The 55810-nt window shown below is 73.6% G+C and carries 53 protein-coding genes and 4 tRNA genes (2 of these 57 cut by a window edge); 23 read left to right on the forward strand and 34 right to left on the reverse strand.

Features of this window, described 5'->3' with window-relative positions:
* Positions 1 to 1007 carry the 3' portion of a helix-turn-helix domain-containing protein gene (locus HDA33_RS09055; RefSeq protein WP_184172659.1) on the forward strand. The gene continues 508 nt to the left of window position 1, outside the view, so 1007 of the gene's 1515 nt are visible here — the last part of the coding sequence; its start codon lies off the left edge, out of view; the stop codon is at positions 1005 to 1007.
* A gap of 83 nt (positions 1008 to 1090) precedes the next feature.
* Here HDA33_RS09055 and HDA33_RS09060 read toward each other — a convergent pair whose 3' ends face one another.
* Positions 1091 to 1405: a hypothetical protein gene (locus tag HDA33_RS09060; RefSeq protein ID WP_184172662.1), complete on the reverse strand. Its 315-nt coding sequence runs from the start codon at positions 1403 to 1405 to the stop codon at positions 1091 to 1093.
* 11 nt (positions 1406 to 1416) lie between these two features.
* Entirely contained in the window at positions 1417 to 2439 is a 1023-nt protein-coding gene (gene fbaA / locus HDA33_RS09065; protein WP_184172664.1) for a class II fructose-bisphosphate aldolase, read from the reverse strand.
* A gap of 258 nt (positions 2440 to 2697) precedes the next feature.
* On the opposite strand from fbaA, the gene HDA33_RS09070 reads away from it, so the two are divergent.
* Together HDA33_RS09070 and HDA33_RS09075 are read left to right on the forward strand one after the other, a co-directional pair.
* The gene (locus HDA33_RS09070; protein WP_184172666.1) at positions 2698 to 4047 is read left to right on the forward strand and encodes a lipase family protein; all 1350 of its coding nucleotides are present in this window, start codon (positions 2698 to 2700) and stop codon (positions 4045 to 4047) included.
* An 80-nt stretch (positions 4048 to 4127) separates the two neighbouring features.
* Positions 4128 to 5024, forward strand: coding sequence for an SMP-30/gluconolactonase/LRE family protein (locus HDA33_RS09075; protein ID WP_184172668.1), 897 nt, complete (start codon positions 4128 to 4130; stop codon positions 5022 to 5024).
* Positions 5025 to 5202: 178 nt separating this feature from the next.
* On the opposite strand, the gene HDA33_RS09080 is transcribed toward HDA33_RS09075, so the two are convergent.
* Both HDA33_RS09080 and HDA33_RS09085 read right to left on the reverse strand, forming a co-directional pair.
* On the reverse strand, positions 5203 to 5889 hold the full coding sequence (locus HDA33_RS09080) for a TrmH family RNA methyltransferase (RefSeq protein WP_017489596.1): 687 nt from the start codon (positions 5887 to 5889) through the stop codon (positions 5203 to 5205).
* 56 nt (positions 5890 to 5945) lie between these two features.
* Positions 5946 to 6311 carry a hypothetical protein gene (locus tag HDA33_RS09085; RefSeq protein WP_017489595.1) on the reverse strand — a complete coding sequence of 122 codons (366 nt, stop codon included), beginning with the start codon at positions 6309 to 6311 and terminating at the stop codon, positions 5946 to 5948.
* Positions 6312 to 6400: 89 nt separating this feature from the next.
* Here HDA33_RS09085 and HDA33_RS09090 point away from each other — a divergent pair, with 89 nt between their 5' ends.
* Positions 6401 to 7489 (forward strand): CorA family divalent cation transporter, encoded by a 1089-nt coding sequence (locus HDA33_RS09090; RefSeq protein WP_184172670.1) that lies wholly within the window; start codon positions 6401 to 6403, stop codon positions 7487 to 7489.
* A gap of 13 nt (positions 7490 to 7502) precedes the next feature.
* Here HDA33_RS09090 and pyrE read toward each other — a convergent pair whose 3' ends face one another.
* Positions 7503 to 8090 carry an orotate phosphoribosyltransferase gene (gene pyrE, locus HDA33_RS09095; RefSeq protein ID WP_184172672.1) on the reverse strand — a complete coding sequence of 196 codons (588 nt, stop codon included), beginning with the start codon at positions 8088 to 8090 and terminating at the stop codon, positions 7503 to 7505.
* Between the two features lie 68 nt (positions 8091 to 8158).
* Between pyrE and HDA33_RS09100 the strand changes: the two genes are divergently transcribed.
* From HDA33_RS09100 to HDA33_RS09115, 4 genes are read left to right on the forward strand one after another with little or no spacing between them, the layout of a single operon-like run.
* On the forward strand, positions 8159 to 8602 hold the full coding sequence (locus HDA33_RS09100) for a MarR family winged helix-turn-helix transcriptional regulator (RefSeq protein ID WP_184172674.1): 444 nt from the start codon (positions 8159 to 8161) through the stop codon (positions 8600 to 8602).
* Between the two features lie 58 nt (positions 8603 to 8660).
* Complete coding sequence (gene nadE / locus HDA33_RS09105; RefSeq protein ID WP_184172683.1) at positions 8661 to 9560, forward strand: ammonia-dependent NAD(+) synthetase; 900 nt, start codon at positions 8661 to 8663, stop codon at positions 9558 to 9560.
* A gap of 41 nt (positions 9561 to 9601) precedes the next feature.
* The gene (locus tag HDA33_RS09110; RefSeq protein ID WP_184172685.1) at positions 9602 to 10429 is read left to right on the forward strand and encodes an exodeoxyribonuclease III; all 828 of its coding nucleotides are present in this window, start codon (positions 9602 to 9604) and stop codon (positions 10427 to 10429) included.
* An 8-nt stretch (positions 10430 to 10437) separates the two neighbouring features.
* Positions 10438 to 11403, forward strand: coding sequence for a DUF8083 family protein (locus tag HDA33_RS09115; protein ID WP_338104316.1), 966 nt, complete (start codon positions 10438 to 10440; stop codon positions 11401 to 11403).
* Positions 11404 to 11412: 9 nt separating this feature from the next.
* On the opposite strand, the gene HDA33_RS09120 is transcribed toward HDA33_RS09115, so the two are convergent.
* Positions 11413 to 11991 carry a nitroreductase family protein gene (locus HDA33_RS09120; RefSeq protein ID WP_184172687.1) on the reverse strand — a complete coding sequence of 193 codons (579 nt, stop codon included), beginning with the start codon at positions 11989 to 11991 and terminating at the stop codon, positions 11413 to 11415.
* A gap of 104 nt (positions 11992 to 12095) precedes the next feature.
* Between HDA33_RS09120 and HDA33_RS09125 the strand changes: the two genes are divergently transcribed.
* Both HDA33_RS09125 and HDA33_RS09130 read left to right on the forward strand, forming a co-directional pair.
* Positions 12096 to 13919 carry a glycoside hydrolase family 13 protein gene (locus HDA33_RS09125; protein ID WP_184172689.1) on the forward strand — a complete coding sequence of 608 codons (1824 nt, stop codon included), beginning with the start codon at positions 12096 to 12098 and terminating at the stop codon, positions 13917 to 13919.
* A 208-nt stretch (positions 13920 to 14127) separates the two neighbouring features.
* Complete coding sequence (locus HDA33_RS09130; protein ID WP_158493627.1) at positions 14128 to 15600, forward strand: amino acid permease; 1473 nt, start codon at positions 14128 to 14130, stop codon at positions 15598 to 15600.
* A 93-nt stretch (positions 15601 to 15693) separates the two neighbouring features.
* Here HDA33_RS09130 and HDA33_RS09135 read toward each other — a convergent pair whose 3' ends face one another.
* Complete coding sequence (locus HDA33_RS09135; RefSeq protein ID WP_184172691.1) at positions 15694 to 17595, reverse strand: BCCT family transporter; 1902 nt, start codon at positions 17593 to 17595, stop codon at positions 15694 to 15696.
* 218 nt (positions 17596 to 17813) lie between these two features.
* Here HDA33_RS09135 and HDA33_RS09140 point away from each other — a divergent pair, with 218 nt between their 5' ends.
* Positions 17814 to 18080 carry a hypothetical protein gene (locus HDA33_RS09140; RefSeq protein ID WP_158493629.1) on the forward strand — a complete coding sequence of 89 codons (267 nt, stop codon included), beginning with the start codon at positions 17814 to 17816 and terminating at the stop codon, positions 18078 to 18080.
* A 94-nt stretch (positions 18081 to 18174) separates the two neighbouring features.
* Here the strand turns inward: HDA33_RS09140 and HDA33_RS09145 are convergent, their stop codons facing one another.
* The 4 genes from HDA33_RS09145 to HDA33_RS09160 form a co-directional block, all read right to left on the reverse strand.
* Positions 18175 to 18810: a cysteine hydrolase family protein gene (locus HDA33_RS09145; RefSeq protein WP_158493630.1), complete on the reverse strand. Its 636-nt coding sequence runs from the start codon at positions 18808 to 18810 to the stop codon at positions 18175 to 18177.
* Between the two features lie 133 nt (positions 18811 to 18943).
* Positions 18944 to 19016, reverse strand: a tRNA-Phe gene (locus HDA33_RS09150).
* Positions 19017 to 19088: 72 nt separating this feature from the next.
* Positions 19089 to 19162: transfer RNA gene (locus tag HDA33_RS09155), tRNA-Asp, on the reverse strand.
* A gap of 117 nt (positions 19163 to 19279) precedes the next feature.
* A tRNA-Glu gene (locus HDA33_RS09160) sits at positions 19280 to 19352 on the reverse strand.
* Between the two features lie 117 nt (positions 19353 to 19469).
* Between HDA33_RS09160 and HDA33_RS09165 the strand changes: the two genes are divergently transcribed.
* Positions 19470 to 19865 carry a metallopeptidase family protein gene (locus tag HDA33_RS09165; RefSeq protein ID WP_158491897.1) on the forward strand — a complete coding sequence of 132 codons (396 nt, stop codon included), beginning with the start codon at positions 19470 to 19472 and terminating at the stop codon, positions 19863 to 19865.
* A 77-nt stretch (positions 19866 to 19942) separates the two neighbouring features.
* On the opposite strand, the gene HDA33_RS09170 is transcribed toward HDA33_RS09165, so the two are convergent.
* The 5 genes from HDA33_RS09170 to HDA33_RS09190 all read right to left on the reverse strand — a co-directional run bounded on the left by HDA33_RS09170 (position 19943) and on the right by HDA33_RS09190 (position 24205).
* A complete protein-coding gene (locus HDA33_RS09170; protein WP_184172694.1) occupies positions 19943 to 20908 on the reverse strand; it encodes a universal stress protein in 966 nt (321 codons plus the stop codon).
* Positions 20909 to 20969: 61 nt separating this feature from the next.
* Positions 20970 to 21875 (reverse strand): spermidine synthase, encoded by a 906-nt coding sequence (locus tag HDA33_RS09175; protein ID WP_338104317.1) that lies wholly within the window; start codon positions 21873 to 21875, stop codon positions 20970 to 20972.
* Between the two features lie 78 nt (positions 21876 to 21953).
* Complete coding sequence (locus HDA33_RS09180) at positions 21954 to 22454, reverse strand: GNAT family N-acetyltransferase (protein ID WP_184172696.1); 501 nt, start codon at positions 22452 to 22454, stop codon at positions 21954 to 21956.
* Between the two features lie 7 nt (positions 22455 to 22461).
* Positions 22462 to 22803: a thiamine-binding protein gene (locus tag HDA33_RS09185; RefSeq protein WP_017488366.1), complete on the reverse strand. Its 342-nt coding sequence runs from the start codon at positions 22801 to 22803 to the stop codon at positions 22462 to 22464.
* Positions 22804 to 22864: 61 nt separating this feature from the next.
* Positions 22865 to 24205 (reverse strand): Nramp family divalent metal transporter, encoded by a 1341-nt coding sequence (locus HDA33_RS09190; protein WP_184172698.1) that lies wholly within the window; start codon positions 24203 to 24205, stop codon positions 22865 to 22867.
* 433 nt (positions 24206 to 24638) lie between these two features.
* Between HDA33_RS09190 and pta the strand changes: the two genes are divergently transcribed.
* Both pta and HDA33_RS09200 read left to right on the forward strand, forming a co-directional pair.
* On the forward strand, positions 24639 to 26714 hold the full coding sequence (pta, locus tag HDA33_RS09195; protein ID WP_184172699.1) for a phosphate acetyltransferase: 2076 nt from the start codon (positions 24639 to 24641) through the stop codon (positions 26712 to 26714).
* A 20-nt stretch (positions 26715 to 26734) separates the two neighbouring features.
* The gene (locus HDA33_RS09200; protein WP_184172701.1) at positions 26735 to 27901 is read left to right on the forward strand and encodes an acetate/propionate family kinase; all 1167 of its coding nucleotides are present in this window, start codon (positions 26735 to 26737) and stop codon (positions 27899 to 27901) included.
* 134 nt (positions 27902 to 28035) lie between these two features.
* Here the strand turns inward: HDA33_RS09200 and HDA33_RS09205 are convergent, their stop codons facing one another.
* The 5 genes from HDA33_RS09205 to HDA33_RS09225 all read right to left on the reverse strand — a co-directional run bounded on the left by HDA33_RS09205 (position 28036) and on the right by HDA33_RS09225 (position 34849).
* Entirely contained in the window at positions 28036 to 29847 is a 1812-nt protein-coding gene (locus HDA33_RS09205; protein ID WP_420826918.1) for a dipeptide ABC transporter ATP-binding protein, read from the reverse strand.
* A 2-nt stretch (positions 29848 to 29849) separates the two neighbouring features.
* Positions 29850 to 30842: an ABC transporter permease gene (locus HDA33_RS09210; RefSeq protein WP_184172704.1), complete on the reverse strand. Its 993-nt coding sequence runs from the start codon at positions 30840 to 30842 to the stop codon at positions 29850 to 29852.
* Entirely contained in the window at positions 30839 to 31843 is a 1005-nt protein-coding gene (locus HDA33_RS09215; RefSeq protein WP_158491905.1) for an ABC transporter permease, read from the reverse strand. Before HDA33_RS09215 ends, HDA33_RS09210 begins: the two co-directional genes overlap by 4 nt.
* 134 nt (positions 31844 to 31977) lie before the next feature.
* Positions 31978 to 33666: an ABC transporter substrate-binding protein gene (locus HDA33_RS09220; protein WP_184172706.1), complete on the reverse strand. Its 1689-nt coding sequence runs from the start codon at positions 33664 to 33666 to the stop codon at positions 31978 to 31980.
* A 259-nt stretch (positions 33667 to 33925) separates the two neighbouring features.
* On the reverse strand, positions 33926 to 34849 hold the full coding sequence (locus tag HDA33_RS09225; protein WP_184172708.1) for a glycerophosphodiester phosphodiesterase family protein: 924 nt from the start codon (positions 34847 to 34849) through the stop codon (positions 33926 to 33928).
* Between the two features lie 100 nt (positions 34850 to 34949).
* Here HDA33_RS09225 and HDA33_RS09230 point away from each other — a divergent pair, with 100 nt between their 5' ends.
* The gene (locus tag HDA33_RS09230; RefSeq protein ID WP_184172710.1) at positions 34950 to 36227 is read left to right on the forward strand and encodes a DUF445 family protein; all 1278 of its coding nucleotides are present in this window, start codon (positions 34950 to 34952) and stop codon (positions 36225 to 36227) included.
* 273 nt (positions 36228 to 36500) lie between these two features.
* On the opposite strand, the gene HDA33_RS09235 is transcribed toward HDA33_RS09230, so the two are convergent.
* Together HDA33_RS09235 and HDA33_RS09240 are read right to left on the reverse strand one after the other, a co-directional pair.
* A complete protein-coding gene (locus tag HDA33_RS09235; protein ID WP_184172712.1) occupies positions 36501 to 37379 on the reverse strand; it encodes a hypothetical protein in 879 nt (292 codons plus the stop codon).
* Positions 37380 to 37412: 33 nt separating this feature from the next.
* Positions 37413 to 38138: an alpha/beta hydrolase gene (locus HDA33_RS09240; protein ID WP_184172714.1), complete on the reverse strand. Its 726-nt coding sequence runs from the start codon at positions 38136 to 38138 to the stop codon at positions 37413 to 37415.
* A gap of 15 nt (positions 38139 to 38153) precedes the next feature.
* Between HDA33_RS09240 and HDA33_RS09245 the strand changes: the two genes are divergently transcribed.
* Together HDA33_RS09245 and HDA33_RS09250 are read left to right on the forward strand one after the other, a co-directional pair.
* On the forward strand, positions 38154 to 39419 hold the full coding sequence (locus HDA33_RS09245; protein ID WP_184172716.1) for an alanine racemase: 1266 nt from the start codon (positions 38154 to 38156) through the stop codon (positions 39417 to 39419).
* A complete protein-coding gene (locus HDA33_RS09250) occupies positions 39416 to 40897 on the forward strand; it encodes a D-arabinono-1,4-lactone oxidase (protein ID WP_338104318.1) in 1482 nt (493 codons plus the stop codon). The genes HDA33_RS09245 and HDA33_RS09250 overlap by 4 nt, the downstream gene beginning before the upstream one ends.
* A 296-nt stretch (positions 40898 to 41193) precedes the next feature.
* Here the strand turns inward: HDA33_RS09250 and HDA33_RS09255 are convergent, their stop codons facing one another.
* From HDA33_RS09255 to HDA33_RS09265, 3 genes are all read right to left on the reverse strand, one after another.
* Positions 41194 to 41958, reverse strand: coding sequence for a hypothetical protein (locus tag HDA33_RS09255; protein WP_184172718.1), 765 nt, complete (start codon positions 41956 to 41958; stop codon positions 41194 to 41196).
* A 260-nt stretch (positions 41959 to 42218) separates the two neighbouring features.
* Complete coding sequence (locus HDA33_RS09260) at positions 42219 to 42362, reverse strand: hypothetical protein (RefSeq protein ID WP_184172720.1); 144 nt, start codon at positions 42360 to 42362, stop codon at positions 42219 to 42221.
* A 300-nt stretch (positions 42363 to 42662) separates the two neighbouring features.
* Positions 42663 to 42735, reverse strand: a tRNA-Lys gene (locus tag HDA33_RS09265).
* 159 nt (positions 42736 to 42894) lie between these two features.
* On the opposite strand from HDA33_RS09265, the gene HDA33_RS09270 reads away from it, so the two are divergent.
* The 3 genes from HDA33_RS09270 to HDA33_RS09280 all read left to right on the forward strand — a co-directional run bounded on the left by HDA33_RS09270 (position 42895) and on the right by HDA33_RS09280 (position 45376).
* Complete coding sequence (locus HDA33_RS09270) at positions 42895 to 43569, forward strand: hypothetical protein (protein ID WP_184172722.1); 675 nt, start codon at positions 42895 to 42897, stop codon at positions 43567 to 43569.
* Positions 43570 to 43720: 151 nt separating this feature from the next.
* Positions 43721 to 44335 (forward strand): hypothetical protein, encoded by a 615-nt coding sequence (locus HDA33_RS09275; protein ID WP_246416928.1) that lies wholly within the window; start codon positions 43721 to 43723, stop codon positions 44333 to 44335.
* A 15-nt stretch (positions 44336 to 44350) separates the two neighbouring features.
* A complete protein-coding gene (locus HDA33_RS09280; RefSeq protein WP_184172726.1) occupies positions 44351 to 45376 on the forward strand; it encodes an inorganic phosphate transporter in 1026 nt (341 codons plus the stop codon).
* 68 nt (positions 45377 to 45444) lie between these two features.
* Here the strand turns inward: HDA33_RS09280 and pstB are convergent, their stop codons facing one another.
* The 4 genes from pstB to HDA33_RS09300 form a co-directional block, all read right to left on the reverse strand.
* Complete coding sequence (pstB, locus tag HDA33_RS09285; RefSeq protein WP_017488948.1) at positions 45445 to 46224, reverse strand: phosphate ABC transporter ATP-binding protein PstB; 780 nt, start codon at positions 46222 to 46224, stop codon at positions 45445 to 45447.
* A gap of 86 nt (positions 46225 to 46310) precedes the next feature.
* Positions 46311 to 47516, reverse strand: a complete 1206-nt coding sequence (gene pstA, locus HDA33_RS09290; protein WP_184172728.1) for a phosphate ABC transporter permease PstA — start codon at positions 47514 to 47516, stop codon at positions 46311 to 46313.
* Positions 47516 to 48481, reverse strand: a complete 966-nt coding sequence (gene pstC, locus HDA33_RS09295; RefSeq protein WP_017488946.1) for a phosphate ABC transporter permease subunit PstC — start codon at positions 48479 to 48481, stop codon at positions 47516 to 47518. Before pstC ends, pstA begins: the two co-directional genes overlap by 1 nt.
* A gap of 144 nt (positions 48482 to 48625) precedes the next feature.
* On the reverse strand, positions 48626 to 49711 hold the full coding sequence (locus HDA33_RS09300) for a substrate-binding domain-containing protein (RefSeq protein ID WP_184172730.1): 1086 nt from the start codon (positions 49709 to 49711) through the stop codon (positions 48626 to 48628).
* A gap of 281 nt (positions 49712 to 49992) precedes the next feature.
* On the opposite strand from HDA33_RS09300, the gene HDA33_RS09305 reads away from it, so the two are divergent.
* Together HDA33_RS09305 and radA are read left to right on the forward strand one after the other, a co-directional pair.
* The gene (locus HDA33_RS09305) at positions 49993 to 51162 is read left to right on the forward strand and encodes an FUSC family protein (protein ID WP_184172732.1); all 1170 of its coding nucleotides are present in this window, start codon (positions 49993 to 49995) and stop codon (positions 51160 to 51162) included.
* Positions 51163 to 51235: 73 nt separating this feature from the next.
* A complete protein-coding gene (radA, locus tag HDA33_RS09310; RefSeq protein WP_158493648.1) occupies positions 51236 to 52648 on the forward strand; it encodes a DNA repair protein RadA in 1413 nt (470 codons plus the stop codon).
* 59 nt (positions 52649 to 52707) lie between these two features.
* Here radA and HDA33_RS09315 read toward each other — a convergent pair whose 3' ends face one another.
* Positions 52708 to 53610, reverse strand: a complete 903-nt coding sequence (locus tag HDA33_RS09315; RefSeq protein ID WP_184172734.1) for a hypothetical protein — start codon at positions 53608 to 53610, stop codon at positions 52708 to 52710.
* Positions 53611 to 53648: 38 nt separating this feature from the next.
* Here HDA33_RS09315 and HDA33_RS09320 point away from each other — a divergent pair, with 38 nt between their 5' ends.
* The gene (locus HDA33_RS09320) at positions 53649 to 54581 is read left to right on the forward strand and encodes an HhH-GPD family protein (RefSeq protein WP_184172736.1); all 933 of its coding nucleotides are present in this window, start codon (positions 53649 to 53651) and stop codon (positions 54579 to 54581) included.
* An 88-nt stretch (positions 54582 to 54669) separates the two neighbouring features.
* On the opposite strand, the gene HDA33_RS09325 is transcribed toward HDA33_RS09320, so the two are convergent.
* From HDA33_RS09325 to HDA33_RS09335, 3 genes are all read right to left on the reverse strand, one after another.
* A complete protein-coding gene (locus HDA33_RS09325) occupies positions 54670 to 55185 on the reverse strand; it encodes an amino-acid N-acetyltransferase (protein WP_158493651.1) in 516 nt (171 codons plus the stop codon).
* Between the two features lie 95 nt (positions 55186 to 55280).
* Positions 55281 to 55469, reverse strand: a complete 189-nt coding sequence (locus tag HDA33_RS09330) for an Rv0909 family putative TA system antitoxin (protein WP_158491924.1) — start codon at positions 55467 to 55469, stop codon at positions 55281 to 55283.
* A 220-nt stretch (positions 55470 to 55689) separates the two neighbouring features.
* Positions 55690 to 55810: the 3' portion of a CsbD family protein gene (locus HDA33_RS09335; RefSeq protein WP_158493652.1), read on the reverse strand. It continues 83 nt past the right edge of the window; the window shows 121 of its 204 coding nt (coding positions 84-204); its start codon lies off the right edge, out of view — the gene reads right to left on this strand; the stop codon is at positions 55690 to 55692.

Raw genomic sequence — 55810 nt, forward strand, 5'->3', positions numbered from 1 at the left:
AGCGGCTGCTCGACGCGATCGGCCACACGGGCGGGCCGCTGGGCCTGCACGCCGTGTCCAGTCTCGCCGAGCACCTGGGCTTCACCCTGAGCTTCGTGGCCAACCTGCCGCACTCCACGCGCTCGGTCACGGACCTGAAGCACGGCCGTATCCACGTCAGCGGGGGCCGCGCCAGCGACCACGACCGGCGCACTGTGGTGCTGCAGGCGCTCGCGGCCGCCGTCCTGGGCCACGGCGAGCCGCGGGACTACGAGGACTTCCTCTCCCAGCGGGTGGCCGTGAACTACCTCGCCGGCGCCCTGCTGATGCCGCAGCGGCCCGCGAGCGCCCTGCTGCGCGCCGCCCAGAAGCGCCGGGACCTGTCCGTGGACGACCTGAAGGACGCGTTCGGCGTCTCCTACGAGGCGGCCGCCCACCGCTTCACCAACCTGGCCACCGTGGACCTGGGCATCCGCTGCCACTTCCAGAAGGTCCACGAGACGGGGGTGATCCACAAGGCCTACGAGAACGACGGGCTCGTGTTCCCGGCGGACCACACGGGCGCCATCGAGGGCCAGGCCGCCTGCCGGCGATGGGGGGCCCGGCAGGCGTTCGGGCGCAGCGACCGGTTCCGCGCGCACACCCAGTACACGGACGCCCCGAACGGCACCTACTGGTGCACCTCGATGGTGGAGCACGGCCCGGACGGGCTGTTCGCCCTCTCCGTGGGCACGGCGTTCGAGCACGCTCGGCACTTCCGCGGAGCCGACACGCGGCACCGGATCACCTCCACGTGCCCGGACCCGCGCTGCTGCCGCCTGCCGGACCCGGCCCTAGAGGCGGAGTGGGGCGGGCACGTGTGGCCGGCGGCCCGCATGCACGCCCACCTGTTGGCGGCCATGCCCACCCAGGCGTTCCCCGGGGTGGACGAGGTGGAGGTCTTCGAGTTCCTCGAGTCCCAGCGGGACCGCACCCCGGGCGCGCCCGGGGCCGACGCCCCCGACGGCGCCGGGGGCGTCACGCCGTGACGCCGACGGCCCCGCACCTGCCGTGGCGCAGGTGCGGGGCCGTCGTCGTGCCGGCAGGGCGCGCCCTGCCCGGCGCGGGCGGGTCAGCCGAGCTCGCCGGCCCGGCGGTCCCAGTCGTCGTGCTCGCGGTCGCGCGCCTCGCGGCGGTCCGCGCGGGCCTCGAGGCGCTCGAGGCGACGCTCGAGGTCGGAGCCCTCGGCGTCGGCCCGGGCAGGAAGCTCACCGGCCGGGCGGCGCCCCTCGATCGCGTCGAGGCGCGTGCGCAGCTCCTCGACCTCCTTCTTCATCTCCTCGCCGGGCAGGGCGCGGCCGGTGGCGAGCTGGACCACCTGCAGGGTGCCCCACACCAGGATGGCGACGATGGCGATCCAAGCGAACCAGGGGAGTCCTCCCAACATGACGTCTCCCGTCAGCCGATGCTGGTGCCGGCCGAGTTGAGCTCCTGGCACGCCTGCACGATGCGGGCGGCCATGGCCTCCTCGGCCTTGGCGCCCCACACGCGGGGGTCGTACATCTTCTTGTCGCCGACCTCGCCGTCCACCTTCAGCACGCCGGCGTAGTTCTCGAACATGTGGCCGGCCACGGGGCGGGAGAACGCGTACTGGGTGTCCGTGTCCACGTTCATCTTCACGACGCCGTAGCTCACCGAGTCCGCGATCTCCTGGGCGGCGGAGCCGGAGCCGCCGTGGAACACGAGGTCGAACGGGCGCTCCTTGCCGTACTTCTCGCCCACGGCCTTCTGGATGTCCTCGAGGATCTGCGGGCGCAGCTTCACGTTGCCCGGCTTGTAGACGCCGTGCACGTTGCCGAAGGTCAGGGCGGTCATGTAACGGCCCTGCTCGCCGAGGCCGAGGGCCTCGATGGTGGCGATGCCGTCCTCCACGGTGGTGTAGAGCTTGTCGTTGATCTCGTGGGCGACGCCGTCCTCCTCGCCGCCGACGACGCCGATCTCCACCTCGAGGATCTGCTTGTTGGCGTGGGTGCGGGCCAGCAGCTCCTTGCCGATGCGCAGGTTCTCCTCGAGGGTCTCGGCGGAGCCGTCCCACATGTGGGAGTTGAAGATCGGGTCGCGCCCGGCCTTCACCTCGGCCTCGGAGGCGTCCAGCAGGGGCATGACGAACTCGTCGAGCTTGTCCTTGGGGCAGTGGTCCGTGTGCAGGGCGATGTTCACGGAGTAGTTCTTGGCGACCTCGCGGGCGAAGGCGGCCATGGCCAGGGAGCCGGTGACCATGTCCTTCACGGAGGCGCCGGAGAAGTAGGCGGCGCCGCCGGTGGAGACCTGGATGATGCCGTCCGAGCCGGCCTCGGCGAAGCCGCGGATGGCGGCATTCAGGGTCTGGGAGCTGGTGACGTTGATCGCCGGGTAGGCGAAGGCGCCGTTCTTGGCGGCGTCGATCATCTCGGCGTACTTGTCCGGGGATGCGATGGGCATGCTGCAACTCCTAGGCGTCGTCGACTCAGGCGGGCTCGGGGCGCGCGACGGCGCGGCACCCTCGCCGTCATCCTATCCGCGCGGGGCCGCGGACCCCAGGGCCCGGCGACGCACGACGGCGGCGCGGCAGGCGACCACGACGGCGCGCCCCGGGGACGCCCGGCCGACCGGTGACGGGGACGCCCGGCCGAGCGGTGACGGGGACGCCGCAGGAGCCTAGAGTGGCGTGAGTCACATTCCCCGCCCACGGGAGGCCCCATGTCACGCCGTCGCCGCGTCCGTCCGCTCTCCACCGCCGCCGCCCTCGCCGTCGTCGCCGGCCTCTGCGCCCCCGGCGCCCTCGCCCAGGACCCGGTCCCCGCCCCGGACGCGCCCGAGGTGCGCGCCGCCGTCGAGGACCTGTCCCGGCCCGCGAGCCCCGCCGAGGAGCGCAGCTGGGACGCGGCCCGCGCCGAGCACGCCGAGGCCACCGCCGGCGACGCCTTCTACCGGCCGCCCGCCACGATCCCCGCGCGGCCGGGCACGCTGATCCGCAGCGAGCCCAGCGCGTTCTACCTGGACCCGGTGAAGCTGATCCGGGTGCCGGCCCGGGCCACGCGCATCCTCTACTCCTCCGTGGACGCGCAGGGCCGCCCCATGGCGGTCTCCGGCACGGTCCTGACCCCCACGGCGCCGTGGACCCGCGGCGGCGAGCGTCCGGTGATCGGCTACGCCGTGGGCACGCAGGGCGCCGCCGACCGCTGTGCCCCCTCGCGCACCCTCTCCACCGGCGAGCAGTACGAGGGCGTGGGCATCACGTCCCTGCTGGACCGCGGCCACACCGTGGTGGTCACCGACTACGAGGGCCTCGGCACCCCCGGAACGCACACGTACATGGTCCGCGAGTCCCAGGCGCACGCCGTGCTGGACTCCGTGCGCGCGGCCGCCCAGGTGGACGGCGCGGAGGTCACCGCGAGCTCCCCCGTGGCGCTGGCCGGCTACTCGCAGGGCGGCGGGGCCTCCGCCGCCGCGGCCGAGCTGGCCCCCTCCTACGCCCCCGAACTGGACCTCAAGGGCGCCTACGCGGGCGCCCCGCCCGCCGACCTCGTGCAGGTCGCGGACCGGATCGACGGCGGCTCGTACTCCGCCTTCCTGCTGTACGCGATGAGCGGGCAGCTGGCGGCCTACGACGTCGACCCGGCGGTCCACCTGAACGAGCACGGCAGGCAGGTGCTCGCCGACGCCGTGGAGACCTGCGTGACGGACAGCGGGGAGCACGGCTCCCTGGACTCCTCCGCCCTGACGCACACCGGGCAGTCCTTCCCGCAGCTGGTGCGCACCGACCCGCAGCTGGCCGGGATCCTCGCCGAGCAGAAGCTCGGGGCGGAGGGGCGCCACCCGGAGGTGCCCGTGATGATCGCCCACTCCCTCACGGACGACGTCATCCCGTACCGCACCGGCCGGGAGCTGGGGCTGCGCTGGTGCGCCGAGGGCGCCCGCGTTCGCTTCGACCCGGTCCTCACCCCCACCCACATGGGCGGCTACGTGGCCGCGCTGCCGCGGATGCACTCGTTCCTCGACGCGGCGCTGGCCGACCGGTGGACCCCGAACTCCTGCGGCTGGTTCTGAGCGTTCGGTAGCGTGCGGGGCGGGTGCGGCGGACGCCGGGCCCGCCCCGCCGTCGTCGAACCCGAGCACAGGAGCACCGCATGCGCGCCGAACAGGTCACCGATCCCATCGCCTATCACGGCGAGGGCCCCGTCTGGGCCGAGCACTGGGGCACCGCCGCGTCCGGCCTGGCCGCCGGCGGGGGCCTGCGCTGGGTGGACATGCTCGCCGGGGACGTGCTGTCCCTGCGCGCGGACGGTGCCGTGGAACGCACCCACGTGGGCGACGTGGCCGCCGTCGTGCGTCCCCGCGCCGGCGGCGGCGCCGTGCTCGCCGTGGAGCGCGGCTTCGCGCTGATGAGCCCCGAGGGCGAGCTCACCACGCTGCCCGAGCTGTGGGGCCCCGAGGCCGGGCTGCGCATGAACGAGGGCGGCTGCGACCCGGACGGCCGCTTCCACGCCGGCTCCATGGCGTACGCGAAGACGCCGGGCGCGGCGAGCCTGCACCGCCTCTCCCCCGGGCCGGACGGCGGCGCCGGCGAGGTGGACGTGGTGCTCACCGGCGCGACGACGTCCAACGGCCTGGAGTGGTCCCCGGGCGGGTCGCTGGCGTACTACAACGACACCCCGACGCGGCAGGTCGCAGTGTTCGACTACTCCCGCGAGGAGGGGCTGACCAACCGGCGCGTGCTCGTGGACGTGCTGGACGGCGAGGGCAAGCCCGACGGGCTGACCGTGGACGCCGAGGGCGGCATCTGGGTGGCCGTGATCAGCCACGGGCAGATCCACCGCTACACGCCCGAGGGGACGCTGGACGAGGTGGTGGAGGTGCCCGTGCAGAAGACCACCGCGTGCACCTTCGGCGGCGAGGCTCTGGGCACCCTCTACATCACGACGTCCTGGGAGAACATGGAGCGCGGCGAGGATCCGCTGGCCGGCGCGCTCTTCGCGGTGCGCCCGGGCGTGACGGGCCTGCCGGCCCGCCCCTTCGCCGGCTGAGCCTTCCCCGCCGCCCCCGCTTTCGTGCGGGAAACGGGAACCTTCCGGGCGTTTTCGTGTGGGAAACGGGAGCCTCCCCGGTACTTTCGTGCGGGAAACGGGAGCCTTCCGGGCGTTTTCGTGTGGGAAACGGGAAGCATCCCCGTCGCACCCAGGTGGCCCGCGCCGTCGTCGTTCCTCAGGACGACGACGTCGGCGCGCCCCCGTGCTGCCGCACCCAGGCGTGCATCGCGATCCCGGCGGCCACCCCGGCGTTGATCGAGCGCGTGGACCCGTACTGCGCGATCGACAGCACCGCCGCGCTCGCCGCCCGCACCTCCTCGGACAGCCCCGGCCCCTCCTGGCCGAACACCAGCACGCACTCCCGCGGGAGCTCGAACGACTCGAGCGGCACGGACTCGGGGAACAGGTCCACGCCGAGCACGGGCAGCCCCTCGGCCGCGGCCCAGGCCGTGAACTCCTCCACCGTGGCGTGGTGCCGCACGTGCAGGTACCGGTCCGTGACCATGGCGCCGCGGCGGTTCCAGCGCCGCCGCCCGATCACGTGCACGCCCGCCGCATTGAAGGCATTGGCGGTGCGCACCACGGTGCCGATGTTCAGGTCGTGCTGCCAGTTCTCGATGGCCACGTGGAAGGGGTGCCGCCGCGCGTCGAGGTCCGCGACGATCGCCTCGAGCGTCCAGTACCGGTACCCGTCGACGACGTTGCGCCGGTCGCCGTCGCGCAGCAACTCTGGGTCGTAGCGCGGGTCCTCGGGCCAGGGCCCCTCCCACGGGCCGACGCCGACCTCCCGCTCCTCCCGGCCCTCCCGCTCCTCCCGCTTTTCCCGCGTTTCGGGTGAGTTCTCGGAAGTCCCGGGCCCCACGACCCCCGACAAGTCGCCCGAATCTCCAGGGAGGGGGTGGGTGGGCTGGGGCGTGCTCAGCGTGCGCCCTCGCGGTCGACGGCGGCCCACGCGGCCCCGGCGGACACCGCGGCCACGGACAGCACGGCCGGCCACGCGCCGATCTTCTTGGCGAGTGGGTGGGAGGCCCCGAAGCCGCCCAGGTACAGCGCCGTGAGGCCTCCGGCAACGGCGGGGCCGCGCTTGGCCAGCCACGTGCGGCCGGCGTAGGCGCCGGCGGCCGCCAGCACCACGCCGCCGAGCGGCCGGATGCCGGTCTCGCGGGCGGTGAGGTAGCCGCCGATCAGGCCGAACGCGGCGATCGGGGCGGTGGTCACGGCGTGGGCGGGGAGCAGGGTCCTGCCGTCGCGGACGACGGGGGCGGCGTGGCGCGGAGAGTTCATGCCGCCACGGTAGCGCGGCGCCCCGGGCCCCGTCCGTGACCCGACGACGGCACGCGAACCGGGGTGCCGCCGTCGGGAAGAATGGGCGGGTGACGATGATCGACAACGCCGTGTACGTGGACGGCCGCCGGGTCCACGCCCCCTCCACCCTGGAGGACACGTGGCAGGCCGCGGAGGCGTCGGGCGGCATGGCCTGGCTGGGGCTCTACCGGCCGGACACCGACGAGCTGCGCGCCGTCGCCGACGAGCTGCACCTGCACCCGCTGGCCGTGGAGGACGCCCTCGAGGGCGGCGAGCGGGCCAAGCTGGACCGGTACGGCGAGGACTGGTTCATGGTGCTGCACCCGGCGCGCTACGTGGACAGCACGGAGACCGTGGAGTTCGGGGAGATCGGCATCTTCACGGGCGATCGCTACGTGGTCACCGTGCGCCACGCCGAGGAGCCGGACCTGGCCGCCGTGCGGCGCGCGCTGGAGACGGAGGGCCGCGAGCGCCTGGCCCTCGGACCGTGGCAGGTGACGTTCGAGATCCTGGACAAGGTGGTGGACGACTACGTGCCCGTGGCCGACGGGCTGGAGCAGGACATCGAGGAGATCGAGGACCAGATCTTCTCCGGGGCCGGCCACGTCTCCCGCCGGATCTACGAGCTCTCCCGCGAGGTGCTGCACTTCCAGCACGCCATCCGCGCCCTGCCGGTGATCGTGGAGCAGCTGCAGGAGGGCGCCCGCGCACGCCTGCGCGAGGAGGAGCACCGCCGGGAGGTCGGCGCCCCGCGGACCGGGGACGTGCACGAGTGGGACCAGGACGAGCTCAGCGAGGAGGGCGCGTTCGAGGTCGAGAACCTGCGTCGGCTGCGCGACGTCCACGACCACGCCGTGCAGATCAACGAGCGCGTGACGGCCATGCGGCAGATGCTCGCGAACGCCCTGGAGCTGGACTCCACGCTCGCGTCCAAGCGGCTGGCGGAGCAGTCGATCGAGCAGAACGAGCAGGTCAAGCGGATCTCGTCCTGGGCGGCGATCATCTTCGCGCCGCAGCTGGTGGGCTCGATCTACGGCATGAACTTCACGCACATGCCGGAGCTGCACTGGGTGTGGGGCTACCCGTTCGCGCTGGCGCTGATGCTGTCCGTGGGCGTGGTGCTGTTCGTGCTGTTCAAGCGCAACGACTGGCTGTAGGCCCGCCCGGACCTCAGTCCAGCCCGAGCTCGTCCTTGCCGAACGCGTACAGGTAGGGCACGCCGGCCTCCTCGGCCACGCGCTCGGCGGCGCCGGTGGCGCGGTCCACGATCACGGCCACGGCCTGCACGCGCCCGCCGGCCCTGCGCACGCCCTCCACGGCGGTCAGTGCGGAGCCGCCGGTGGTGGAGGTGTCCTCCAGCACGACGACGTCGCGCCCGTCCACGCCGGGGCCCTCGACCTGGCGGCCCATCCCGTAGGACTTCTGGGCCTTGCGCACCACGAAGGCGTCCAGGGCGCGGCCCTGCGCGCCGGCCTGGTGCATCATCGCGGTGGCGACGGGGTCGGCGCCCATGGTGAGGCCGCCCATGGTCTCGAACTGCACGCCGTTGTCCTCGAGCAGGCGCAGCATGACGCGGCCGATCAGCGGGGCCGCCTCGTGGTGCAGCGTCACCCGGCGCAGGTCCACGTAGTAGTCGGCCTCCTTGCCGGAGGAGAGGGTCACCCGGCCGTGCACCACGGCGAGCTCCTTGATGAGCTCCTTGAGGCGCTCGCGGTCCTGCTCGGGCGTGGGGGCGGCGGTGGCGGTCGGCGCGGTCATGGGCCCCATGCTAGTGCGGTCCGCGCCCACCCCTGCCGTTGTCGCGCGTGCGTGGCTAGGCTCGGTCCATGAGCGAGATCCCGCACGACGACGCCGTCCAGCACCCCTCCGGCCTGCCCCTGGCGCACTGGCTCACCCTCACCGAGGGCCTGCTCGCCGCCCGGGTGGCCGAGAGCCTCGAGGAGCACGGCCTGACCCGCTCGCAGTGGCAGCTGCTGAACACCCTCACGGTGGCCCCGCAGTCGGGCGCCGAGCTGGAGGCCGGGTTCGAGGAGGAGCACCGCGCGGCGGTGGCCGGGCAGGTCGCGGAGCTCATCGAGTCCCGGTGGGTCACGGTGGAGGGCGACCTCTACACGCTCACCCCCACCGGCCGCACCGCCGGCGCGCGCGTGGGCGAGGCGGTCGAGGCGCTGCGGGCCGAGGCGACGGCGGACGTCCCGCGGGATCAGATCGACGACGCCGTGCGCGTCCTGCGCCGCATCGCCCGCAACCTGGGGCACCCCGACGCCTGAGCCGGCGTCGTGCCCCGCGTCTGTTCCGGCGTCCGCGGCGGCCCCTAGGCTGGCCCGCATGCGTGAACTCCAGCAGCAGATCATCGCCGAGCAGGGCGTCCGGCCGCAGATCGACCCCGCCCAGGAGATCGAGCGGCGGGTCGAGTTCCTCGTGGACTACCTCGAGGCCACCGGGGCGGCCGGGTTCGTCCTGGGCATCTCCGGCGGCGTGGACTCCACGGTGGGCGGCCGGCTGGCCCAGCTCGCCGTCGAGCGCCGCCGCGCCCGTCTCGGGGCGCCCGACGCCGTCGCGCTCGGCGGTCCGGAGGCCCCCCGCGGGGCCCCCGCCGCGGACGAGGCCCCGTCCCCGCAACGCCCGCAGTTCACGGCCGTGCGCCTGCCGTACCGGCAGCAGAAGGACGAGGCCGACGCGCGGGCGGCCATGGACTTCGTGGACGCGGACCGGGAGGTCACCCTGGACATCGCGGCGGGCGTGGAGGGCATCGCGAGCGCGTTCGCCGAGGCGACCGGCGAGGAGATCGCGGACTTCGACAAGGGCAACGTCAAGGCGCGCATGCGCATGGTGGCGCAGTACGCGCTGGCCGGGGCGAACCGTCAGCTGGTGATCGGCACGGACCACGCCGCCGAGGCGGTCACGGGCTTCTACACGAAGTTCGGCGACGGCGGCGCGGACGTCCTGCCGCTGTCCGGACTGAACAAGCGCCAGGTGCGGGCGCTGGGCCGCGAGCTCGGCGCCCCCGAGCACCTGTGGAACAAGGTGCCCACCGCGGACCTGCTGGACGGGAACCCCGGCCGCACGGACGAGGACGAGCTCGGCATGACCTACGAGCACATCGACGACTACCTCGAGGGCGGGGACATCCCCGAGGAGGCCGCGGAGAAGCTCGAGGGCATCTGGCTGCGCAGCCGGCACAAGCGGACCATGCCGGTGACGGTCCACGACGACTGGTGGCGCTGAGCCGGGCCTGGCTCGTCCGCCCCCTCCACTAGCCTGGACGGGTGAAGATCGCCACCTGGAACGTCAACTCCCTCCGTGCCCGCGCCGACCGCGTCGAGGCCTTCCTCGAGCGCCATGACATCGACGTCCTGGCCATCCAGGAGACCAAGTGCCGGGACGAGAACTTCCCGTGGGAGCTCTTCGAGCGCGCCGGCTACGAGGTGGCCCACCACGGCATCTCGCAGTGGAACGGCGTGGCCATCGCCTCGCGCGTGGGCCTCACGGACGTGCAGCGCGGCTTCCCCGGCCAGCCGCACTTCGGCAAGGGCGGCGTCGACCCGCAGGAGGAGTCCCGCGCGCTCGGCGCCACGGTGGGCACCGAGGCGGGCGACGGCGTCGCCCCGGTCCGCCTGTGGAGCCTGTACGTGCCCAACGGGCGCGCCCTGGACAACGAGCACATGCCGTACAAGCTCGAGTGGCTGCGCGTGCTGCGCGAGCACGCGGCCGCTCGCCTCGCCGAGGACCCGGACACCCGGCTCGCCCTGACCGGCGACTGGAACATCGCTCCGCAGGACGAGGACGTGTGGGACATCGAGCTGTTCCAGCGCGAGGGCTATACGCACGTCTCCCCGGCCGAGCGCGCGGCGTTCCACGCGTTCGAGGAGACCGGGCTGGTGGACGTGGTGCGCCCGCGCCACCCCGGCCCCGGCGTGTACACGTACTGGGACTACACGGGCCTGGCCTTCCCCAAGAAGAAGGGCATGCGCATCGACTTCCAGCTGCACTCCCCCGCCCTCGCACGGACGGTCACGGACGCCTGGATCGACCGTGAGGAGCGCAAGGGCAAGGGCGCCTCGGACCACGCGCCCGTGGTCGTCGAGCTGGGCTGAGCCGGACCGTGGTGCACGACGACGGCGCGGACGGCCCGGCGCCCGGGGGCGGCCGGGTGCCGGGCGGCGCCCCGCCCCCGGGGATCGCGCACGGCACCGCGCATCTGCGCGTCTTCCAGCCGCTGGCCGCGTACCCGGACGCGGTGCAGGCCCGGCTGATCGCCGGCGCGCACCGCACGCGCGCCGAGGTGGAGGCCGAGGCGGCCGAGCGTGCCCGTCGTCGTCTGGCGCGGCCCGTGACGGACCCGTTCCCCGAGCCCGGCGAGGACGACCTCGTGCGTGTGCTGCAGGACGAGCAGGGGTCCGCGTTCTACTGCCCGGACGAGTTCGGGCTGCGCGCCGAGATGGCGGCCGCCCAGCTCGAGGAGACCATGCTGCCGCTGGCCTACGAGGCCGCCGTCCCCACGGCGGCGCGGGCCATGAACCGCGGCCGCGTGCTCGTGGCGCTCGAGGAGGAGTGGGGGCTCTCCCCCGACCCGGACGCGGACCGCGCACATCCGGACGAGGAGGACGGGCCCGGGCGGGACGAGGACGGGCCCTCCGGCCGCCACCGGGTGCAGACGCGCACCGCCACGTGGGGCGTGCCCCACGGCTGGCTGGCCGTGTTCGACCCGGAGGAGCCGGTGCGCCGGCTCGTGGACGGGGAGCGCACGGCCTACCGACGCGCCCCGGCGCTGGCGGCACTGGAGCGGGCCGGGCACGCGGCGGCGGCGCTCTCCCGCCACGCCCCGGACGCGGAGCTGATCGCGGAGCTCACGGTGATGGTGGAGTGGCTGGGCGCCTTCCACCCGGACTCCCACGTGGAGCTGGACTACGGCGGGCTCACGCGGCACGTGTGGCCGGACGACTCCGTCTTCGACCTGTGGACGCTCATCGACGCCCTGGAGGAGGGTGACGAGGCGACCGCCGGCGTCGCCCAGGGGCGGCTGAACCGGCGGTGGGCCGCCGTCGGGATGCTGGCCCGGCTGACCTGAGCCGGCCGCTCAGCCCTGCGGCATGCGGCCCAGGAAGGGGGCCGGGTCCAGGGCGGGTTTCTTCGAGGCCTCGAGACGGGCCCGGAAGGCTGGGTCCACATCCCCCACGTAGAGCCAGCCCAGCAGCCGCTCGTGGTCGCCGAGCCCGTGGGCCGCGCGCACGGCGGGGGCGTCCGTGTACAGGCCGGAGCGCCACATCACGCCCCAGCCGGCCTGCCACAGCGCGAGTTCGAGCAGGTGCGCGGCGCCCGCGGCGGTGGCGTCCTGTTCCCAGCCCGGCACGCCGGGGTGGGGCCGGTGCGAGGCGACGACGGCGATCAGCAGCTCCGCCCGGAACGGCTTGGGGTTGACCTCGCCCCGCTCCCGCTCGGTGCCGGCCGCCGCGTCGAGGGCCTCGCCGAGGCGACGGCGGTCCTCACCGCGCAGCAGGATGAGCCGCCAGGGGCGCAGCGCCTTGTGGTCGGCCACGGGGGTGACGGCCGCGAGCAGACCCGCGAGCTCCTTGTCCGTGGGGGTGGACGGGCCCACCTGGGACACGGAGCGGCGCGAGGCCATGGCCTGCAGGACGGGATCGTCGAAGTGCCTCATCCCGCCATTGTGGCCGACCGCGCCGGACGCCTGAGGCGCACACCACGCTGCCGACGCCGCCCACGCGGGGTGCGCGCTCCGGCGTCGGGCCTAGGCTGGAACCCATGACCACACACCGCCTGAGCACCCCGCCCTCGGAAGCCCGGAACCGGCCCGTCACCCCGTGGTGGGTGGACGCCGTGATCTACCAGGTGTACCCGCGCTCCTTCGCGGACGCGGACGGGGACGGCATGGGCGACCTGCGCGGCGTCACCTCGCGCCTCGACTACCTGGCCCAGCTCGGCGTGGACGCGATCTGGCTCTCGCCCTTCTACCTCTCCCCGCAGCACGACGCCGGCTACGACGTCGCGGACTACCGCGCCGTGGACCCGCGGTTCGGCACGCTCGAGGACGCGGACGAGATGATCGCCGCCGCGCACGAGGCCGGCATCCGCGTGGTCGTGGACCTCGTGCCGAACCACACCTCGTCCGAGCACGCGTGGTTCCAGGCCGCCCTGGCCGCCGGCCCCGACTCCCCCGAGCGCGCCCGCTACCACTTCGCCGAGGGCCGCGGCGAGCACGGCGAGCTGCCCCCCAACAACTGGGAGTCCACGTTCGGCGGCGGGGCCTGGACCCGCGTGACCGAGGCGGACGGCACCCCGGGTCAGTGGTACCTGCACCTGTTCGACACCTCGCAGCCGGACCTGAACTGGGAGAACGAGGAGGTGCGCGAGGAGTTCCGCTCCATCCTGCGGTTCTGGCTGGACCGCGGCGTGGACGGCTTCCGGGTGGATGTGGCCCACGGGCTCATCAAGCAGCCCGGCTACCCGGACGCCGACCACTCCCGCATGGGCATGGTCACGGACGCGGGCGAGGACGCCGACCCCACGTTCGACCCGGACACCTTCGAGCCGCTCACCCCGTTCTTGGACCAGGACCGCGTCCACGAGGTCTACCGGGACTGGCGGCGGGTCCTGGACTCCTACGGCCACGAGCCGATGATGGTGGCCGAGGCGTGGGTGGCCCCGCTCTCGCGCATGTTCCGGTACGTCCGCCCCGGCGAGATGCACCAGACCTTCAACTTCACCTACCTCATGGCCGGCTGGGACGCCGCGTCGCTGACCCACGCGATCGACCGGTCCTTCGAGCAGGCCGGACGGGTCGGCGCCCCGAACACCTGGGTGCTCTCGAACCACGACACGGTGCGCCACGCCTCCCGCTACGGCCTCGCGGACCCGAGCTCCTACCCCGCCGGCATCACGGCCGAGGACGAGCAGCCGGACGAGGCGGTCGGTCGCCGTCGGGCCCGCGCCGCCGCGATGGTGGAGCTGGGCCTGCCCGGCTCCGCGTACATCTACCAGGGCGACGAGCTGGGACTGCCCGAGCACACCACCCTGGCCGCCGAGCACCGCCAGGACCCGTACTTCTTCCGCACGGACGGCAAGGAGCCCGGCCGCGACGGCTGTCGCATCCCTCTGCCGTGGGCCGCGGACGAGCCGTCCTACGGCTTCTCGACCCCCGCGGACGACGACGGCCCCGCGTCCGCCGCCGAGGGCGTCGCCGCGCCGTGGCTGCCCCAGCCCGCGTCCTTCCGGGCGCTGGCGGCGGACCGGCAGGTCGGCGTCGAGGGCTCCGTGTTCGAGCTGTACCGGCGTCTGCTGCAGATCCGCGGCGAGCTCGACCTGGGCACGGGCACGTTCGCGTGGTCCGAGCACCACGACCCCGCACGCGGCGTGCTGGCGTTCACGGTCACCTCGGGCGGTGGCCGGCACCTGGGCTCGGGCGAGCCGATCCCGGCGCGCACCGTGCTCGTGATGGCGAACCTGTCGACCGATCCCGTCGACCTGCCCACGGGCCATTCCCGGGCCCTGTTCTCCCTCGAGGAGGCGGAGGCCGTCCAGGACGGGCGGCTCGCGCACGACGCCGCTGCGTGGCTGCTCATGGACTGAGCCGGACGCACCCCGGGACCCGCCGGAGCGCCACAGACCTTCCGCGGGGAATCGGCGGTGGCTGAAGTCACATCGTCCGGCCCGGCCGGACGAACGCGGCGTAACGTCCATGATGACTCGCATCACACCGGACAAAGTGGCATGAACCCTGTGTCACGAGTCACCATGGCGTGTCCCGATCCACCCCCTTCGAGCGGAGACTTCGCACGTGAGCACCTCCCCCTCCGGCTCCCGCGTCGCCGAGCCCGGCGCGGCCACCGCGGACCGCGGGCAGCTGCACCGCGGCCTGAGCCAGCGGCACATCATGTTCATCGCCCTGGGCACGGCAGTCGGCACCGGCCTCTTCTACGGCTCGGCCGGCGGCATCCAGGCCGCCGGGCCGGGCGTGATCCTGTCCTTCCTCATCGCCGGCGCCGCCGTGTTCCTCGTGATGCGCGCCCTCGGCGAGATGACGCTCCGTGAGCCCGTCTCCGGGTCCTTCGCCGCCTACGCCTCCCGTTATCTCGGCCCCTTCGCCGGCTACGTGACCGGCTGGACCTTCGTCTTCGAGCTGGCCGTCGTGATCGTCGCGGACACCGCCGCCATCACCGCGTACATGGCGTTCTGGTTCCCGGAGGTCCCGGCCTGGGCCTGGGTCGCGGCCACGATCCTCGTGGTCGGCCTGATCAACTTCACGCACGTCGGCAACTTCGGAGAGGCCGAGTTCTGGCTGACGCTTGTGAAGGTCGGGGCCATCGTGGCGATGATCTTCGGCGGTGTGATCCTGCTCTTCACCGGCGCCTCCACCGCGGACGGCACCCAGGCCGGCCTGGCGAACCTCGTGGACCATGGCGGATTCCTGCCGCACGGCATCCTGGGCGTGCTGACCGCGCTCACCATCGTGACCTTCTCCTTCGGCGGCATCGAGACCCTCGGCGTGGCCGCGGGCGAGGCCAAGAACCCGGAGAAGGTGCTGCCCAAGGCCATCAACACGGTGCCGATCCGCATCCTGTTGTTCTACGTGCTGACGATGGCGGTCATCATGGCCCTCGTCCCCTGGAACCAGGTGGACGGCAAGGCCAGCCCGTTCGTGCAGATCTTCGAGGGCCTCGGCGTCCCCTTCGCCCCGCACCTGCTGAACTTCGTAGTGCTCACGGCCGCCGTCTCCGCGATCAACGCCTGCATCTACGCGTCCGGTCGCCTGCTCTACGCGATGGCCCACGACGGCCAGGCGCCCCGGGCCTTCACCCACACCAACCGCGGCGGCGTGCCGTGGCTGTCCGTGGCCGTGATGCTGGGCGTGATGGTGCTCGGCGCGGTGCTGATCACCGTGGACCCGAACGCCTTCAGCCTGGTGGCCGGCGTCGCCTCGTTCGCCGTGGTGCTGACCTGGGCCATGATCTTCCTGTCCCACCGCGCCATGCGCAGGCGCGTCGCGGAGCAGGGCGCGGAGCCGTCCCCCTTCCCCATGCCGCTGGGCGGCGTCGGCACCTACCTGGGCCTGGCGTTCGTGGCCACCGTGGTGATCACCATGGCCACCATCCCGGATTCGCGCCAGGCGCTCATCATCGGTCTCGTGTGGGTCGCGGTCCTGACCCTCGCCTGGTTCGTCACCGGCGTGCGCAAGGCCGCCGCGGTCCATGACCGCACCGGCACGCTGCCCGTGGCCTCGGGCGAGGAGGCCGCCGCGTCGCACCGCTGACCCGCACGACCGGCGCCTGACGCACGACGACGCCGCCCGCCCCCGGGACGGGGACGGGCGGCGTCGTGGTCTCCGGCGGGAGGCCGGCCGCGGTCAGCGCCGCGCGTCGGGCGACCCGGCAGGCTCCTCGGCCGAGGAGCCGGCGAGCCGGATCTCGTCGTCGGGCCCGGCAGAGGCCGCCTGCGCGATGGTGCGCTGACGGTCCCGGCTGAGCGAGGCCCACCACTGCGAGGCGGCGACGGGGCCGCCGTCGACCACCTCGTCGTCGTCGGTGTCCAGGCCGAACCGGTCCTTGATGGAGGCCAGCATGGCCTGGCGGCGCACCGCCTCCACCCGCGCCACGGAATAGCCGAGCGAGCGGAAGGTGGCCAGGCACATCACGAGCATCAGCACCGAGAACGGCAGGCCGATGGTGATGGCCAGCGTCTGGATGGCGCTGAGGCCGCCGGCGGCCAGCAGGGCCGCCGACATGAGGGCGGTGGCGATCGCGAAGAAGATCTTCACGGGGACCTTGGGGTTCACGTCTCCGCCCGTGGCGAGCATGCCCATCACGAGCGCGCCGGAGTCCGCCGAGGTCACGAAGAAGATCGCGGAGAGCATGATCGCGCCGATCACCAGCAGGGCGCCGGCGGGCAGCTGCTCCACCACCTGGAACAGGGCGGTGTTGGAGTCGATGCTGCCGTCCGCGCCCACCACGGAGGTGTAGCCGTCCGGGCGGACGGTCTCCAGGTAGATGGCGGTGCCGCCCAGGACGCCGAACCACACGACGCCGATCAGGGTGGGCACCAGCAGCACGCCGGCGAGGAACTGGCGCACGGTGCGCCCGCGGGAGATGCGGGCGATGAAGATGCCCACGAACGGGGTCCAGGACATCCACCAGCCCCAGTAGTAGGCGCTCCAGCCGGCCTGCCAGGCGTCGCCCTCGGCGCCCTGGAACGCGGAGACGTTCAGGGACGCGCCGAAGAAGGTCTGCAGGTAGGCGCCGAAGGACTGCACCATCTCCTTGAACAGGAAGGCGGTGGGGCCGACGATCGCGATGAACAGCAGCAGGCCGGCGGCCAGCACGAGGTTCACGTTCGAGAGCCACTTCATGCCGCGCTCCACGCCGGAGACCACGGTGTAGAGCACCACGAGGGTGACGAGGCCGATCATCGCGTACTCGACCCACGCGCTCTCCTCGGGGACCACGCCGAGCGAGCGCAGGCCCGCGGACATCTGGGTCACGCCCAGGCCGAGGGAGGTGGCCACGCCGAACACGGTGCCGATCAGGGCGATGTTGTCGATCAGGTGGCCCCAGCCGCCGCGCACGCGGCGCTCGCCGAGCAGCGGCTCGAATGCCCAGCGCAGGGCCAGCGGGCGTCCGCGACGGTGGATGGCCAGGCCGACGGCGACGCCCACCACGGCGTAGATGGCCCAGGGCTGCAGGCCCCAGTGCAGGAACGTGGTGGCCAGCGCGGCCTGGGCGGCCTGCGCCGGGTTCGGGTCCGTGGCGGCCAGGTCAGGGCGCGGGCTGACGAAGTGCATGAGCGGCTCGGTCATGCCGAAGAACACGAGGCCGATGCCCATGCCCGCCGCGAAGAGCAGCGCGAACCAGGACAGGGTGGAGAACTCGGGCTTCTCGTCGGGCTTGCCGAGCGTGATGGCGCCCTTGCGGGAGAACGCGAGGTACCCGCAGAAGAGCACGAAGAACAGGGCCACGAGGGCGTACCACCACGAGAAGTTCGTGATGATGGCCTGCTGGACCGTGCCGATGGCGGCGGTCATGGGCTCCGGGAAGAGCAGGGTGGCGCCCACGAAGAGGAGCACCACGATCGTGGACGGCCAGAACACCCACGGCAGCAGGACGCGGGCGCCGGTCGCGGCGTCCGAGGAGGCCGGGGCGACGGCGGCGCTCGCCTCACGGGCGTCGGCGGCGCCCGCGGCGGGGGCGGCGGGATGCGCGCCGGCGGGGCCGGGCGGGGCGGACGGATGGGAGGGCGGGATCGACTCGCTCATTCTCAACACACTACGGGGCGTGCCTGATAGAGGGGGCCCGGGGCCCCGGCCGGCGTGGAGGGACTCACCCCGTCCCGTGAGGGGACTCACCCTGTCCGGCCCGCATTCCTGGCCGCGGCCGGGGGCGCGTCACTACCGTGGGGGCACCCCGCGCCCCCGCACACGCGAGGGGGCGCCCGCCCCGCCCGGGGCGGAGGAGACCACGAAGGGACGCCACCATGACCAGCACCCCGTACGAGGACGGCATCGACCAGCGCGAGCTGCAGGAGGACCTGCTGGCGGAGCCGGACTCCGCCACGGATCCGGGGCCCCAGGACGGCCGCGACGGCCAGCCGGTGCGCGGCAGCTCCGACGACCCGCAGCACTGGGCGGGCGACGGCCGCGCCGAGGACTCCCTGCGCAACGCGGAGTCGGAGGCCATGCACATCCAGCAGGACGCCGAGGACCGCACGCGCGCGGACGAGGGCGACGTCGAGATCCTCTGACGCCTGAGATGCCCTGACGGCCGGGATCCTCTGACGGCCGGGCGGCCGGCCGGGCGCGGCCTCGCCCGTGCCCGGCGCACCGCGCGCCCGCCCCTCAGCCCTGGTCCGGCACGAGGCCCGTGCGCAGCAGGGCGAGCGCGTCCTCCCGCCCCAGGAGCGGCTGGCGCATCTCGTCGCGCAGGAACTCGAGCATCGCGGCCGAGAGCCGCGGGTCCTCCGAGGCGATCGCGTCCACCGCCGTGGCAGCGTGGAAGTCGCGGGCGAAGGCGTCCGTGGCGGTCTGGAACACGCAGCTGTGGGTGGAGACGCCGCAGAGCAGCAGCCGGCCCACGCCGCGCCGCCGCAGCTGCGCGTCCAGGTCGGTGCGGTGGAAGGCCGAGTCGCGGGTCTTCACCACCTCCACGGCGCCGCGGGCCGCGCGCGCCACCTCGTCCAGCACGGCCGCCTGGCGCGTGCCGGGGAACGCGAAGCCCTCGCCGTCCTCGAGCATGTTCAGGGTCCACGTGGAGCGGTCCCGCTCGTGCTCCGTGCGCACCAGCACCACGGGCCGGCCCGCCTCCACGGCGGTCCGCACCAGCTCGACGACGGCCTCCGTGAGCTCCGCCTGACGGGCGGCCAGGTCGGGATGCTCGAAGTAGGAGTACTGCATGTCGACCACCACGAGGGCGGTCTCGCCGCCGGAAGGGCGCTCTCCGGCGATCGGCTCGGGGGCGGGTGCGGAGTCGGGCATCGTCCCAGTTTGGGCGCCGCCCCGCGCCCTGTCAGCCGTGCATCGCCCGGAGCCGAGCAGGCCCCCGGCACGACCGAGCCGCCCCGGGCACGACGAAGGCCCCCCGCGTCTGCGGGGGGCCTTCTCGAAGCGGTGGCTCCGACCGGCGTCGATCCGGTGACCTTACGATTTTCAGTCGTACGCTCTACCAACTGAGCTACAGAGCCCGGCGACCTTCGTCACCAGGATCATGCGTCACCGGACTCCGTTGCCGAATGCCGGTGATCGGATGATCCGAGCGACCCTGACGGGACTTGAACCCGCGACCTCCGCCGTGACAGGGCGGCGCGCTAACCAACTGCGCTACAGGGCCTTGTTCTGTTGTTCTCGCTGCTTTCGCAACGAGTGGAGACTCTACCAGAGCTTCCGCGCCTCGTGCAAACCGGCTTCGCCGCTCTGCACTCCGGCCGCCGAGGGCGGCGGTTCTGCGTACCCCCAACGGGATTCGAACCCGTGTCGCCGCCGTGAAAGGGCGGTGTCCTAGGCCTCTAGACGATAGGGGCAGGTCCGGTTCGAGATTCCCGAGGTGGACCCTGGGAGTCTATGGTGGCCGCACGCCCCCGGGCAAGTTCCTCCCCGGGGCCGCCCGCCGTCGTCGTGCCCCGCCGTCAGGAGCCCCCGTGAGCCACCCGCCCTCCCCCGGGACCCCCGCCTCCGCCTGGATGAGCGAGCAGGAGTTCGACGACGCCGTCTCCGCCGCCCTCACCCGCATCCCGGACGAGCTGGCGCGCCTGCTGACGAACGTCGTCGTGGTGGTGGAGGACGAGTACGAGCCGCAGCGCTGGGAGGACCCGGACACCGAGCTGTTCGGCCTCTACGAGGGCGTCCCGCTGACCGAGCGCGCCGAGATGCCGTGGCAGATGCCGGACCGGATCGTGGTGTTCCGCGGCCCGCTCACCCGCCACTGCACCTCCCGCGCCGAGCTGGAGCACGAGATCACCGTGACCGTGATGCACGAGGTGGGGCACTTCTTCGGGATCGACGAGGAGCGCCTGCACGAGCTCGGCTGGGGCTGAGCGGCGCCCGCGCCTGACCGCGGGCACGACGACGGCGGGCGGCCTCGCGTGCCGCCCGCCGTCGTCGTCGGGTGAGGTCAGTCCTGGTCGGCGACCGGACCGAACTTCGTCCGGGTGCCCAGGCGGGCGTCCTTGCGGAAGGGCACGACCATCACGGGGCCCTTCGCGTGGTCCGTGACGCCGCGGCTGGTGGAGCCCACGAGCGCGCCCGTGAACCCGCCCAGGCCGCGCGTGCCCACCACGGTGAGGCGCGCCGTCGCGGTCTGCTCGCGCATGACGTCCACGGGCGTGCCGTCCACGAGCTCCGTGACGACCTCCAGGCCGGGGAACTCGGAGGCGATCCACGCGGCGCCGGCGTCCAGGCGCTCGCGCAGCTCCTGCTCGCGGGCGGCTTCGTCCAGGGTCACGCCCAGCCATGCGGCGTTGCTGCCCACCGGGGGCAGCGCGCACACCAGCTTCAGCGGGGCCTGGCGGATGCGGGCCTCCTCCGCGGCCACGAGGGCGGCGGCGCGGCCCTGCTCGGAGCCGTCCACGCCCGCGACCACGGCGGCGCCGTCGGCGGCACGGCTGGCCTCGACGCCGGCGGGGATGATGGCCACCGGGCAGTGCGCGTGACCGGGCAGGGCGGAGGCCACGGAGCCGAGCAGCCGGCCGATGAACCCGCCGCGGCCGCGGCCGCCGGAGACCAGCAGCGAGGCGGCCTTCGAGAGGTCCACGAGCACGCCGGCCGCGTCGCCGACCTCCACGCGCAGCTCCGGGCGCACGCCGTCGGCGTCGAGCTTGGCGGCCACCTCGTCCAGGAGGACCTGCACGCCCTCGCGCAGGCGGGAGTCGTCCAGCACGGTGCCGCCGGCGTCCGCGTCGTAGCCCCAGTAGGCGGGGATCGAGTAGGCGGTCACGAGGGTCAGCGGCTCGCCGCGCAGGCCGGCCTCGCGCTGGGCCCAGCGGGCGGCGGAGACGGACTGCTCGGAGCCGTCCACGCCCACCAAGACGCCGAGCGGCGCGTCCTCACGGGGGGCGGCGGGCTGAGTCTGGGCGGACATGGCGGACCTCCTCGAGTCGGTCTCGACGCGGCCCCGGGCGGGCCGGGTCGATGCCGCCAGTCTACTGCGCGGGGCCCGGAGAGGCCTGGGTCGAGGCGCCCTCGGAGGTGCCGTCGGAGGCCTGGACGAGGGGCGTGGGGTCCGGGGCGAGGCCGCCGGCGAAGCGGGCGACGTCGTCGACCAGCTGGGCCGGCAGCGCGTCCGAGCGCAGGGCGCGGGCGAGGGCGGCGCGGCCGCCGAGCTCCTCCGCCGCCAGCGGGGCCGAGGAGGCCGCGGCGATCACGTTGCCGCGGCGGCGGCCCTTGAGCATGGCCGGGTCCGCCATGACCTCCACGTGGGCGAAGGCGGTGCGCAGGGCGGCGACCTCGCGGCGCACCGAGGCCAGGTCCGGGCCGCCGCCGATGTTCAGCACGTACACGCCGCCGGGCACGAGGACGCGGGCGGCGTGGGCGGCGGCGTCGGCCCCCGTGAGGTGCGCGGGGGTGACGTGCGGGGAGTCCGGGGCGAGGGAGAGCGGGTCCGCGGGGGCGAACACATCCCGGAACACGACCTCGCGGGTGGCCTCGCGGAGGCCGGCGAGGACCTGCCCGGCTTCGCCCACGCGGATCTTCAGCTGCGGGGAGCGGGGCAGGTCGAAGTGCGTGCGGGCCAGCTCGGCGAGGCCGGCGTCGAGCTCGACGGCGAGCTGGTGCGCCTGCGGCCACGTGTGCGTGACCCAGCGGGCGAACGTGCAGCCGGCGCCGCCGAGGTGCAGCACGCGCAGGCGCTCGGCGTCCGAGGCGAAGCGGTGGGCGAGGACCGCCGCGGCCCAGCGCATGTACTCGAAGCCGAGGGTCTCGGGGCGGTCCGGGTTGAGCTGGGAGGACTCCACGCCGTTGACCTTGAGCAGGTAGACGCCGTCCGTCCAGGGGTCGGGCAGGATCTCGGCGGTGCCGGAGCTGATGGCGAAGACGCCGGGGGTGATCACGGCCCGATTCTCCCCCAGCGCCCTTTCGTGCGGGAACCGGGAGCCTTCCCGGGCGCTTTCGTGCGGGAGACGCGAGCCTCAGCCCCGGCGCACCATCCGCTGCTCATGGAGCCCCGCCCACGCGCCGTCCATGGGTGCGGGCGCACCGTGGTCCTCGAAGCCGTGCTTGGCGTAGAAGGCCCGCGCCCGCGGATTCTCCGCGAGCACGACCAGCACCGCGGGCCCGTCCCCGACGACGGCGTCCAGCAGTCGCGCTCCCACGCCCGTGCCGTAGGCCTCGGCCAGGACGTACAGGACCATCAGCTGCTGCGGGGGAAGGCCCTCGTCCTCGATGAGCGACGGCCCGGCGAGGGCGACCCCGACGAGCCGGCCGCCGTCGTCGTCCTCGGCGACCCACAGGTCCCGGTCCGAGCCGACCAGCGCGGCCCACGCCGGCGCGTCCTGGGGCACGCGGGCGTCCGCCCGGTCGAAGACCTCGGCCGGCAGGTGCGCGCCGTAGGCCTCGCGCCAGGACTGCGCCTTCACGCGCAGCAGGGCCTCGGCGTCCTCACGACGCGCGGGGCGGATCACGACGGCCACGGCGGGGTCAGGAGACGTCGTCGGAGGCGAGGGCCGCCTCGAGCCGGGCGAGCTTGCCGTCCAGCTCGCCGGTGTGCCCGGGGCGGATGTCCGCCTTGAGCACGAGCGAGACGCGGGAGCCGTACGGGGCCACGGCGTCCACCGCACCCCGCACCACGTCCATCACCTCGTCCCAGTCCCCCTCGATCTCGGTGAACATCGAGGACGTGCGGTGCGGCAGGCCGGACTCCCGGACCACGGCGACGGCGGCCGCCACCGCCCGGTGGACGGAGGCGGAGTCCTCGTCCCCGGGCTGGTGGGCGGCGTCGGCGGGCGTGCCGGACGGGGCGACGGAGAAGGCGACGATCATGCGCACCAGTGTGCCGCGCCGTCGTCGTCCGGGACACCCGCGCCGCGCCCCGTCCCCGGGGTCAGCCCCCGAGCACCGGCTGCAGCGCCTTGATGAGCTCGTTCACGCCGATCGCCACGAACACGGCGGCGGTCAGGGCGAGCAGGATGTTGCGGATCCAGCCGTTGCGGTGCTGGACCGGCACGTCCTTGCGGTTGTTCAGGAACAGCAGCGTCACGGCCAGGAACGGCATGAACAGGGCGCCGAGCGTGCCGTAGAGCAGGATCAGGAAGATCGGGCGGTCCAGGAACAGCAGGGACATCGGCAGGATGGACAGCCACAGCAGGTAGAAGCGGGCCGGCTTGGAGGCGAGCGAGGGGGCGTCGTCCTGGTCCAGCTCGTCGGCCGGGCGGCGGAAGTTCGTCCAGAAGTCGGCGAACATCAGGGACACGCCGTGCCACACGCCCAGCAGCGAGGAGAAGGACGCGGCGAAGAAGCCGATCAGGAAGACGTAGGACCACACCTGGCCGTAGCGCTCGGCGAGGACGTTGCCGACGTCGACCAGGCCCTTGTCGCCCGAGGAGATGGCCAGGCCGGCCGAGTGCAGCAGCTCGACGCCCATGATCATGGTGGCGATCACGAAGATGCCGGTGAGGACGTACGACGTCGCGTTGTCGAACTTCATCACCTTCATGTACTTCGGGACGTTCCAGCCCTTCTCACGCAGCCAGTAGGCGTACGCGCCGAGGGTGATGGTGCCGCCCACGCCGCCGGCGAGGCCGAGCACGTAGAACATGACCTGCGGGTCGCCCGAGGGGATGCGCGGGACCAGGCCGGAGAGGATCTCGCCCACGTTCGGGGCGGTCAGCGCCGCGGAGATCAGCACGGTGACGAACATGACGCCGATCAGCGCCGTCATCAGCTTCTCGATCAGGCCGTACTTGTTCAGCCACACCAGGGCCAGGCCGATCAGGCCGGCCGCGATCGCGAACACCTTGGAGTCCACGGCAGGGAAGAGCGCCGCGAGCGGGATGGCGGTGGAGCTCATCGCCGTCGCGCCGTACACGAAGCCCCAGATCAGGATGTAGGGGCCGAAGTACCAGCTGGTCCAGGAGCCGAGCTGGCGCCAGCCTTGGAAGATCGTCTTGCCGGTGGACAGGTACCAGCGGCCCACGCCCTCCACGAGAACGATCTTGAAGATCACGCCGAGGACCACGGCCCACAGCAGCATGTAGCCGTAGCGGGAGCCGGCGGTGAGGGTGGCCACCAGGTCGGCGGCGCCCACGCCGGTGGCGGCGGCGACGATGCCGGGGCCGAGGGAGTTCCAGCGGGGCTTGATCGGGGTCTCGTTCAGCTCGGCCTCCGTGAACCCGACGATGTCCGGGTTGTGCACGGGGTGACCGCGGTCTGCTGTGTGGGCCATGGGGGGTCCTCATCGGTCGGGCGCCCGGTGGCCACGGAGGACGACGACGACGCGGGGCCGGCGGCGTGCACCGCGTCCGGGGATGCTGGGGCGGGGGTGCGAGTGATGTCACTCCTATCACGTGGGAGCGAGACACGCCTCACCCATGACGGTGCGGGGGCTCCCGTTTCCCACACGAAGGCACCGATCGTTTTCGTGCGGGAAACGGGAACGAGGGTGCGGAGGCTCCCCCGAGAAGGCTCCCGTTTCCCGCACGAAACCGGCGTGGGAGGCTCCCGTTTCCCGCACGAGAAGGGCTGGTGAGGAGGGAGGCGGCGGAGGCGGGCCGTCGTCGGGAGGCCGTGGGTACTGTAAGGAGCGTCCGTGCCCCGCGCACCCGCCTCCGCCCACTCGTCTCCCCCGCCCCCGCTCCCCCGCCTTTGGAAGGTCCGCGATGCCCCAGGGAATCTTCGTCTCCACCACCTCGACCGGCGCCGGCAAGTCCCTCGTCAGCCTCGGGCTGGCGGACTCCCTCTACCGGCGCTCCGGCACGGTGGGCTACTTCCGCCCCGTGGTGCCCGGGGAGGACGTGGAGGCCGACCCCATGGTCCTGCTCATGCGCGAGCAGTTCGGCCTCACCGCCGAGCAGGCCCGCGGCGGGCTCACCGCCGCCGAGGCCCGCACCCTCATGGCCGAGGGCCGCGGCGACGAGGTCCAACAGCGCTGCGTGGAGCAGTACGACGCGATGCGGGCCGCGTGCGGCGTCGTCGTGGTGGAGGGCACCGACCTGATCAGCCCGGACCCGGCCGCCGACCTCGACCTCAACGCCCAGCTGGCCCGCAACCTCGGCACCCCGGTGGTCGCCGTGGTCTCCGGCGCCGAGATGACGCCGGAGCATGCCGCCGACGTCGTGGACCTGGCCCGGCGCACCCTCGACGACGCCGGCGTGGAGCTGCTGGCCGTCATGGTCAACCGCGCGGACCCGCGGCAGCTGGACGCCGTGGGCGCCGCCGTGCGCCCCGGCCGGCACGCCTGGCCCGTCTACGTGCTCCCCGAGCTGCCCGAGCTCGCCCACCCGTCGGTGGCCGAGGTGGCCACGGCCCTGCGCCTGGAGCAGGTGGCGGGCCAGGAGACGCTGGACCGCGACGTCGCCGAGGTCAAGGCCGTCTCCATGGAGGGCGGCAACTTCCTCGAGGTGCTGCGGGACGGCGCCCTCGTGATCGCCTCCGGCGACCGCTCGGACGCGATCCTGGCCACCGTGGCCTCCTCGCTGACCCCGGACTTCCCCACCCCCTCCGGCATGATCCTCACCAACGGGATCCTGCCCAACCGCCAGCTGCAGCGGCTCTACCTGGACGCCGCCTTCCCCGTGTTCGCCACGCACGACGACACGTTCACCACCGCCGCCAAGGTCTCCCGCGTGCGCTCCGAGCTCTCCAGCGCGCAGCCCCGCAAGACCGCCGCCGCCCTCGGCACCTGGCACCAGCGCGTCGACGGGGACGAGCTGCTGGGCCGGTTCGACCTGCCGCGCACCGACGTCGTCACCCCGCTGCGCTTCCTGCACGAGCTGATCACCCGCGCCCGCGCGGACCGCCGCCGGATCGTGCTGCCCGAGGGCGAGGACGCCCGCGTGCTGCGCGCCGCCGAGATCCTGCAACGCCGGGACGTGTGCGACCTCGTGGTGCTCGGGCCCGAGCCCGCCGTGAAGGAGCTCGCCTCCCGCGAGGGCGTGGACCTGGCCGGGATCGACCTCGTGGACCCGGCCGACTCCCCGGACCTGGAGCGCTACGCGCAGGAGTACGCCCGCCTGCGCGCGCACAGGGGCGTGGACCTCGAGCGCGCCCGCGAGGTCATGCAGGAGGGCGCCTACTTCGGCACGATGATGGTCCACCTCGGCGACGCGGACGGCATGGTCTCCGGCGCCGCGCACACCACCGCCAACACCATCCGCCCGGCCCTGGAGTTCGTGAAGACCCGGCCCGGGGCATCCATCGTGTCCTCGGTGTTTTTCATGCTCCTGCCGGACCGGGCCCTCGTCTACGGCGACTGCGCCGTGAACCCGGACCCGGACGCGGAGCAGCTCGCGGACATCGCCGTGGCCTCCGCCGCCACCGCCGCGCAGTTCGGCGTGGACCCGCGCGTCGCCATGCTCTCCTACTCCACGGGCGTCTCCGGCTCCGGCGAGGCCGTGGACAAGGTCCGCGCCGCCACCGAGCTGGTCCGCGAGCGCGCCCCGGAGCTGAAGGTGGAGGGCCCGCTGCAGTACGACGCCGCGGTGAACGCCTCCGTGGCCGCCTCCAAGATGCCGGACTCCGAGGTGGCGGGGCAGGCCACCGTGTTCGTGTTCCCGGACCTGAACACCGGCAACAACACGTACAAGGCGGTGCAGCAGTCCTCGGGCGCCGTCGCCGTCGGGCCGGTCCTGCAGGGACTGAACAAGCCCGTGAATGACCTCTCGCGCGGCACCACCGTGGAGGACATCGTCAACACCGTGGCCATCACCGCCATCCAGGCCCAGGACCAGGGCTGACGCCCGGGAAGGACTCCGCCGTGCTCGTCCTCGTCATCAACTCCGGCTCCTCGTCCCTGAAGTACCAGCTCCGCGAGCTGGCCGACGACGGCGCGGACGGCCCGCGGCCCGTCCTCGCCAAGGGCCTGGTGGAGCGCATCGGCGTGCCCGGCTCGGACGTGCCCGACCACGCCGCGGCCCTCGAGCGGGTGGAGGCGGAGGTGTCCCGGGTGATCGGGGACCGCCCGATCGACGCCGCCGGCCATCGCGTGGTGCACGGCGGCGAGCGGTTCACCGCGCCGGCGCTCGTGACCAACGAGGTGATCCGGGCGATCGAGCGGCTCGCGCCCCTGGCCCCCCTGCACAACCCGGCCGCCGCGCAGGGCCTGCGCGCCATGACCGAGCGCTACCCGGACATGCCGCAGGTGGTCGTGTTCGACACCTCCTTCCACCAGACCATGCCGCGCGAGGCCTGGCAGTACGCCCTGCCGGAGAGCGTCTACCGCGAGCACGGCATCCGCCGGTACGGCTTCCACGGCACGAGCCACGACCTCGTGGCGGGCCTGGCCGCGCGGCACCTCGGCGTGGCCCGGGAGAAGTTCTCCGGGATCGTGCTGCACCTGGGCAACGGGGCCTCCGCGACCGCGATCCGCGACGGCGCCTCCGTGGACACCTCGATGGGCTTCACCCCGCTGGCCGGCCTCGTGATGGGCACGCGCACGGGCGACCTGGACCCCTCCGTGGTGACCCACCTGATGCGCACGCAGGGGCACTCCGCGGAGGAGATGGACACCCTGATGAACAAGGAGTCCGGCCTGCTGGGCCTGGCCGGGCACGCGGACATGCGCCAGGTGGTCGAGGCCGCGGACGCCGGGGACCGCCGCGCCCGCACCGCCCTGGACGTGGCGAGCTACCGGCTGGCCAAGTACGTGGGCGGGTACCACGTGGCCGTGGGCGGGGCGCAGGCGATCGTGTTCACCGCGGGCATCGGCGAGAACTCGGCGCCGTTCCGGGCCCGTGTGGTGGAGCGCCTGGGCGCCCTGGGGGTGGAGCTGGACGCGGCGGCGAACGAGGCCGGGCTGTCCGCGGCGGGGGACGACGGCGTCGCCGTGATCTCCGCCCCGGGCTCGGCGATCCCCGTGCTCGTGATCCCCACGGACGAGGAGCAGGCGATCGCCCGGCTCACGTGGGAGCTGACCCGCGGCTGAGCGCAGAGCTCCCCTGCTCCCGCCCCTGCGCCCGGTCCCCCCGCCCCTTCCGCCGAAAGACCGACGCCCAGCGACATCGCCGCCGGGCAGAACGGCGGTGATGTCGCTGGGCGTCGGTCGGAGCGCGCGCCGGCTCAGACGTGCTCGCCGTCGGCCTCCACGGCGATCCCGAGCTCGTTCCCCGGGATCGAGGCCAGCAGCCGCCGCGTGTACGGGTGCCGCGGGTTGGTGAAGACCTCCTCGGAGGACGCGGCCTCCACGACCTCGCCGTCCTTCATCACGCACACGTAGTCCGAGATGAGCCGCACCACCGCGAGGTCGTGCGAGATGAACAGGTAGCTCAGCCCCAGCTCGTCCTGCAGGCGGCGCAGCAGGGTGAGGATCTGGTCCTGCACCAGCACGTCGAGCGCGGAGACGGGCTCGTCGCACACGATCAGCTCCGGGTTCAGCGCGAGCGCGCGGGCGATCGCCACGCGCTGGCGCTGGCCGCCGGAGAGCTCGGCCGGATACCGGCGGTGGAAGTGCGAGGGCAGGGCCACCTGCTCCATGAGCTCGAGCACGCGGGCCCGCCGCTCCTTCGCGTTGCCGCGCTTGTACGTCTGCAGCGGCTCCTCGATGATCCGCCCCACGGTGAACGAGGGGTTCAGCGAGGAGAACGGGTCCTGGAACACGGCCTGCACGCGCTGGCGGAAGTCCTTGAGGTCCTCCCCCTTCATCCCGAGCACGTCCTTGCCCTCGAACGTGATCTCACCCGACGTCGGCTCGATCAGCTTCAGGAGCATGCGCGCCGTCGTCGTCTTGCCGGAGCCGGACTCGCCCACGATCGAGACGGTCTTGCCCCGCGGGATCTTCAGGGACACGTCCTTGGCGGCGGTGAAGTCGTCGTGCCCACGCACCGGGTAGACCTTCGTCAGGTCACGGATCTCCACGAGCGGCGTGAGGTCCTTCTTGGCCAGGGCCACGGTGGACAGCGCCGCGGCGTCGTCCTCCTTCAGCGCGCTCAGCGCCGGGTCGAACGCCTCCGGCAGCAGGCGGGCGGCCGCCACGGACGGCGCCGCCGCCACGAGGGAGCGGGTGTAGGCGTGCTGCGGGTCCTCGAGGATGGCCCGGGCGTCGCCGGACTCCACCACGCGGCCGCGGTGCATCACCACGAGCTGCTGGGCGCGCTCGGCGGCGAGGCCGAGGTCGTGCGTGATCAGCAGCACCGAGCTGCCGAGCTCGCGGGTCATCTCGTCGATCTGGTCGAGGATCACCTGCTGCACGGTCACGTCCAGCGCCGAGGTGGGCTCGTCCGCGATCAGCAGCTGCGGACGGCACGCCAGGCCGATCGCGATCAGCACGCGCTGGCGCAGGCCGCCGGAGAGCTCGTGCGGGTACTGCTTGGCCCGGCGCGCCGGCTCGGGGATGCCCGCGCGCTCCATGACCTCCACGACCTTGGCGCCCACGTCCTTCTTCGTGGCCAGCCCGTGGGTCAGCAGGGTCTCGCCGATCTGCTGGCCCACGCGGGTCACGGGGTTCAGGTTGGACATGGGGTCCTGGGGCACCAGGCCGATGCGCCGGCCGCGGATGCGCCGCATCTTCGCGTCGGACAGGCCCACGAGCTCCTCGCCCGCGAACTTCACGGAGCCGCCCGTCACCCGGCCGTTGCCGGGCAGCAGGCCGATCGCGGCCATCGCGGTGGTGGACTTGCCCGAGCCGGACTCGCCCACGATCGCCAGCGTGCCGCCGGCCGGCAGCGTCAGGGACGCCCCCTCGACGGCCTTCACGGTGCCCTGCTGGGTGCGGAACTCCACGTCCAGGTCGCGGATCTCCAGCAGCGGCGCGCCGGGGGCAGGCATCTCCGCGCTCCCGACGCCGGCCGGGTCGGTCCCGGCGGTGGGCGCGGCCTCGGGGGCCGCGGCGTGCGAGCCGGCGCCGAGGGCGCCGTCGTCGTGCTTCGGGTCCATGGTCAGCGCCTCCGGGAGGTGGGGTCGAGGGCCTCGCGCAGGGACTCGCCCAGCAGGGTGAAGCCCAGCGCCGTGATGGCGATGCACAGGCCCGGCAGGAACGCGAGCCACGGGTTGATGCCCAGCTCGGCCTGCGCGTAGGTGAGCATGCGGCCCCACTCGGCGGTCTCCGGACGGCCGCCGCCCAGGCCCAGGAAGGACAGGGCCGCGGCGTCGATCACGGCGGTGGCCAGGGTGAGGGTGGCCTGCACGATCACGGGGCCCAGCGAGTTCGGCAGCACGTGGGACATGGTGATCCGTCCGCGGGACAGGCCGAGGGTCTGCGCCGCCAGCACGTAGTCCGAGCCCTTCTGCGTGAGCATCGAGGAGCGCAGCAGGCGCGCGAAGATCGGTACCTGCGCCACGCCGATCGCGATCATCACCGCGAACGGGGTCTGGCCGAGGATCGCCGCGATGGAGACCGCGAGCAGCAGGTTCGGCACGGAGAGCAGGATGTCCACGGTGCGCATGACCACGGAGTCCACCCAGCCGCCGAACGTGCCGGCCAGCAGGCCCAGCAGCATGCCGCCGACCAGGCCGAACGCCGTGGAGACGACGCCGATGATCAGCGAGGCCTGCGCGCCCCAGATCAGCTTGGAGAGCACGTCGCCGCCGAAGCGGTCCAGGCCCAGCGGGTAGCCGTCCACCTCGCCCGGGCCGGGCACGTGGGTGGGTCGGATCTCGCGCATGCCGGGGGTGTCCGTGCCGGCGTACGGCGCCAGCACGGGGGCCAGCACCGCCACGAGGACGAACAGCGCGACGATGACGGCGCCGGCGATGGCCGCCGGGTTGCGGCGCAGCCGCTGGAACGCGGCGCCCCACACGGACGTGCCGCGCGCGTCGGCGGCCGCCTCGGTGGTCTCCTGGGTGGCGCCCGCCTCGACGGGCGCCAGCGCGTGGTCGACGTCGCCCTCGGCGGGCCCGCCGCCCGGGCTCGGTGGCAGGTTCACGCTCATGAGACACGCACCCTCGGGTCGATGAGGCCGTAGGAGACGTCCACGACCAGGTTGATCAGCGAGTAGATCAGGGCGATGAAGATGATGAAGCCCTGCAGCACCGGGAAGTCCAGCTGGAAGATCGCCTGTGCCAGGAATCTGCCGATCCCGTTGAAGGCGAACACCGTCTCGGTGAGCACCGCCCCCGAGATCAGCAGGCCCAGCTGCAGGCCCAGCGTGGTGCTCACCGGCAGCAGCGCATTGCGCATGATGAACCGGTCGCGGATCAGGCGCGGGGCCAGGCCCTTGGCGCGGGCCGTGCGCACGAAGTCCGCGTTCTGCACGTCCAGCACGGAGGCGCGCGTGATGCGGGCGATGATCGCCAGCGGGATGGTGCCCAGCGCGATGCCGGGCAGCACCAGGTGGGTCAGCGCGTTCAGGGCCGCGTCCCACTCGCCGGTGCTGATGCCGTCCCACACGTAGAAGTTCGTGTAGTGCGTGGCGTCCAGGCGCGGGTCCTGCCGGCCGTCCGTGGGCAGCCAGCCGAGCTTCACGGCGAACACCCACTTCAGGATGAAGGCCAGGAAGAACACGGGCACCACGACGCCGATCAGGGACAGGACGACGGCGATGTTGTCCTGCCACCGGCCCACGTGGCGGGCGGCCCAGTAGCCGAGCGGGATGCCGATGGCCACCGCGAACACGATCGCGAACAGCGAGAGCTCGAGGGTGGCCGGGAACCGGTCCGCGAACTCCTCGAGCACCGGCCGGTTGGTCATGGTCGAGGTGCCGAAGTCGCCCCGCAGCAGCCGCCCCATGTAGGTCGTGTACTGCTCCAGCAGGGGCTTGTCGAAGCCGTAGGCCGCGTTCACGCGGGCCACGGCCTCCGGGGTGGCGCGGTCGCCGAGCAGGGCGGTGGCGGGGCCGCCGGGCAGGCTGCGGACCCACAGGAACAGCAGGACGGAGAGTCCGAAGAGTGTGGGGATCAGCAGCAGCAGGCGCTTGCCGATGAGTCTGAGCACGAGTGCCTCCATGCCGGCGCGGGGCCGGGCCGGTCGGTGCGAGGGACGGGCGGCGGGGGTCCGGGCGGCGACGACGGAGCCGGGGGTCCGGCTCCGTCGTCGCCATCGGGGCGGTCAGCCCCGGTGAGCCCGGATCACTCGGTCAGGTCGATCTCGGTGAAGACCTCGTCGTTGACCGGGCTGGCCGGGTAGGAGGCCACGCGCTCGTCGAACGCCAGCGAGGGCGCCGGGTGCGCGAGCGGGATCGCCGGGACGAAGTCGGAGATCTGCTTGTTGATCTCCTCGTACATCGGGGTCTGCTCCTCGAGGGTCGGCACGCCGCGGGCCTCCTCCAGGGCGGAGAAGAGCTCCGGGTTGTCGAAGCCGAACTCCGGCTTCTCCTGGCCGAAGAACACGCCCACGAAGTTGTCCGTGTCGTTGTAGTCGCCGGTCCAGCCCAGCAGGTGCAGGCCGTGGTCGGCGGTGCCCTGGACCTGGTTCAGGTAGTCCGGGCTCCACTTGGCCGGCTTGGCCTCGACCTGGATGCCCACCTGGGAGAGCTGGTTGGAGAGGTTCGAGAACACCTGCTCCGGGGTCGGCATGTACGGACGCGAGACGCCCGTGGGGTAGTTGAAGTCGATCGTGAAGCCGTCGGCGTAGCCGGCCTCGGCCAGCAGCTGCTTGGCCTTCTCCGGGTCGTACTCGTACTTCGTCACGTCCTCGGAGAAGCCGTTCACGGACTTCGGGATGAACTGCGTGGCCGGCTCGGTGCCCTCGGGGAGGGTCTGGCCGATCAGGGCCTCCTTGTCGATCGCGTGGGCGATCGCCTGGCGCACCTTCACGTCCTTCAGCTCCTCCTGCTGCTGGTTCAGGCCCAGGTAGAGGATGGTGAAGGGATCGCGGGCCACCACGTTGAAGCCGGCGTCGGACAGGGCCTGGGTGTCGGCGGGGGCCACGAGGTCGTAGCCGTCGATGTCGCCGGCCTCGAGGGCCTGGCGGCGGGCCACCGGGTCGTCGATCACGCGGAAGGTGATGTCCGTGACGTCGCCGCCCTCGCCCCAGTAGTCCTCGTAGGCGGAGAGCTTGATGTCCTCGCCCACGCTCCAGGAGTCGAACTTGTACGGGCCGGTGCCGGTCGGATGCGCGCGGGCGTACTCGGACATCTGCGGCGACTCTGCGGAGCCGCCCATCTCGTCGGCCTTGTACTCCTCGAGCGCCTTCGGGGACTGCATGGCGAACGCCGGCAGGGACAGGGAGGCGATGAAGCCGGCGAACGGCTGGGCCAGGGTGACCGTGGCCTCGGCGTCCCCGTTGGCCTCGCAGCTCTCGTAGACCGCGTTCTCCGGGTCGTCCGCGAAGCCGCGGAACAGCTTGCCGTAGTAGTAGGAGACGGTCTCGGCCTGCTGGATGCCGGTGAAGTTGTACCAGCGGTCGAAGTTGGCGCACACGGCCTCGCCGTTGAAGGGCTCGCCGTCGTGGAACGTCACGCCCTCCTTGAGCTTGAAGGTGTGGGTGAGGCCGTCCTCGGAGGACTCCCAGGACTCGGCGAGCAGCGGCGCGGGGTCCGCGGTGCCGGGCTCGGTGCCCACGAGGCCCTCGAAGATCTGGCGGGAGACGCGGAAGGACTCGCCGTCGGAGGCGAAGGCCGGGTCCAGGGTCTTGGGGTCGGAGGAGGCGGCGAAGATGAACGAGCCGTCCACCTGAGCGGCGTCGCCGTTGGAGCCGCTGCCGCCGGCGGAGCCGCCGGAGTCGCGCTGGCTCTCGGCGCAGCCGGTGATGAGCAGGGCGCCGGCCGCGGTGAGCGCGGCGGCGGACAGGAGTCGTTGACGCAGACGGGTGGCCATGGGGGGCTCCTCCGGGGATGAGGTCTCATCCGAGACGCGGGTGCGAGGCGGCCACGCCCCTGGAATGTGGTCCGGAACACGGCCGTGGTGTGACTATAGCCACTCGCACACCCCCCGGTACAACGCAGGGGTGCCCGGCTCAGGCGCGCACGGGGCCGCGGGAGGCTCCCGTTTCCCGCACGAAAGCGCGGGGCTCGGCTCAGGCGCGCACGGGGCCGCGGGAGGCTCCCGTTTCCCGCACGAAAGCGCGGGGCTCGGCTCAGGCGCGCACGGGCGCCGGTTCCCGAGGCGCGGCGGCGTGCTCCCGGACCCAGTCCAGCACCTCGGCGGGGCGGTTCGTGGTGATCTCCTGCACCCCGTGGGCCAGCAGGAAGTCCACGTCTTCGCGGGCGTCCGCGGTCCACACGCGCAGCCGCCGACCCGCCGCGAGCCAGGCCTTCACGTCCGCCAGGTGCTCCCGCACGTACGCCACGGACGGCCCGGCCATCCCGGCGCGGCCGCCCCAGACCATGGCCTCGGACCCGGCGAGCGAGCCCCGCACCGCCGAGCGGACCGCAGCCCGACCCAGCGGACCCCGCGCCAGCCGGCTGGGCACGTCCCGGGGCACGAGGTCCAGCAGCGGGCAGAGGGGGTCGGTGCCGGCCAGCGGCGCCACGTGCCGCAGCGCATCCGGATGGAAGCTCATCAGCGAGACCCGGACCTGGCCGACCCGGCCCGTCTCCGGGTCCCACCCGGCCCGCAGCAGCTCCCGCAGCACCCGCTCCTCGAGCTCGTGCCCGAACGGCGAGGGGTGCTTGAGCTCCACGGCCAGGCGCACCGGCCGGCCGGCCGCCGTCGCGATCCCGAGCAGCTCCGCCAGGGTGAGCACCTGCTCCCCCGCGCCGCCGTACGCGGCGGGGAGCGCCGTCGTCGTGCGTTCCGTGGGGCCCGTGCCGCGCGCGGGCGCCGCGAGGACGTCCAGGGTGCGCAGCCGAGCGAGGGTGTGGTCGGCGACGGCGCCGCACCCGTCCGAGGTGCGCTCCACCGTGGGGTCGTGCCAGCAGACGACCTCGCGGTCGCGGGTGAGCTGCACGTCGCACTCGAGGCCGTCGGCGCCCGCCTCGAGGGCGTGCAGCATCGCGGCGCGGGTGTGCTCGGGGAAGGCGGCGGAGGCGCCGCGATGGGCGATCACGAGGGCGGGCACGCCGCCAGGCTAGGGACGGCGGGTGCCGGGGGCGTCACCGTCCGGTGCCCGGCTGGTTAACTGGTGGGGACCATTCGGTGCGCGCGATCAGGAGCCTCCCGTGTCCCTCTCCCCGGACCCCGCCCGGCAGCTGCTCAGCGCCGGCACGCTCGAGCGCGAGCGGGGCCTGCGCCGCATGAAGGCCGTGGCCCTGGGCCTGCTCGTGGCGCTGGCCGTGGTGTTCGCCGTCGCCTTCCCGCTGCAGGACGTGCACCCCGTGTGGGGCTACGTGCGCGCCGCCGCGGAGGGCGGCATGGTGGGCGCCCTCGCCGACTGGTTCGCCGTGACGGCCCTGTTCCGCCACCCCATGGGGATCCCCGTGCCGCACACCGCGCTCATCCCCCGCAAGAAGGACCAGCTCGGCGCCGCGCTCACCGAGTTCGTGCAGGAGAACTTCCTGGACTCGGACGTGGCCCGGGAGAAGGTCGAGGGCCTCGAGGTGGCCGCGGCCGCCGGCGGCTGGCTGCGCCGCCCGGAGAACGCGGAGCGGGCCGCGCGCGAGGTGGCGACGGCGGCCCGGGGCGCCATGGCGGCCGCCGACGACGACGCCGTCCAGGAGCTGCTGCGCCAGCTCATGCAGCGGCACATGGTGGAGCCCGAGTGGTCCCCCACGCTCGCGGGCGTGCTCCAGGACGTGGTGTCCGGCCGGCACCACGAGCGGGTGGTGGACCTCGTGGTGGAGCACACCGGGGACTGGGTGGCCGACCACCCGGAGATGTTCGTGGAGACCGTGCGCCGCCGCTCCCCCGAGTGGAGCCCCGACCTCGTGGACCGGCTGCTCGCCGAGCGCCTGCACGCCGAGGCCCTCAAGTACCTCGCCGGGATCCGCGACGACCGTGGCCACGAGGCCCGCCGCGCCGTCGATGACTGGCTCACCCGCCTGTCCGCCGAGATGCGCGACGACCCGCACACCCGGGCCTCCGTGGAGCGGTTCAAGCACAGCCTGTTCGCGGACGAGCGGCTGCGTGCCTGGGCCGGCCGGGCGTGGACGTCCCTGCGGGACTCGCTGCTGGACGCCCTCGAGGACCCGGCCTCGGACCTGCACCGCGCCCTCGTGGCCGCGCTGCGCGACCTCGGCGCCCGCCTGCAGGAGGACCCCGTGCTCCGCGACCGCGTGGACGGGCACGCCCGCGCCGCCGCCGCGTACGCGCTGAGCACCTACGGCCCGGCGGTGACCGGGGTGATCGAGGAGACCGTGGCCCGCTGGGACGGGGACCAGACCGCGCGCACCCTCGAGCTGTTCGTGGGCAGGGACCTGCAGTACATCCGGATCAACGGCTCGATCGTCGGCGCCCTCGCGGGCCTGACGATCCACGCCGTCGCGACGCTGTTCCTCTGAAGCCGACCCGCCGGGCAACCCCACGCCACGCCCCACGCCCCCCAGGACGCGTTTCGGGTGAGTTGTCGGAGGTGAAAGCACCTCAGACCTCCGACAACCCACCCGAATTTCCCGGGACCCTCGGGCCGCCGTCGTACGCGCCGTCGGCCCCCCCGTCTCCTCACATGCAGATTCGGGTGAGTTGTCGGGGGTGGAAGGGCCCCACACCTCCGACAACCCACCCGAATCTCCTGAAGGTGGTCAGGCTGCGGCCGGGTCAGGCCGTGGGACGGGTCAGGCCTTGGCCGCGTCCTTCTTGTCGTCCCCGCCGGGCAGGGCACGGCGGATCGCGGTGAACACGCCGCCCTCGCCGTCGTCCTCCTGGGCCTGCCGCGCGGCGCCCTCGCGGATCTCGCCCGGGATCACGGTGGGCAGGGGGCCGAAGAGCTCCTGTGCGTTCTCCATCACGGCCTTGCCCATGGCCCGGTTGCCGACGCCGCCGATCACCGCGCCGACGCCGAACGGCACGGCGCGGCCCAGGAAGCCGGCGCCCTGGCGCACGAGCATCTTCTTCATGAAGGTCCGCTTGAGGCGGTCCATCACGAACGCGCTGATGCCGGCGCCGCCGCCGGTGCCCGCGGCCGAGCCCGCGAGCGCGTTGAGGCTCGCGTTGGGGTCGAAGGGCCGGCCGGCCTTGGCGGCGGCCTCGCGGAGGAGCTCCTTGGCGTCGTCGCCGAGCATGAGGGCCATCACCAGGGCCTCGGCGCGCTGGGGATCCTCCATGGTGATGCCGTGCAGCTCGGCGAGGGACTGGGCGTAGAGGGCGGTGGCCTCCATGAAGCCCACCGTGGCCGCCGCGGACAGGCCCAGGGCCGCCACGGTGCCGATGCCGGGGACGATCGCCGTGCCGCCCACGGCCGCGCCGGCGCCCGTCACGGCGTTGAGGTACTGCTGCCCCAGCCGCTCCGCGATCTGCTCGGCAGTGAGCTCCGGATTCTTCGCGGCCACGTTCTGGATGTGCTTCAGGACCAGCGGGCGCTGGATGTCCAGCACCTTGGACACGACCTTCTCGAAGCCCTCCGTGGGCTCCCCGTTCTCATCGAGTGCCGACTTCAGAGCGAAGTCCTTCACCTTCCCGGACGTGTACCGACCGATCATCGAGTTCTTTGCCATGCCGGTCAGGGTATCGGCAGGCCCGCGCCGCGGTCAGGAGTCGGGCGTCGCCGCGCGCAGGGAATGCTCGAGGAAGATGCGCACGTCACGGACCTCCTCCGGGCCGATGCCGTGCAGCACGCCGGGGTAGGTGCGCACGGTCAGGAGGGTGTGCTCCTCGGCCCACGCGCGGGTGTGGGCGACGGCGTCCGGATGGATCACAGGGTCCTCGACGTCCCGGCCCCAGAAGAAGGGCCGGGGGCCGGGCCCCTCGGGCGGGGAGTCGAGGACGGCGAGCAGCTCGTTGTCGACGGCGAAGCCGCTCAGCCCCACGCCGCACGCGAAGGCCTCGGGGCGCAGGCGGATGAGCGTGGTGGCCATGGCCATGCCCTGGGAGAAGCCGAGCACGGACACGGTGCGGAACCGCGCCTGCGCCACCTCCTCGGAGGCCAGCACGTCGAACACCCGGTGGGCGGCGGCCACCACCTGGGCGAAGTCGGACTGGAGCATCAGGTCGAGCAGGAACCAGCCGTGGGCGCCGGGGTCTCCGGGGCCCTCCGTGGCGGCGGCGTCGATCTCGAAGCCCCCGCGCACGGCCAGGCCGGTGCAGCGCTCGGGGAGCATGGGGAAGAACCGGTTCGCGGCCCTGACCTCGTTGGACCCGTAGCCGTGGAGCACCAGGACGAGGTCCGTGCCCGGGCGCTCCGCCGCGGGCCGGGACCACACCACCGGATGACCGGAACGGAGCGTCTCGATGGATGTCGTGGGCGGGGTCGGCATGGTTCCATCCTAGATATGCCCCGCCCCGCCCGCCCCGTGGCGCCGCCCTACGAGCGGTACGCGGACGCGCTCGCCGCGCTGCCCGCCGCGGACCGCTCCCGGTCGCTCGGCGTGTTGGACCTGGACGCGTTCCGGGCGAACGCCGCCGTCATGGCCGCCCGGGCGGCGGGCGTGCCGGTGCGTGTGGCCTCCAAGTCCCTGCGGATCCGCCGCGCCGTCGTCGAGGCCCTGGAGCAGCCCGGCTTCCGCGGGGTGATGGCGTACGCGCTGGCCGAGGCGCTGTGGTGGGCCGAGTCCGGGCAGCCGGACGTGCTCGTGGCCTACCCCACCGCGGACGAGGCCGCCCTGGACGCGCTGCTGCGCTCGCCGCGGGCCCGCGCGGCGGTGGTGCTCACGGTGGACTCGGCGGAGCACCTGCGCTGGATCGAGGACCGCGTCCGCGCCGCGGGCGTGCACCCCGGCCAGGGGGCCGCGGACCTGCCGCCGCTGCGGCTGTGCCTGGACGTGGACACGGCGTGGCGCCCGCTCGCCCGGCTGCGCGTGGGTGCCCTGCGCTCCCCCGTGCGCACCCCGGACCAGGCCCGGGAGCTCGCGGACCGGATCCTGCGGACGCCCGGGGTCCGGCTGAGCGGCGTGCTGGCCTACGAGGCCCAGGTGGCCGGGCTCCCCGACGCCTCCGGTCCGCGCGCCGCGGCCGTGCGCGTGGTGAAGTCCGGCTCGCGGCGGGACCTCGCCCGGCGGCGGCCGGCGATCGTGACGGCGGTGCGGCAGGCGGTCCGCGCGGCGGGTGCGGAGCTGGACTTCGTCAACGGCGGCGGCACCGGCTCGCTGGCCGAGACGGCGGCCGAGGGCGTGGTGACCGAGCTCGGCGCCGGCTCCGGCCTGCTGGCGCCCGCGAGCTTCGACGGCTTCCACGGCCTGGATCTGCGCCCGGCGGCGTCCTACGTTCGCCCCGTGGTGCGCCGGCCCGCACCGGACGTGGTCACGGTGGCCGGCGGCGGCTGGATCGCCTCGGGCGCGCCGGGCGCGGACCGGTGGCCCACGGTGGCCTGGCCCGCGGGGCTGCGGCTCACGCGGCAGGAGGGTGCCGGCGAGGTGCAGACGCCGCTGCACGGGCCGGGCGCCGCACGTCTCGCCCTCGGCGACCCGGTGTTCTTCCGCCATGCCAAGGGCGGCGAGCCGGCCGAGCACCTGGACGCCGTCGCCGTGTACAGCGCGCAGGCCGACGCGATCGTGGACCTCTGGCCCACGTACCGGGGCGAGGGGAGGATGTTCACGTGACCGCCTCGCCCTCCCCCGCCTCGCCGTCCCGCCGCGCCCTCGGGGCCCTGCGCGGCGCGGTCCCGCCGCCCCGCCTGGTGCGGCTGCCCCGCGCGGCCCGTGAGGGCGGTGCGGGGCGCGAGGGCGGCGCGGTCCGCGGCCACGACGACGGCGCCCCCGGCCCCGGCGCGGGCCGCCGGACCACCTGGTCCGGCTCGGCGTCCTGGGCCCCCGCCGAGACGGCCCGGCCGGGCTCCGTGGCGGAGGTGGCCGACGTCGTCAGGAGGGCCGCGGCGGCGGGACGGCGCGTGAAGCCGATCGGCGCCGGGCACTCGTTCAGCCCGATCGCCGTCACGGACGGCGTGCAGCTGGAGCTCGACGCCCTCAGCGGCCTCACGGGCGTGGACCGGGCCACCGGTCGGGTGCGCGTACTCGCGGGCACGCCCCTGCACCGGCTCGGCCCGCTGCTGGGGGCGCACGGGCTCGCGCTGGCGAACATGGGGGACATCGACCGGCAGAGCCTGGCCGGGGCGCTGAGCACCTCGACGCACGGCACCGGGCTGGGCTTCACCGGCTACGGCGGGATGGTCACGGGGCTGCGGCTCGTCACCGCGGACGGCGCGGTCCGATGGCTGGACGTGCGGACCGAGCCGGAGCTGTTCCAGGCCGCCCGGGTGGGCCTCGGCGCGCTCGGCGTGGTCGTGGAGGCCGAGATCCAGGCCGTGCCGGCGTTCCTGCTGCGGGCCGAGGAGCGGTCGGAGCCGCTGGAGGACGTCGTCGCCTCCTTCGTGGAGCGCTCCCGGGCCGCGGACCACCTCGAGTTCTACTGGTTCCCGGGCACGTCCGTGGCCCTCACCAAGGAGAACACCCGGCTGCCGCTGGGCTCGGGCCTGGACCCCGTGCCGCCGCTGCGCGCCGCCGTGATGGACCGGATCCTCGCCAACGGCCTCTACGAGGCGACGTGCCGCCTGGGCGCCCGCATGCCGCGGCTCGTGCCGGCGCTCAACGCGGCGGCCGCGCGCGGCGTGGACCGCCGCACCTACACGGACGTCTCCCACCGGGTGTTCGTGGCGGACCGCGCGGTGCGCTTCCGGGAGATGGAGTACGCGCTGCCACTCGAGCGCTTCACGGAGGCGTTCACCTGCCTGCGCGCGCTCCTGGCCGACCGCGCCCGCGGCGGGGACCCGGTCTCCTTCCCCGTGGAGGTCCGCACCGCGGCCGCCGACGACGTGTGGCTCTCCACCGCGCACGGCCGCGAGTCCGTGTACCTGGCCGTGCACCGCTACCACCGCGAGGACCCCACCGACTGCTTCCGCGCGGTCGAGGAGCTGTTCCTGGGCCTAGACGGGCGCCCGCACTGGGGCAAGGAGCACACCCGCGACGCCGCGTGGGCCGCCGAGGCCTACCCCCGGTTCGGGGACTTCCTGGCCCAGCGCGACGCCGTCGACCCGGGCCGGGTCTTCGCCAACGACCACCTGAACCGCGTGCTGGGAGCCTGAGGGGCGCCCCGCCGCGGGACGACGACGGCCCCCGGCCCGGCGTCATGCCGAGTCAGGGGCCGTTCGCTGTGGGCCCTGCGGGGATCGAACCCGCGACCGGCGGAGTCTAGGGTCTAGGTTCTGGGGCGCCCCACCGGCCCTGTTGTCCGCATGATTCCGCCGATTCTGGGCGGCCCGAGCCGCCTTCCCATCCGGGCCAATCCGCCTGTTTCTGAACGTTTCCGCTGGGTAGACGCTGGGCCGTTCGCGGGTCTACGGCGGTCGATGCGTCAGACATGCCAAGCCCCCGCCCCCGGTCACTCCTCCAGTCGGGATAGTAGGAGCTCCTCGTTCTGGAACAGAACTCCCTTGAAACCCAGCTGCTCCAACCGCTCCAATCGCCCTCTACACACCTCTAAAAGTCCGCCGAGGTCACTGTCCAGGCTTTCCAAGGAGGGGCCCTCCGTCCCGGCGGAGGGAATTCCATTCACATAGAGGGCCGCCACCTTTAAACTCGATATCGAGGTCTCAGCAAGCCTCTTAATTCCCCTCTTCGTCTCGGGGTTCATCTTGGAAAGTTCCTCGGGGCTGATTGAACGGTAGGTTAGAACCACCTCGAGAACAGTCATCACTATTTTGATTGCATGACTCACCGCCCGCGATCCAGCAGTACCCGCTCCTGCCAGGGATCGAGCCGCGCTGAGTGACCCCACAGCCTCACCAACCAGCTCGCCAAACTCCTCGCTAGCGCGACCCTTGCGAGGAGGACCCTGGAGAGCGTCAGCGAGAGCCTGCATGGCAGAAGCGGCCGGGGTAAGCAGTTCATACATCTTCACTCGATAGGACCGCTCACTCTCCTGGAGGGCGATGTCCTTTGCTTCGACAGCGATTGCATTGGCTTTTCGAGCTTCATTCCGAGCATCCCCGGCGATTGAGTTTGCATCCACCTGCCTTCTATTAGAAAGGCGCAATGCCACTATTGAAAGAATGAGAGCTAAGAAAGACACAACTACGGCAGCACCCTCCCAAATGGAGGATATTGCAGATGCTTCAGGCGCCGCCTGACCTATAAAAACTACCAAGATTTAGCCCCTTGACCCCGGATGGGCATTCCAGGCCCCACCCTGCCCGGCAACCATGCTCGGCCGCCTATATCTTCTGGACGCCCATGATGCCGCAGACATCTACGGCTGTGCGCTGGATAGGTGGACCTGCGGAAGCCATACCGGGGGAAGGACGCCCCGCTCCCGGGCCGCAGGCGATCCTCTCCCGACCTCCCGTGGGCACGACGACGCCCCGCCTCCCGGGAAGGGAAACGGGGCGTGCGTGGGGCCGTCAGGGGTCAGGGCTCCCGGCAGAGCTGGGCCAGGACGCGGCGGTCCTCAGCTGAGAGCTTGGGCGGGGGCGCGGACGCCAGGAGGGCCGCCTCCCGGGCGTCAGCCTCAGCGAGCATCGCGGCTATGTTGAGGTCCAGGCTGTCGGACACGCGCGCGGCGCTGGAGGCCCAGCGGAAAACCGCGGAGGTGCTGGTGGCAGCCCGGGAGGGCACGGTGCCGGCGAACGCGCGGCGTCATCGCCAGGTGCTGGGCTGCGTGGCTGATATTCCTGGGTACAGCATTGGCGCTCATCGTCAGCCTGGCGGCCTTCCTCAAATGAGGCGATAACGTCGGCAGCCGTAGTCACTCCGCCGGGTCTCCGCTTGCAGGTCCCCGCTGGGTAGGAGGCGTTCGCGGATAACCAGACGGCCCCCGGCTCGGAATATTCCCGAGTCAGGGGCCGTTCCCGGTGGGCCCTGCGGGGATCGAACCCGCGACCGGCGGATTAAAAGTCCGATGCTCTGCCAGCTGAGCTAAAGGCCCTCGCCCGCGGCCGACGACGGCGGCGCTCGGCCCCGGCGGCGACCCTCACGGGCACCCTTCGATGGTAGCCGACCCGGCGGGGGCACTACCGTGGACCGGGCCGTCCGCCGTCGCCGTCGGCCCCCGCCCCGCCGAGCCCCCGAGAGGAGCCGTCCGCCCATGGCCCGACACCGCCAGACCACCGGCCGCGGCGCCAGCTCGAGCGCCTCCGGCCTGGTGCGCCCGCACCGGCCGCGCCTGTCCGAGCCGGACGAGCTCGCGCGCTTCGCCGGCGGCGAGGACCCGCAGGAGGTGGCCGCGGCCGCTTCCCGGCTCGCCCACGCCCTCGTGGCAGGCGGCCGCGCCGAGGAGGACCCCGAGGTGGTGGAGCGGCTCGTGGGGCTCGTCCGCGAGCTGGGCGTGGAGACCCTCGCCGAGCTGTGGGCGGACGCCCCGCCCGTGTCCCTCGCCGGCGCCCTCTGGCGGCTCTACGCGCTCCAGGAGGCCACGGCCCGCGACGGCGAGCGCTGGGCCGCCTGGTACCGCGCCGGGCACGCCGCGCACGCGGCCCGCGCGGTGGCCGGGGCCGTGGAGCCGCCCGGGCCCGACGAGCTGCGCCGTCTCACGGACACCATCCTCACGGGCGCGTACCGCTCCGAGATCGACGTCGCCTTCGAGCGCGCGGGCGCCTACGGGCGCGTCGTGGCCCTGGGCCAGGTCGAGCACGCCGCGGCCGCCGAGGCCGCCGACCCCGCCCTCGCCGCCGGACTCACCCGCCGCGCGGCCCGGCTCGTCTCCACCTCCGAGGCCCTGGAGGAGGCGGCTCGAGCGTTCCGGAACGGATCGCTAGACTGATCCGTGACGGCGTCGGGCCGCTGGTAACCCCGGGCTCCAACATTCAGCCGCTGCGAGCGGCCTTCCGCCGAGAGGCGTTCCCGGTCCGGCGTCGTCGTCGCCCCTCCCCGCACCCGCCGATCGAGAGAGCCGCCGTCCCATGTCCCCCCGGATGCCCTGGCTGGTCACGCGCGACACCCCAGCGCTGCGCCACATCGTGGACCTCGCGGAGGCGCTGCGCCGCTCCGTGCACCTCGTGGCCCAGGTGGCCGGCGCCCGCGGGCCGGAGGCCGACCGGACCGCCCGCGAGCTCGAGGACCTCGACGCCGCCTCCACGGCCTCCCTCATGTCCTTCCTCACCGCGCTGCGCAGCGCCTACGTGACTCCCCTGCCCCGCCAGGACCTCTACCGACTGGCCGGCGGCGTGCACGCCGCCACCCAGCGCGTGGTCTCCGCCGGCGTGCTCATCCAGCGCGCGGACCTCGAGCACCTGCCCGCGCACGCGCTCGACGTCCTGGAGACCGTCGGCCGCCAGGCCGAGCTCCTGGGCCGCTCCACCACCGAGCTGCGCGACCTCGACGCCCTCGAGGCCACGTGGATGCAGCTGCTGCGCGCCTCCCGCCGCACCGAACGGATCATGGTCCAGTGGCTCGCCGACCTCGGCATGGACCTGCTGCAGCGCGACTTCAACCGTCAGCGCGAGGTGGCCTGGGCCCTGCAGTCGGCCCTCGAGGCCCTCGGCCGCGTCAACACCGACCTGGGCATGGTGCTGGTCCGTGAGTCCTGAGCCGGGCGGCGCCCCGTGACGCCCGGACTCGCCGTCGTCGCCCTCCTGCTGTGCGCCCTGGCCGCCATGACGGGGTTCCGGGACGCCCCCAACGCCGTCGCGCTGCCCGTGCGCTTCCGCGCCCTCACGCCCCGCCTCGCACTGGTGATGACCGCCCTGATCAACGCGGTGGGCGCCCTGCTGGGCATCGGCCTGATCACGCTGAGCGTGCACTACTTCACCTCGCCCGCAGTGCGTGGCGACGTCGGCCCGCTCGCCGTGGGCGTGACGGCCGTGGTCGCCGTCCTGTGGGGCCTGCTGCTGTGGTGGCGCCGGCTGCCCGGCTCCACCACCCACGCGGTGCTCTCCGCGCTGGCCGGCGCCCACCTGGCCGTGCAGCTGAGCCTGCACGACGACCTCGCCGGCTCCATCCTCGAGAGCGTCCGCGTGGAGGTGGTGCTCAGCCTGCTGCTCTCCCCCGTGATCGCGTGGGGCCTGGCCCGCCTGCTCACCGGGCCGGTGGTGCAGGTGGCGACGACGGGCACCACCGTCAACGTCCAGCGCCGGGCCCGCATCGCCCTCGCGGTGTCTGCCGGCGCCATGGCCATGGGCCACGGCCTGCAGGCCGGCCAGCGGGTGGGCGTGCTGTGGGCCGCCGTGCTGCTGGGCTCCGGGGCCGCGCTCTCCCCGGACGCGCTGACGGCCGAGTTCGTGGTCGTCTCCGTCCTCTTCGCCCTCGCGATCGCCCTGGGCACGCTGGGCGGCGCGTGGCGCATCGCCTGGACCCTCACCGAGCGCCTCGTGCGCCTGGACCCGCTGCGGGCGTCCGTGGCCGCCGTCGTCCCCGCCGGCCTGCTGTTCGTGGGCTCGCTCGTGCTGCACCTGCCGCTGTCCTCCACGCACACGGCGACGGCGGCCATCGTGGGCGCCGGCCAGACGCAGACCTACGCCTCCGTGCGCTGGCCCACCGTGCTGCGCGTGGGCGGCTGGTGGCTGCTCACCCCGGTGGTGTGCGCCGCCCTCGGCCTGCTGGGCACCCTGGCCCTGCTGCCCCTGGCCTGAGGCCCCCGCAGACGCCGCGACCCCGCCCGGCGCGCGGCCGGACGGGGTCGGGGGACGGACGGGACGGCTCAGCCGAAGCGGCCGGAGACGTAGTCCTCGGTCTGCTGGTTCGAGGGGTTGTTGAAGATGACGTTGGTGTCGTCGAACTCGATCAGCTTGCCGGGCTGGCCGATGCCCTGGATGTTGAAGAACGCGGTCTTGTCCGCCACGCGCGCGGCCTGCTGCATGTTGTGCGTGACGATGATGACCGTGTACTGCTCCTTGAGCTCGTTGATCAGGTCCTCGACCGCCAGGGTGGAGATCGGGTCCAGGGCGGAGCAGGGCTCGTCCATGAGGATCACGTCTGGGGAGACGGCCACGGAGCGGGCGATGCACAGGCGCTGCTGCTGGCCGCCGGACAGGCCGGAGCCGGGCTTGTCCAGGCGGTCCTTGACCTCGTTCCAGAGGTTGGCGCCGCGCAGGGACTTCTCCACGATCTCGTCCGCGCGGGAGCGGGAGAGGCGGGTGCCGTTGAGCTTGTAGCCGGCGAGCACGTTGTCCCGGATGGACATGGTGGGGAACGGGTTGGGGCGCTGGAAGACCATGCCGATCTGCGAGCGGACCGTCACCGGGTCCACGCCGGGGCCGTAGACGTCCTCGCCGTCGAGCAGGAGCTGGCCCTCCACGTGGGCGCCCGGGAGCACCTCGTGCATGCGGTTGATGGCGCGCAGGAAGGTGGTCTTGCCGCAGCCGGAGGGACCGATGAACGCGGTCACGGTGCGGGGGGCGATGTCGATGTTGACGCCCTCGACGGCCTTGAACTTGCCGTAGTAGACGTCGACGTCCTTGGCCTGGATGCGCTTGGACATGCTGTCCTCTTTCTGGGGATCGCTGGGGAGCGGGAGTCTGGGTGGGCGGGGGCGGCCGGCCCGGACGACGCCGGGCCGGCCGGCCGTCACCGTCCGGTCTTGGGGGCGAACGCCTTGGCGATGACGCGGGCGAGCAGGTTCAGGGCCATCACGATGAGGATCAGGACCAGGGCCGCCGACCAGGCGCGGGCCATGGAGGGGTCCGCTGCGGTCGGGGAGGTGGGGGACACGATCTGACGGTAGATGTACACCGGCAGGGCGGTCATCCAGTTGTCGAAGGCGTTCCAGTTCGTGGTCATGGCGTAGCCGGCGGTCACGAGGATCGGCGCGGTCTCGCCGGTCACGCGTGCGATGGCCAGCGTGACGCCCGAGGCGATGCCGGAGATGGCCGTGGGCAGCACCACCTTGAAGATGGTGCGCCACTTGCGCACGCCCAGGGCGTACGAGCCCTCGCGCAGCTCGTTCGGCACCACGCGGAGCATCTCCTCGGTGGAGCGGACCACCACGGGGATCATCAGCACGGTGAGCGCGACGGCGGCGGTGAAGCCCATCTTGACCGCCTGGAGGGCCGCCGGGCCGGGGCCCATGATGAGCTCGAGCAGCACGGTCATCGCCGCGTAGGCGAACAGGCCGGCCACGATGGAGGGGATGCCGGTCATCACGTCCACGAAGAAGGTGATGGCACGGGACAGCCAGCCGTCGCGGCCGTACTCCACGAGGTAGATGGAGGCGAGCATGCCGATCGGCACGGCGATCAGCGTCGCGATGATCGTGATCACGAGGGTGCCGATCAGGGCGTGGGCGAAGCCGCCGGGCAGCCCGCCGGCGGGCGATCCCGCCTGGTCGTAGGCCGCGTCGGTGGCGCCGGTGACGCCGTCCATATCGTTCCACAGGACCTGCGGGTTGGAGAGCAGCGTGGGACCGCCGCCCTCGAGCACGGTCCAGATCACGGAGACCAGGGGCACCAGCGCGATGAGGAACGCGGTCCACACGAGGTTCTTCCACAGCCCGTCCGAGGCGCGGCGGCGGTTCTCCATCACGCGGGTCACGAGGTACATGCCGGCGATGTAGAGGACGCCGGCGAGCACCACGAAGCGGGCGAGGGAGAAGTCCTCGGAGAACGGGGCCGCCCCGCTGAGGAGGGCCTCGATGCCGAGGCCGAGCAGGACCGCCGCGGCGGCGATGGCCATCCACACCCAGTCGGGCTTCTGCCCGGCCGTGAGGGAGTTCTGGCGGTGCTTCGACGGCGGGGTGTCCTGGCGCGTCGAGACGTCGTCGATTGCGGTGCTCATCAGTTGGCCCCCGAGAATTCCTTGTGCTTGTTCACGATCCAGCGCGCCGTCATGTTGACCACCAGGGTGATGACGAACAGCATGAGGCCGGCCGCGATCAGCTCGTTGAGCCGGATGCCGTAGGCCTCCGGGAAGTTCAGCGCGATCTCCGACGGGATGGTGGCGTTGCGGCCCTCCTCGATGAGGGACAGGCTGAACCCGCCGGCCGAGAGGACCAGGGTGACGGCCATGGTCTCGCCGAGGGCGCGGCCCAGGCCGAGCATGACCGAGGAGACGATGCCCGCCCGCGCGAACGGGAAGACGGTCATCTTGATCATCTCCCAGCGGGTGGCGCCGAGGCCGAGCGCGGCCTCCTCGTGCAGCTTCGGGGTCTGCCGGAAGATCTCACGGCAGAGGGCCGTGATGATCGGCAGGATCATCACGGCCAGCACCACGCCGGAGGTCATGATCACGCGGCCGGTGCCGGTGACCGGGCCGCCGAAGAACGGGATGAAGCCCAGGTACTCGTTGAGCCACTGGTAGATCGGCACCATGACCGGGGCGAGGGTGAGCCAGCCCCAGATGCCGTAGATCACGGACGGGATGGCGGCCAGCAGGTCGATCACGTAGCCCACGGGCTGGGCGATCTTCGGCGGCGCGTAGTGCGAGATGAACAGCGCGACGCCGACGGCCACGGGCGTGGCCAGCAGCAGTGCGATGACCGCCGCCATGATCGTGCCGGCCATGAGCGGCCAGACGTACTGGAAGAAGGTGTCTGCGGACTTCAGCGGCGTGCCGTAGGCGTCCGGGAACAGCGCCGGCAGCGAGCGGACCACGAGGAAGATCGCCACGAAGGCGAGGGTCAGCAGGATCAGGACGCCTGCGGCCAGCGACAGGCCGGAGAAGACCTTGTCGCCGGCGGCGCCACCCCGGGAGGACTTGAGCGTGGTGGCGCGGGGAGGCGCTTCGGTGGCTGGTGAGGTCACGGTGACTTCCCTCGTGGTCGGTGCAGTGGGGATGTCCGCGGCGGCGCCGCGGAGGGGGGCCGCCGTTCAGGCCGACGGCCGCCGGTCCCGTGCGGGACCGGCGGCCGGGGCCGTCGCGGCGGTTCCGCCGTCAGCAGACGGGGATCAGCCGGCGGTGATGGCCTCGATGCGCTCCACGGCGGCATCGCGGGTCTCGGCGCCGATCGGGGCGTTGCCCGCGGCCTCCTCGGCGGCCTTCTGGCCGTCCTCGGACACGACGTAGGAGGCGAACGCCTTCACCTGGTCGGCGGTCTCCTGGTTCTGGTACTGGTTGCAGTAGATGTGGTACGAGACCAGCACGACCGGGTAGACGCCGGCCTCGGTGGTGGCGCGGTCGAGCTCGATCGAGCCGTCCTCGTTCTGCTCGGAGGCGGAGACGGTCTTCGCGGCGGCGTCGGAGGAGTACGGCACGTACTCCTCGCCGACCTTCACGGCCACGGTGCCGAGCTCGCCCACGGCGGAGGCGTCCGCGTAGGTGATGGCGCCGTCGGTCTGGGCGGCCTGGCCGACCACGCCGCGGGTGCCCTGGGCGGACTCGGCGGTGATCTCGGAGGGCCAGGTCTCGACCTCGTCGTACTTCCAGGCGTCGCCGGCGGCCTCGGTGAGGTAGGCGGTGAAGTTCTCGGTGGTGCCCGAGTCGTCCGAGCGGTGCACGACGGTGATCGCGGTGTCGGGCAGCTCGACGCCCTCGTTCTGCTGCGCGATGGCCGGGTCGTTCCAGGTGGTGATCTCCTTGGAGAAGACCTTGGCGATGGTCTCGGCGTCCATCTTGACCTCGTCCACGCCCTCGAGGTTGAAGGCGACGGCGATCGGGGAGATGTAGGCCGGCACGTGGAAGGCGCCGTTGTCGCCGCAGATCTGCTTGGCCTGCTCGGCCTCATCCTCCTTGAGGGCGGCGTCGGAGCCGGCGAAGGAGAACGCGCCGCCGAGGAAGCCCTCGCGGCCGGCGCCGGAGCCGTCCGGCGAGTACTGCACGGTCAGCTCGGGGGCCACGGACTTCACGCCGTCGGCCCACGCGGTCATCGCGGACTCCTGCGAGGAGGCGCCGCCGCCGATCAGGGTGCCGCTGGCGGTGCCGCCCTCGGACGAGCCGGAGGAGGCGTTGCCGCCGTCGTTGCCGCCGCAGGCGGTCAGGGCGAGTGCGGCCACGGACAGGAGCGCGGCGGAGCGGCCGAAGCGGAGAGCCTTCACGGAGAGCCTCTTTCAGTCAGACGACGTGGGTGGGGCAGGGCGTCCGGTGAGCCCGGAGCTGCGACGTTCCCGACGCTAGGGGGCGGAGGTGAATCGAATGTCCGGCCCGGATGAACAGACGGTGAACGGGCCCGGCATTCCGGGCGTCGAGCGGTGTCGCGGGTCACAATGGCAGGCTGGGGCCGCCCCAGGGGCCCGCTCGGCGGGGCCTTGTCCAGCCGCCGACGGGACGACGGCGCCACGGCGAGGGCAGCGGCGCGGCCCGCGGCTAGGCTGGCCGCATGTCGGACCGCTTCGCCACCGCCACCGGGACGGTGCCCGTGGTGGCTCCGGAGTCCCGGGGCGCGCGCCTGCGCCGCTTCCTGCGCCGCCGCTCCCGCGCCGGGTGGTCCCGCGTGCGCTCCTCCGTGCCCCACGCCGCCCTCATTGCCGTGTGCGCCGTGGGCGCCTACTGGTTCGCCGAGACCGTGCTGGGCCACCACCAGCCGCTCTTCGCCTCCACGGCCCTGCTGATCGCGTTGGGCTTCCAGCGCGAGCCGAAGCTGCGCAAGGTGGCCGAGGTGGCGGTGGGCTGCACGGTGGGCATCCTCATCGGCGACCTGCTTCTGGCGGCACTGGGGCGCGGGCTCTGGCAGGCCACCGTGGTGGTGTTCATCTCCGTGATGGTGGCGCGCTTCCTGGACTCCGGGGCCACCTTCACCATGCAGATGTCCCTGCAGTCCGTGCTCGTGGTGCTGCTGCCCGCCGCCCAGGGCGGGCCGTTCGCCCGCAGCGCCGACGCCCTCGTGGGCGGACTGCTGGCCCTCGTGGTCACCTTCCTCTCGCCGCAGGACGTGCGCCGCGGCACGGCACGGCACCTGGAGGGCCTCTACGACTCGATGGCCACCGTCCTGCGGGACCTCTCCCGCGCCCTGCGCCAGGAGGACTCCCGCACGGCGTGGATGGCGCTCGTGGCGTGCCGCGGCACGCAGGGGACGCTCGAGTCGATCCGCGCGGAGCTGGAGATGGCCCAGGAGCAGGCCACCTTCAACCCGCTCCAGCGCAGGTCACGGTCCTTCGTGTCCGACGCGGCGAACGCCGCCGACCGCTCGGACCTGGCCGTGCGCTCCCTGCGGATCGTGGCCCGGCGCGTGGTCTCGGTCCTGGACGAGGGAGCGTTCGACGACGACCACCGCGAGCGCCTCGCGGCCTGGTTCGACGACGCCGCGGACGCCGTCGGGATCCTGCACCGCTCCCTCGTGGAGCCGCAGGCCGAGGGCCGCCACCGCTCCCTGTCCGTGGCGCGGGACGCGCTGGGGGCCTCGGCCTCCCGACTGGACCCGCGCGAGCTGGGCGGCGGCTCGCTGCACGGCGAGGCGCTCGTGATGCTGCTGCGGCCCATGATGGTGGACCTCCTGGAGGCCACCGGCGCCCCGCACGACGAGGCGCGCGCCTACCTGCCGCGCGTCTGAGCCCGACGGCGGCGCTCCACGTCCTCACCCCGGCCCGCCGTATCCCGTCCGGCCTGGCTCCTAGAGTGGGCGCATGGCCACCAAGACCGCCGCGAAGCGCGCCCCCGGATACCGCTGCACCGAGTGCGGCTGGACCACCGTGAAGTGGGTGGGCCGCTGCGGGGAGTGCCAGGCGTGGGGAACCGTGGAGGAGGTCGGGCTGACGTCCACCACGGGCCGCACCCGGGCCGCCACGGTGGCGGAGGTGGCCCCGCGCATCGCGGACGTGGACGCCACGCTCGCCTCGTTCCGCTCCACGGGCGTGCGCGAGCTGGACCGGGTGCTCGGCGGCGGCCTGGTGCCCGGCGCGGTGATCCTGCTGGCCGGCGAGCCGGGCATCGGCAAGTCCACGCTGCTGCTGGACGTGGCGGCGCAGACGGCGCGCGGCGCGGGCGGGGGCGGGCCGCGCTCGGTCCTGTACCTCACGGGCGAGGAGTCCGCGGCGCAGGTGCGCTCCCGCGCGGACCGGATCGGGGCGATCGCGGACACCCTGCGCCTCACCGCCGAGACGGACCTGGGCCGGGCGCTCGGGCAGATCGAGCGGACGGACCCGGAGCTGGTGATCGTGGACTCCGTGCAGACCCTGCAGTCCACCGAGGTGGACGGGATCGCCGGCGGCGTGAGCCAGGTGCGGGAGGTGGCGGCCAGCCTCATCCGCACGGCCAAGGAGAAGGGCATCACCACCGTGCTGGTGGGCCACGTGACCAAGGACGGCACCATCGCCGGCCCGCGCCTGCTCGAGCACCTCGTGGACGTGGTCTGCCAGTTCGAGGGGGACCGCCACTCGCGGCTGCGCCTGGTGCGCGCCGTGAAGAACCGGTTCGGCCCCACGGACGAGGTGGGCTGCTTCGACCTGCGTGAGGACGGCATCGAGTCCCTCGACGACCCCTCGGGCCTGTTCCTGTCCGGCGTGGCCGAGCCCGTGGAGGGCACGTGCGTGACCGTGACCCTCGAGGGGCGGCGTCCGCTCGTGGCCGAGGTGCAGTCCCTGCTGACGCCCTCGGCGGGCGGCGGTCCGCGCCGCACCGTCTCCGGCGTGGACGCGGCGCGCGTGAACATGCTGCTGGCGGTGCTGCAGCGCCGGGCCCGCTTCGCCCTGGCCCAGGACGACTGCTACGTGGCCACCGTGGGCGGGGTGCGGCTGTCCGAGCCGGCCTCGGACCTCGCGGTGGCCGTGGCGGTGGCCTCCGCCAAGCTCGCGGCCCCCGTGCCGCAGGGGATGATCGCGGTGGGCGAGCTCGGCCTGGCCGGGGAGGTGCGCCCCGTGCCGGGCATCGGCCGGCGGGTGCGCGAGGCCGCCCGGCTCGGCTTCACCCGGGCGCTGGTCCCCCGCTCCCCCGAGCCTCTCGGGGACGTCCCCGCCGGGTTCACGGTGGCCCAGGTCGGCTCCATCGGCGAGGCCCTCGCCACGATCCCCACGTGGACGGGGGCCGGCGCGGGCGCCTGACCGCGGTCCGCGCCTCTGCGCCCGAGGCACGGCCGGGCGCCCGTGCGCCCGGCGAGCGGTCAGCGCGAGGGCGAGGCCGACGGCGTGGCCGGAGTCGAGGCCGCGGGCGACCCGGAGGCCGGGGCGGGCGAGGAGGCGGCGGACGCCGAGCCCGACGGCGCGGCGGGTGAGGAGACGGCGGGCGAGGAGGCGGCGGGCGCCGAGCCCGTCGCGGACGGGGAGGCCGGCGTCGAGGGCGCGGGCGAACCGGACGCCGGGGCGCCCGAGGAGGCGCCGTCCCAGGCACCCGGGGCCGCCTCCTCCTGGATCCGCAGGGCGACCGGCCGGGAGGTCTGCTCCCCCAGGGTGACGGTCAGCAGGTGCGGGCCCGCCGTGGCGAGCGCTCCGGGGGTGCCGCAGTCCTCGTTCGAGGCGTGCCCGGACCACCGGTACACGGCCGTGAGCTCCTCGTGCGGGGTCAGCACCCGCTCCGAGGACGTCGGGTCCGCCTGGCAGACGCGCGTGGAGAACACGTCGTCCCCCTCGGCGGTGCGCACCGTGAACTCCTGCCGGGCCGTGCCCACGTCCGCCCGGCACGGGCTCGAGGAGAGGTTCGTGACGCTCAGGCGCAGCACCGCCTCCTCGCCGCGCAGGTACTGGGCCTTGTCCGCCGAGGCCACGAGGCGCAGGTCGGAGGGCTGGCACTCGGCCGCGTCCTCGAGGGCCACCGTGGGCGAGGCCGCGCCGGGCGTGGCGCCGGACGGCGGCGCCGGCGAGGGCGAGTGCACCGGGGTGGGGGGCGCCGAGACGCTCGGCTCCGCGTCGTCCCCGGAGAGCGCGCCCATGCCCAGGCGGATGAGCGACCACAGGCCCCAGCCCACCAGGAGCAGGAGGACCAGCGCGAGCAGGGCGGCCACGAGCCGCCGGCGGCGGTAGACGGCGGCGGACGGCTTCGGCCCGGGGGAAGACGGACGAGACGGCATGCCCTCCAGGGTAGGCGGCCCGCCCTACAGTGGACGCCATGCCTGTGCCCGAGACCGCCGTCCCGCCCTCCGTGGACGTGCCCCGCCTGCACGACGCGGTGCTGGACTGGTTCGCCGTGCACGCCCGGGACCTGCCGTGGCGCAGCCCGGACTGCCCGCCGTGGGGCGTGCTCGTCTCCGAGATCATGCTCCAGCAGACCCCCGTGGTGCGGGTGCTGCCGCGCTGGCACGCGTGGCTCGAGCGTTGGCCGACCCCCGCCGACCTCGCCGCCGCCCCCACGGCGGACGTGCTCACGGCGTGGGACCGGCTGGGCTATCCGCGGCGCGCGCTGCGCCTGCAGGAGGCCGCCCGGGCGATCGTGGAGCGGCACGGCGGGGAGGTCCCGGCCGACCCGTCGGCCCTGCGCGCCCTGCCCGGGATCGGCGAGTACACGGCGGCGGCCGTCTCCAGCTTCGCGTTCGGGCTGCCGGAGACCGTGGTGGACACGAACGTGCGCCGCGTGATCGCCCGCGCGGTGGGCGGGCAGGCCCTGCCGGGGCGCAGCCTCACCCGCGCGGAGATGCGCCGCGCCCACGCCCTCATGCCGGAGGACCCCGACCGCGCCCAGGCGTGGAACGCCGGCGTCATGGAGCTCGGGGCGCTGGTCTGCACCGCCCGCTCCCCGGCGTGCGAGCGCTGCCCGCTCGCCGACGCGTGCGCCTGGGTGGCCGCGGGCTCCCCGCCGCCGGAGCAGGCGCCGCGCGGCCAGGCGTGGGCCGGCACGGACCGGCAGGTGCGCGGGGCCGTGATGGCCGCGGTGCGCGAGCACGGGCGGGTGGCCGGGGACGGGCTGCGCGCCGTCGTCGTGGCCGGTGGGCGCCTGGGGGCGCACCGCCCCGGGGACGCGCAGTGGGAGCGGTGCGTGGCCGGGCTGCTGGCGGACGGCCTGCTGGCCCGGGACGACGACGGCGCCTTCGCCTTCCCGTCCTGAGCCCGGCCCCGGCGGGGACCGGCGGAGTGGCGTTGAGGCGCGGCGGTGAGGACCGGCGGGCGACGCGCCCGCTCCGGGCGTCCCGGCGTCAGAGGGTGCGGATCATGCGGGTGTTGCCGAGGGTGTTCGGCTTGACCCGGGCGAGGTCGAGGAACTCGGCCACGCCCTCGTCCGTGGAGCGCAGCAGCTCGGCGTAGACCTCGGGGTCCACGGCGGACTGGTCCGCCATCACGGCGAACCCGTGCCGGCGGAAGAACTCCACCTCGAAGGTCAGGCAGAACACCCGCTCGACGCCCACGACCCGGGCGCGCCTGAGCAGCTCCTCGAGGATCAGGTGCCCGACGCCGGCGCCCCGGTGGTCCCGGGAGACGGCGAGGGTGCGGACCTCGGCGATGTCCTGCCACATCACGTGGAGGGCGCCGAAGCCGGCGAGGGAGCCGTCCGCGTCCTCGGCGACCACGAACTCCTGGATGGCCTCGTAGAAGGCCACCGCCTCCTTCTGGAGCAGCACGCGCTCCTGGGCCAGCGGCTCCACGAGCGCGCGGATGGCCGGGACGTCCCCCGTCCGCGCGGAGCGCAGGGTGATCTGGCGGTCGGCAGGCATGGGGCCCAGTCTAGGCCCGCCCTCCCCGGGTCCGGACAGACGGGAGCCCCCGTCCCGGCGGACCGGGCGGGGGCTCCCGCGGCTCGACGGCAGGCTCAGGCCTGCTGCTCGCCCTCGTTCTTCTCACCGGACAGGAACTTCTCCTGGGCGCCGTCGACACCCTTGTTCACGGTGTCGGCGTGCTCGCCCAGCTTGTCGCCGTGCTGCTCCTGAGCGCCGTCCACGGCCTCGTTGATCTTGTCCGAGTGCTGGTTTGCGAGGTTGTTCAGGTCACCGATTCCCATAGGACAGGTCTCCTTCTTCTCGGGGCTGCGCGCCCGCCCCGGTCGATGCCGGGAGGGGTGATGCAGGACCACGTCGAGCGGTCACGGACCACCCTGGCACTGTCAGAGCTCTCTGGGAAGGGTCACGCTCCGCTGTTCGCCGGACGCGGACGGGGCGGGCTTGCCGGCCCCTCCGGTCCGGCGACCGTCCGGCGCGAGTCCGGCTCAGTGATCCAGGGACTCAGCGGTCCTTGGAGAGGCCGTCCTTGATGCCGGCGGCGGCGTCCTTGACCTTGTCCCCCGCGTTCTGCACGGCGTCCTTGGCGCCGGCGGCGGTGGACTCGGTCTTGCCCTCGGCGCGC

Origin of the sequence: Micrococcus endophyticus, assembly GCF_014205115.1 — a bacterium.
Lineage (GTDB): Bacteria > Actinomycetota > Actinomycetes > Actinomycetales > Micrococcaceae > Micrococcus > Micrococcus endophyticus.

Coding starts and splice junctions, on each gene's coding strand:
- HDA33_RS09060 (WP_184172662.1), bottom strand. CDS start 1,405: ATGTTGGGAGGACTCCCCTGGTTCGCTTGGATCGCCATCGTCGCCATC.
- fbaA (WP_184172664.1), bottom strand. CDS start 2,439: ATGCCCATCGCATCCCCGGACAAGTACGCCGAGATGATCGACGCCGCC.
- HDA33_RS09070 (WP_184172666.1), top strand. CDS start 2,698: ATGTCACGCCGTCGCCGCGTCCGTCCGCTCTCCACCGCCGCCGCCCTC.
- HDA33_RS09075 (WP_184172668.1), top strand. CDS start 4,128: ATGCGCGCCGAACAGGTCACCGATCCCATCGCCTATCACGGCGAGGGC.
- HDA33_RS09085 (WP_017489595.1), bottom strand. CDS start 6,311: ATGAACTCTCCGCGCCACGCCGCCCCCGTCGTCCGCGACGGCAGGACC.
- pyrE (WP_184172672.1), bottom strand. CDS start 8,090: ATGACCGCGCCGACCGCCACCGCCGCCCCCACGCCCGAGCAGGACCGC.
- HDA33_RS09100 (WP_184172674.1), top strand. CDS start 8,159: ATGAGCGAGATCCCGCACGACGACGCCGTCCAGCACCCCTCCGGCCTG.
- nadE (WP_184172683.1), top strand. CDS start 8,661: ATGCGTGAACTCCAGCAGCAGATCATCGCCGAGCAGGGCGTCCGGCCG.
- HDA33_RS09120 (WP_184172687.1), bottom strand. CDS start 11,991: ATGAGGCACTTCGACGATCCCGTCCTGCAGGCCATGGCCTCGCGCCGC.
- HDA33_RS09125 (WP_184172689.1), top strand. CDS start 12,096: ATGACCACACACCGCCTGAGCACCCCGCCCTCGGAAGCCCGGAACCGG.
- HDA33_RS09135 (WP_184172691.1), bottom strand. CDS start 17,595: ATGAGCGAGTCGATCCCGCCCTCCCATCCGTCCGCCCCGCCCGGCCCC.
- HDA33_RS09140 (WP_158493629.1), top strand. CDS start 17,814: ATGACCAGCACCCCGTACGAGGACGGCATCGACCAGCGCGAGCTGCAG.
- HDA33_RS09145 (WP_158493630.1), bottom strand. CDS start 18,810: ATGCCCGACTCCGCACCCGCCCCCGAGCCGATCGCCGGAGAGCGCCCT.
- HDA33_RS09170 (WP_184172694.1), bottom strand. CDS start 20,908: ATGTCCGCCCAGACTCAGCCCGCCGCCCCCCGTGAGGACGCGCCGCTC.
- HDA33_RS09185 (WP_017488366.1), bottom strand. CDS start 22,803: ATGATCGTCGCCTTCTCCGTCGCCCCGTCCGGCACGCCCGCCGACGCC.
- HDA33_RS09190 (WP_184172698.1), bottom strand. CDS start 24,205: ATGGCCCACACAGCAGACCGCGGTCACCCCGTGCACAACCCGGACATC.
- pta (WP_184172699.1), top strand. CDS start 24,639: ATGCCCCAGGGAATCTTCGTCTCCACCACCTCGACCGGCGCCGGCAAG.
- HDA33_RS09205 (WP_420826918.1), bottom strand. CDS start 29,847: ATGGACCCGAAGCACGACGACGGCGCCCTCGGCGCCGGCTCGCACGCC.
- HDA33_RS09210 (WP_184172704.1), bottom strand. CDS start 30,842: ATGAGCGTGAACCTGCCACCGAGCCCGGGCGGCGGGCCCGCCGAGGGC.
- HDA33_RS09220 (WP_184172706.1), bottom strand. CDS start 33,666: ATGGCCACCCGTCTGCGTCAACGACTCCTGTCCGCCGCCGCGCTCACC.
- HDA33_RS09235 (WP_184172712.1), bottom strand. CDS start 37,379: ATGGCAAAGAACTCGATGATCGGTCGGTACACGTCCGGGAAGGTGAAG.
- HDA33_RS09240 (WP_184172714.1), bottom strand. CDS start 38,138: ATGCCGACCCCGCCCACGACATCCATCGAGACGCTCCGTTCCGGTCAT.
- HDA33_RS09245 (WP_184172716.1), top strand. CDS start 38,154: ATGCCCCGCCCCGCCCGCCCCGTGGCGCCGCCCTACGAGCGGTACGCG.
- HDA33_RS09270 (WP_184172722.1), top strand. CDS start 42,895: ATGGCCCGACACCGCCAGACCACCGGCCGCGGCGCCAGCTCGAGCGCC.
- HDA33_RS09275 (WP_246416928.1), top strand. CDS start 43,721: ATGCCCTGGCTGGTCACGCGCGACACCCCAGCGCTGCGCCACATCGTG.
- pstB (WP_017488948.1), bottom strand. CDS start 46,224: ATGTCCAAGCGCATCCAGGCCAAGGACGTCGACGTCTACTACGGCAAG.
- pstA (WP_184172728.1), bottom strand. CDS start 47,516: ATGAGCACCGCAATCGACGACGTCTCGACGCGCCAGGACACCCCGCCG.
- HDA33_RS09305 (WP_184172732.1), top strand. CDS start 49,993: ATGTCGGACCGCTTCGCCACCGCCACCGGGACGGTGCCCGTGGTGGCT.
- radA (WP_158493648.1), top strand. CDS start 51,236: ATGGCCACCAAGACCGCCGCGAAGCGCGCCCCCGGATACCGCTGCACC.
- HDA33_RS09315 (WP_184172734.1), bottom strand. CDS start 53,610: ATGCCGTCTCGTCCGTCTTCCCCCGGGCCGAAGCCGTCCGCCGCCGTC.
- HDA33_RS09320 (WP_184172736.1), top strand. CDS start 53,649: ATGCCTGTGCCCGAGACCGCCGTCCCGCCCTCCGTGGACGTGCCCCGC.
- HDA33_RS09325 (WP_158493651.1), bottom strand. CDS start 55,185: ATGCCTGCCGACCGCCAGATCACCCTGCGCTCCGCGCGGACGGGGGAC.
- HDA33_RS09330 (WP_158491924.1), bottom strand. CDS start 55,469: ATGGGAATCGGTGACCTGAACAACCTCGCAAACCAGCACTCGGACAAG.